At 53.1% G+C, this 54,082-nt stretch carries 56 protein-coding genes (1 of these 56 only partly in view); 55 read left to right on the top strand and 1 reads right to left on the bottom strand.

The window, feature by feature from the left end; genetic code table 11:
• Positions 1-143: 143 nt before the first annotated feature.
• The 40 genes from flgB (at position 144) to pheA (ending at position 37,545) form a co-directional block, all read left to right on the top strand.
• Entirely contained in the window at positions 144-533 is a 390-nt protein-coding gene (flgB, locus tag ACFSB2_RS08355; protein ID WP_377942563.1) for a flagellar basal body rod protein FlgB, read from the top strand.
• Between the two features lie 23 nt (positions 534-556).
• Positions 557-976, top strand: a complete 420-nt coding sequence (gene flgC, locus ACFSB2_RS08350) for a flagellar basal body rod protein FlgC (RefSeq protein ID WP_377942619.1) — start codon at positions 557-559, stop codon at positions 974-976.
• A gap of 17 nt (positions 977-993) precedes the next feature.
• Positions 994-1,293, top strand: coding sequence for a flagellar hook-basal body complex protein FliE (gene fliE, locus ACFSB2_RS08345; RefSeq protein WP_377942562.1), 300 nt, complete (start codon positions 994-996; stop codon positions 1,291-1,293).
• A 19-nt stretch (positions 1,294-1,312) separates the two neighbouring features.
• The gene (fliF, locus tag ACFSB2_RS08340; RefSeq protein WP_377942561.1) at positions 1,313-2,836 is read left to right on the top strand and encodes a flagellar basal-body MS-ring/collar protein FliF; all 1,524 of its coding nucleotides are present in this window, start codon (positions 1,313-1,315) and stop codon (positions 2,834-2,836) included.
• A 78-nt stretch (positions 2,837-2,914) separates the two neighbouring features.
• Complete coding sequence (fliG, locus tag ACFSB2_RS08335) at positions 2,915-3,925, top strand: flagellar motor switch protein FliG (RefSeq protein WP_377942560.1); 1,011 nt, start codon at positions 2,915-2,917, stop codon at positions 3,923-3,925.
• Complete coding sequence (locus ACFSB2_RS08330; RefSeq protein ID WP_377942559.1) at positions 3,918-4,697, top strand: FliH/SctL family protein; 780 nt, start codon at positions 3,918-3,920, stop codon at positions 4,695-4,697. Before fliG ends, ACFSB2_RS08330 begins: the two co-directional genes overlap by 8 nt.
• Positions 4,669-5,982 carry a FliI/YscN family ATPase gene (locus tag ACFSB2_RS08325; RefSeq protein WP_377942558.1) on the top strand — a complete coding sequence of 438 codons (1,314 nt, stop codon included), beginning with the start codon at positions 4,669-4,671 and terminating at the stop codon, positions 5,980-5,982. Before ACFSB2_RS08330 ends, ACFSB2_RS08325 begins: the two co-directional genes overlap by 29 nt.
• Positions 5,979-6,413: a hypothetical protein gene (locus ACFSB2_RS08320; protein WP_377942557.1), complete on the top strand. Its 435-nt coding sequence runs from the start codon at positions 5,979-5,981 to the stop codon at positions 6,411-6,413. Before ACFSB2_RS08325 ends, ACFSB2_RS08320 begins: the two co-directional genes overlap by 4 nt.
• Positions 6,413-7,060, top strand: a complete 648-nt coding sequence (locus ACFSB2_RS08315) for a magnesium transporter MgtE N-terminal domain-containing protein (RefSeq protein ID WP_377942556.1) — start codon at positions 6,413-6,415, stop codon at positions 7,058-7,060. Before ACFSB2_RS08320 ends, ACFSB2_RS08315 begins: the two co-directional genes overlap by 1 nt.
• 36 nt (positions 7,061-7,096) lie before the next feature.
• Positions 7,097-8,302 carry a flagellar hook-length control protein FliK gene (locus ACFSB2_RS08310; protein WP_377942555.1) on the top strand — a complete coding sequence of 402 codons (1,206 nt, stop codon included), beginning with the start codon at positions 7,097-7,099 and terminating at the stop codon, positions 8,300-8,302.
• A gap of 125 nt (positions 8,303-8,427) precedes the next feature.
• Complete coding sequence (locus ACFSB2_RS08305; protein WP_377942554.1) at positions 8,428-8,877, top strand: flagellar hook capping FlgD N-terminal domain-containing protein; 450 nt, start codon at positions 8,428-8,430, stop codon at positions 8,875-8,877.
• Positions 8,874-9,263 carry a hypothetical protein gene (locus tag ACFSB2_RS08300; protein ID WP_377942553.1) on the top strand — a complete coding sequence of 130 codons (390 nt, stop codon included), beginning with the start codon at positions 8,874-8,876 and terminating at the stop codon, positions 9,261-9,263. The genes ACFSB2_RS08305 and ACFSB2_RS08300 overlap by 4 nt, the downstream gene beginning before the upstream one ends.
• Positions 9,264-9,345: 82 nt before the next feature.
• Positions 9,346-10,215, top strand: coding sequence for a flagellar hook-basal body protein (locus tag ACFSB2_RS08295; protein WP_377942552.1), 870 nt, complete (start codon positions 9,346-9,348; stop codon positions 10,213-10,215).
• Positions 10,216-10,270: 55 nt separating this feature from the next.
• The gene (locus tag ACFSB2_RS08290) at positions 10,271-10,486 is read left to right on the top strand and encodes a flagellar FlbD family protein (protein ID WP_377942551.1); all 216 of its coding nucleotides are present in this window, start codon (positions 10,271-10,273) and stop codon (positions 10,484-10,486) included.
• Positions 10,483-10,917, top strand: coding sequence for a flagellar basal body-associated FliL family protein (locus tag ACFSB2_RS08285; RefSeq protein ID WP_377942550.1), 435 nt, complete (start codon positions 10,483-10,485; stop codon positions 10,915-10,917). Before ACFSB2_RS08290 ends, ACFSB2_RS08285 begins: the two co-directional genes overlap by 4 nt.
• A 19-nt stretch (positions 10,918-10,936) precedes the next feature.
• Complete coding sequence (gene fliM, locus ACFSB2_RS08280) at positions 10,937-11,932, top strand: flagellar motor switch protein FliM (RefSeq protein WP_377942549.1); 996 nt, start codon at positions 10,937-10,939, stop codon at positions 11,930-11,932.
• Positions 11,916-13,049, top strand: a complete 1,134-nt coding sequence (gene fliY / locus ACFSB2_RS08275; protein WP_377942548.1) for a flagellar motor switch phosphatase FliY — start codon at positions 11,916-11,918, stop codon at positions 13,047-13,049. The genes fliM and fliY overlap by 17 nt, the downstream gene beginning before the upstream one ends.
• A 27-nt stretch (positions 13,050-13,076) precedes the next feature.
• Complete coding sequence (locus ACFSB2_RS08270; protein ID WP_377942547.1) at positions 13,077-13,436, top strand: response regulator; 360 nt, start codon at positions 13,077-13,079, stop codon at positions 13,434-13,436.
• Positions 13,437-13,440: 4 nt separating this feature from the next.
• On the top strand, positions 13,441-13,932 hold the full coding sequence (locus ACFSB2_RS08265) for a FliO/MopB family protein (RefSeq protein WP_377942546.1): 492 nt from the start codon (positions 13,441-13,443) through the stop codon (positions 13,930-13,932).
• A 67-nt stretch (positions 13,933-13,999) separates the two neighbouring features.
• On the top strand, positions 14,000-14,701 hold the full coding sequence (gene fliP, locus ACFSB2_RS08260; RefSeq protein WP_377942618.1) for a flagellar type III secretion system pore protein FliP: 702 nt from the start codon (positions 14,000-14,002) through the stop codon (positions 14,699-14,701).
• A gap of 44 nt (positions 14,702-14,745) precedes the next feature.
• A complete protein-coding gene (fliQ, locus tag ACFSB2_RS08255) occupies positions 14,746-15,015 on the top strand; it encodes a flagellar biosynthesis protein FliQ (protein WP_377942545.1) in 270 nt (89 codons plus the stop codon).
• On the top strand, positions 15,012-15,794 hold the full coding sequence (locus ACFSB2_RS08250) for a flagellar biosynthetic protein FliR (protein ID WP_377942544.1): 783 nt from the start codon (positions 15,012-15,014) through the stop codon (positions 15,792-15,794). The genes fliQ and ACFSB2_RS08250 overlap by 4 nt, the downstream gene beginning before the upstream one ends.
• 6 nt (positions 15,795-15,800) lie before the next feature.
• Positions 15,801-17,042: a flagellar biosynthesis protein FlhB gene (gene flhB / locus ACFSB2_RS08245; RefSeq protein WP_377942543.1), complete on the top strand. Its 1,242-nt coding sequence runs from the start codon at positions 15,801-15,803 to the stop codon at positions 17,040-17,042.
• Between the two features lie 6 nt (positions 17,043-17,048).
• Entirely contained in the window at positions 17,049-19,091 is a 2,043-nt protein-coding gene (gene flhA, locus ACFSB2_RS08240; RefSeq protein ID WP_377942542.1) for a flagellar biosynthesis protein FlhA, read from the top strand.
• Positions 19,091-20,311: a flagellar biosynthesis protein FlhF gene (gene flhF, locus ACFSB2_RS08235; protein ID WP_377942541.1), complete on the top strand. Its 1,221-nt coding sequence runs from the start codon at positions 19,091-19,093 to the stop codon at positions 20,309-20,311. Before flhA ends, flhF begins: the two co-directional genes overlap by 1 nt.
• A gap of 30 nt (positions 20,312-20,341) precedes the next feature.
• Complete coding sequence (locus ACFSB2_RS08230) at positions 20,342-20,968, top strand: CheB methylesterase domain-containing protein (protein ID WP_377942540.1); 627 nt, start codon at positions 20,342-20,344, stop codon at positions 20,966-20,968.
• Between the two features lie 4 nt (positions 20,969-20,972).
• Complete coding sequence (locus ACFSB2_RS08225; RefSeq protein WP_377942539.1) at positions 20,973-22,961, top strand: chemotaxis protein CheW; 1,989 nt, start codon at positions 20,973-20,975, stop codon at positions 22,959-22,961.
• A gap of 22 nt (positions 22,962-22,983) precedes the next feature.
• Positions 22,984-23,466, top strand: a complete 483-nt coding sequence (locus ACFSB2_RS08220; protein ID WP_377942538.1) for a chemotaxis protein CheW — start codon at positions 22,984-22,986, stop codon at positions 23,464-23,466.
• 93 nt (positions 23,467-23,559) lie between these two features.
• Positions 23,560-24,048, top strand: coding sequence for a chemotaxis protein CheD (locus ACFSB2_RS08215; RefSeq protein WP_377942537.1), 489 nt, complete (start codon positions 23,560-23,562; stop codon positions 24,046-24,048).
• 54 nt (positions 24,049-24,102) lie between these two features.
• Positions 24,103-24,798 carry a hypothetical protein gene (locus ACFSB2_RS08210; protein ID WP_377942536.1) on the top strand — a complete coding sequence of 232 codons (696 nt, stop codon included), beginning with the start codon at positions 24,103-24,105 and terminating at the stop codon, positions 24,796-24,798.
• Between the two features lie 181 nt (positions 24,799-24,979).
• The gene (gene rpsB, locus ACFSB2_RS08205) at positions 24,980-25,678 is read left to right on the top strand and encodes a 30S ribosomal protein S2 (protein ID WP_377942535.1); all 699 of its coding nucleotides are present in this window, start codon (positions 24,980-24,982) and stop codon (positions 25,676-25,678) included.
• 113 nt (positions 25,679-25,791) lie between these two features.
• Entirely contained in the window at positions 25,792-26,445 is a 654-nt protein-coding gene (tsf, locus tag ACFSB2_RS08200; protein WP_377942534.1) for a translation elongation factor Ts, read from the top strand.
• 199 nt (positions 26,446-26,644) lie between these two features.
• Entirely contained in the window at positions 26,645-27,379 is a 735-nt protein-coding gene (gene pyrH / locus ACFSB2_RS08195; RefSeq protein WP_377942533.1) for a UMP kinase, read from the top strand.
• Positions 27,372-27,929 (top strand): ribosome recycling factor, encoded by a 558-nt coding sequence (frr, locus tag ACFSB2_RS08190; protein WP_377942532.1) that lies wholly within the window; start codon positions 27,372-27,374, stop codon positions 27,927-27,929. The genes pyrH and frr overlap by 8 nt, the downstream gene beginning before the upstream one ends.
• Before the next feature lie 26 nt (positions 27,930-27,955).
• Positions 27,956-28,729: an isoprenyl transferase gene (locus tag ACFSB2_RS08185; RefSeq protein ID WP_377942531.1), complete on the top strand. Its 774-nt coding sequence runs from the start codon at positions 27,956-27,958 to the stop codon at positions 28,727-28,729.
• Positions 28,730-28,737: 8 nt separating this feature from the next.
• The gene (locus ACFSB2_RS08180; RefSeq protein WP_377942530.1) at positions 28,738-29,535 is read left to right on the top strand and encodes a phosphatidate cytidylyltransferase; all 798 of its coding nucleotides are present in this window, start codon (positions 28,738-28,740) and stop codon (positions 29,533-29,535) included.
• A 127-nt stretch (positions 29,536-29,662) separates the two neighbouring features.
• Positions 29,663-30,817, top strand: coding sequence for a 1-deoxy-D-xylulose-5-phosphate reductoisomerase (locus tag ACFSB2_RS08175; protein WP_377942529.1), 1,155 nt, complete (start codon positions 29,663-29,665; stop codon positions 30,815-30,817).
• A 4-nt stretch (positions 30,818-30,821) separates the two neighbouring features.
• On the top strand, positions 30,822-32,096 hold the full coding sequence (locus ACFSB2_RS08170) for a M50 family metallopeptidase (RefSeq protein ID WP_377942528.1): 1,275 nt from the start codon (positions 30,822-30,824) through the stop codon (positions 32,094-32,096).
• Between the two features lie 71 nt (positions 32,097-32,167).
• Positions 32,168-36,514 (top strand): PolC-type DNA polymerase III, encoded by a 4,347-nt coding sequence (locus tag ACFSB2_RS08165; protein ID WP_377942527.1) that lies wholly within the window; start codon positions 32,168-32,170, stop codon positions 36,512-36,514.
• Positions 36,515-36,636: 122 nt separating this feature from the next.
• The gene (gene pheA, locus ACFSB2_RS08160) at positions 36,637-37,545 is read left to right on the top strand and encodes a prephenate dehydratase (RefSeq protein WP_377942526.1); all 909 of its coding nucleotides are present in this window, start codon (positions 36,637-36,639) and stop codon (positions 37,543-37,545) included.
• Here the strand turns inward: pheA and typA are convergent.
• Positions 37,542-39,380, bottom strand: a complete 1,839-nt coding sequence (gene typA, locus ACFSB2_RS08155; protein ID WP_377942525.1) for a translational GTPase TypA — start codon at positions 39,378-39,380, stop codon at positions 37,542-37,544. The genes pheA and typA overlap by 4 nt on opposite strands.
• A 231-nt stretch (positions 39,381-39,611) precedes the next feature.
• On the opposite strand from typA, the gene rimP reads away from it, so the two are divergent.
• The 15 genes from rimP to dpsA all read left to right on the top strand — a co-directional run.
• On the top strand, positions 39,612-40,085 hold the full coding sequence (gene rimP, locus ACFSB2_RS08150) for a ribosome maturation factor RimP (RefSeq protein ID WP_377942524.1): 474 nt from the start codon (positions 39,612-39,614) through the stop codon (positions 40,083-40,085).
• Between the two features lie 62 nt (positions 40,086-40,147).
• A complete protein-coding gene (gene nusA / locus ACFSB2_RS08145; RefSeq protein ID WP_377942523.1) occupies positions 40,148-41,269 on the top strand; it encodes a transcription termination factor NusA in 1,122 nt (373 codons plus the stop codon).
• Positions 41,270-41,317: 48 nt separating this feature from the next.
• On the top strand, positions 41,318-41,599 hold the full coding sequence (gene rnpM / locus ACFSB2_RS08140) for an RNase P modulator RnpM (protein ID WP_377942522.1): 282 nt from the start codon (positions 41,318-41,320) through the stop codon (positions 41,597-41,599).
• Positions 41,596-41,922, top strand: a complete 327-nt coding sequence (locus tag ACFSB2_RS08135; protein WP_377942521.1) for a L7Ae/L30e/S12e/Gadd45 family ribosomal protein — start codon at positions 41,596-41,598, stop codon at positions 41,920-41,922. Before rnpM ends, ACFSB2_RS08135 begins: the two co-directional genes overlap by 4 nt.
• Before the next feature lie 57 nt (positions 41,923-41,979).
• Positions 41,980-44,727 (top strand): translation initiation factor IF-2, encoded by a 2,748-nt coding sequence (gene infB, locus ACFSB2_RS08130; protein ID WP_377942617.1) that lies wholly within the window; start codon positions 41,980-41,982, stop codon positions 44,725-44,727.
• Positions 44,728-44,753: 26 nt separating this feature from the next.
• Positions 44,754-45,119, top strand: coding sequence for a 30S ribosome-binding factor RbfA (rbfA, locus tag ACFSB2_RS08125; RefSeq protein ID WP_377942520.1), 366 nt, complete (start codon positions 44,754-44,756; stop codon positions 45,117-45,119).
• A 15-nt stretch (positions 45,120-45,134) separates the two neighbouring features.
• Positions 45,135-46,142 (top strand): DHH family phosphoesterase, encoded by a 1,008-nt coding sequence (locus ACFSB2_RS08120; RefSeq protein WP_377942519.1) that lies wholly within the window; start codon positions 45,135-45,137, stop codon positions 46,140-46,142.
• On the top strand, positions 46,139-47,053 hold the full coding sequence (gene truB, locus ACFSB2_RS08115; RefSeq protein WP_377942518.1) for a tRNA pseudouridine(55) synthase TruB: 915 nt from the start codon (positions 46,139-46,141) through the stop codon (positions 47,051-47,053). The genes ACFSB2_RS08120 and truB overlap by 4 nt, the downstream gene beginning before the upstream one ends.
• 4 nt (positions 47,054-47,057) lie before the next feature.
• Positions 47,058-48,026, top strand: a complete 969-nt coding sequence (gene ribF / locus ACFSB2_RS08110; RefSeq protein WP_377942517.1) for a riboflavin biosynthesis protein RibF — start codon at positions 47,058-47,060, stop codon at positions 48,024-48,026.
• Between the two features lie 160 nt (positions 48,027-48,186).
• Positions 48,187-48,453 carry a 30S ribosomal protein S15 gene (gene rpsO / locus ACFSB2_RS08105; protein ID WP_377942516.1) on the top strand — a complete coding sequence of 89 codons (267 nt, stop codon included), beginning with the start codon at positions 48,187-48,189 and terminating at the stop codon, positions 48,451-48,453.
• Positions 48,454-48,617: 164 nt separating this feature from the next.
• Positions 48,618-50,732, top strand: a complete 2,115-nt coding sequence (gene pnp / locus ACFSB2_RS08100; RefSeq protein ID WP_377942515.1) for a polyribonucleotide nucleotidyltransferase — start codon at positions 48,618-48,620, stop codon at positions 50,730-50,732.
• 140 nt (positions 50,733-50,872) lie between these two features.
• Complete coding sequence (locus ACFSB2_RS08095) at positions 50,873-51,841, top strand: polysaccharide deacetylase family protein (RefSeq protein WP_377942514.1); 969 nt, start codon at positions 50,873-50,875, stop codon at positions 51,839-51,841.
• Between the two features lie 58 nt (positions 51,842-51,899).
• Complete coding sequence (locus tag ACFSB2_RS08090; protein WP_377942513.1) at positions 51,900-53,165, top strand: M16 family metallopeptidase; 1,266 nt, start codon at positions 51,900-51,902, stop codon at positions 53,163-53,165.
• The gene (gene dut, locus ACFSB2_RS08085; RefSeq protein ID WP_377942512.1) at positions 53,162-53,623 is read left to right on the top strand and encodes a dUTP diphosphatase; all 462 of its coding nucleotides are present in this window, start codon (positions 53,162-53,164) and stop codon (positions 53,621-53,623) included. The genes ACFSB2_RS08090 and dut overlap by 4 nt, the downstream gene beginning before the upstream one ends.
• A gap of 215 nt (positions 53,624-53,838) precedes the next feature.
• Positions 53,839-54,082, top strand: the 5' end (the start) of a protein-coding gene (gene dpsA / locus ACFSB2_RS08080; protein WP_377942511.1) for a dipicolinate synthase subunit DpsA. It continues 668 nt past the right edge of the window; 244 of the gene's 912 nt are visible here — the first part of the coding sequence; the start codon lies at positions 53,839-53,841; the stop codon falls past the right edge of the window.

The following is a 54,082-nucleotide window of genomic DNA, read 5'->3' as shown; positions in this document are numbered from 1 at the left end:
TTGTTTTTTTTATATTGTCCACGAATTTTTTGCATTTGCAGCATGTTGAGGCTGGAATCGAAGAAGGAATATGACATGGTTCGACGAATTTAACGATTGTCGTCGAATATTAACGATTTATGACGGATTGTGAGGTTCGGGCAATGAATACCATGCAATTGTTGCAGTCGTCGATTGACGCCGCGGATTTGCGGCAGCAAGTATACGCAAACAACATCGCAAACGCGAATACACCCAATTACAAGCGTCAAGATGTCGAATTTGAGACGTACTTCCAACAAGCGCTTGGCAGTGCGCCGCAAGCCCAGATGAATGAAACGCACATTCCACTTGGGAACACATCAGCAGCGTTGGACAGTGTAACGCCGACAGTGGTTACAGATGATAGTTCGACTGTTGACAACAACGGAAACAATGTTGACATCACATCGGAGATGGTCGATTTAGCGCAAAACCAAGTCCGTTATGATGTGCTGATGCAAGATGTGTCGGATCGATTCAATCGGATGCAGACTGCAATCCAAGGAGGGTAAACACCGTGTTCGATACATCTAGCATGAACATCAGTGCAAGTGGTTTAACGGCCAATCAGCTCTGGATGAACGTGATTTCCAACAACATTGCCAATGCGAACACAACGCGGACACCCCAAGGGGGGCCGTATCGGCGTGAAATTGTCGATATGGCGCCAGTTTCAGGGGGAGATAGCTTTCAGACTGTGTTGGGCCAAACGATGAATGCCAATGATGGTGGCGTACAGGTCACAGGGATTACACAGGACGACAGCCCGTTCAATTTAGTCTACGACCCAACGAGTCCAGACGCGGCCGCGAACGGTTATGTACAGATGCCCAATGTTGATATTGGCACAGAAATGGTGGACTTAGTCACTGCTTCGCGCGCTTACGAAGCGAATGCGACGGCGTTTGACGCTGGTAAACAGATGGCTGAGACCGCGCTGAACATGGGACGTTGATGAAGAGGTGAAGAAGAGTGGTAATTCAAGCGGTTTCGGCCGTTTCAAACGCAATGCAGGGAACAGCAACGCCAAAATTGCAGACCGGGAGCAGCGGACCTAGTTTTTCAGCGTTCTTGGGGCAGGAGTTGGACAAGGTCAACCAGATCACGGCAAATGCCGATGCAGATGCGCAATCGTATGCAACAGGTGGGTCAGTCACTGCCGCGCAATTGATGATTGCGGAAGAACAGGCGTCTTTGGCGGTGGATACCGTCTCGCAGGTGAGCAGTCGCGTCCAGAATGCGTACAGTACGATGATGAATATGCAAGTTTAAAAATGAGGGTGAACGTAATTTGAACGAAACGATGCGCGGGCTGTGGACGCGGGTAGTTGACCGCTGGAAATCAATATCTCCGAATATGCGCCGCAACCTCATCGTGATAGTTGTCGCGATTTTGGCAGTGCTCACCACCGTGATATGGCTTTTGTCGCGGCCTCACTACGTTGTGGTCATGAGTGGGTTGGACGATAAATCCCTCGGCCAGGTTGAAACACAACTGCAAACGTTGAAAATACCGGACCAGATTGAAGGCAGCTCCATCTTGGTCCCCAATGCGGATGCCAATCAGGCGCGCGTACAACTCGCCATGGCAGGTTTGCCTCAATCCGGCTATATCGGTTATTCGGGGGTTGGCACTTCCATTGGCATGACGCAGGATCAGTTTAACATCCAGGTTCTAGACGCATTACAGCAGAGTTTGAACTCGACCATTTCCAGCATTGACGGTGTGGAATCTGCGCAGGTACATATTGTGATGCCGCAGCAGCAATTGTTTGTCAGTCAAGCACCCGCAGATGCAAAGGCGTCTGTGTTCGTGACGCTCGGCAATGGGGTGCAACTGTCATCGCAACAGGTTGCTGGCATTCAGCAACTGGTCGCGCACTCAGTAAGTGGCCTGACGACGGGCGATGTGAGTGTCGTGGATCAAAATGGAACGACCCTGTCTGGCGCAGCAGCGAGCTCTTCGACCGCAAGCGCAAGTACAGAAGCGGGCATGCGCACTCAGTTGGAAAGCGACATGACGCAAAAACTGACGAACGAACTGGCGCAGATTGTCGGGCAAGGCAATGCAGTTGTCGCCGTTCATGTGAACGCGACGTTCAACCAAGTGCAGAGTAAATCACATACATTGCAAGATGCGCCGGGATCGACAGATGGCTTTGTCACCAGTGAACAAACAAATAAGACACAGTCCACGTCACCAGGCACAACTGCTGGCGGAGCGGTTGGCCAAGCAGGCAACAATCCGAACAATCCAACTGCCTATACTGCCAATAATGGTAGTGGGAATGGCAACTCTACCAGTTCACAGACGACAACAAACTACGATTACAGTTATACGAATCAGACCACTACGGAAGATCCAATGCAGATTCAGGGATACGATGTCGGCGTTTTTCTCAATAGCAACGACAAGTCCATCAATGCTGCAGAAGTGCAAAAAATCAAGACGTTTGTGTCAAGCATGGTCGGTCAGAGCGCTGGGCAGGGCAAGAATTCCGTGACGGTTTCGTCAGTGCCGTTTAACCAACCCACGCAGTCGACATCTGTTCAATCGAGCAAACTAAACGATGTGATGTATGGCGCAACAGCGCTGTTGGCGCTGCTTTTGCTTGGTGGCGCCATCGCTTGGCGGCGGCGCAAAGCGCGCTTGGGTACAACGGACATCGTGGCGCGCGTCCAGGATGCGTATGATAGCGAACTGGAGCAGTTGCCGCCCACGGAAGATGAGTTGCTGCGAGAGCAATTGATGGGCATGGCGCGCCAACGGCCAGACGATTTTGCGAGTTTGTTGCGCACTTGGTTGTCCGAATGAAAGTGTGCGCTCATGTGTGTTCTGGAATGATGAACTACAGTTTTACGCAACATGCACATCGTGAGAGGGGGGATACCAATGCAGCGACAACAATCCTTGTCCGGTCGACAAAAAGCAGCTGTTTTGCTGATTTCACTTGGTCAGGATGTTGCTGCGAGTGTGTTTCAGCGTCTCTCGCAGGAAGAGATTGAACAGTTGACATTTGAGATTGCCAATGTCAGCAAGGTGAATTTTGAAGCGCGTGAAAACATTATGGAAGAGTTTCGCGATTTGGCGCTGGCGCGCGATTATATCCAAACGGGTGGTATCGAATACGCGCGCGATGTATTGGAGAAAGCGTTGGGAACGAAACAGGCTGAGGAGATTTTGCAGCGGTTGACGCAAGCGTTGCAAGTCCGACCGTTTCACTTTGTCCGCAAGGCGGACCCTACACAGGTGCTTGGGTTCATTCAGGATGAGCATCCGCAGACTGTGGCATTGATTCTCTCTTATCTAGAGCCAGAACAGGCTGGATTGATATTGTCATCGTTAAATGTTGAATTGCAGACAGAAGTAGCTAGACGCATTGCGACCATGAAGGGCACTTCACCGGAAGTCATTGCGGAAGTCGAAGAGATTCTGGAATCGAGGCTTTCGATGATGGCCAGTATCGACAGCACCCAAACCGGGGGCGTGGATGCGATTGTGCAAATTCTAATTGGCGTGGATAGAAGTACAGAGAAGCGCATTCTCGAACAACTGTCTGTAAAAGATCCTGATTTGGTAGATGAAATCAAAAAGCGGATGTTCGTCTTTGAAGACATCATTTATTTGGACAACCGCTCAATTCAGCGCGTCCTTCGTCAGGTGGATACGCGCGATTTACAGCTTGCGTTAAAGGTATCACGCGATGATGTCAAGGAAGTCCTCTTTCGCAATATGTCCAAGCGGATGGCCGAGACACTCCAGGAGGACATGGAGTATATGGGGCCTGTGCGACTGCGCGATGTGGAAGATGCGCAACAGCGCATAGTGGGTATCATTCGCCATTTGGAAGACGCTGGTGAAATCGTCATTGGTCGCAGTGGGGGAGACGATGTGATTGTATAAAGTTGTCAAACGCGCTGAACAGACATATCGACAAACAGAGACGCAGCCGATTCCAGTTTTGAAGCCGATGCTTGCTGCCGATGTTGCCCCTGTTGTGGAACAGGTGGATTTGGCCGCTTTGGAAGACGAGGCGAGACAAGCTTGCGCGGCGTTGCGCCAAGCAGCTGAGCAAGTGGCGGCGTCTATCATCGACAAAGCAAAAAAAGAAGCTGAACAGTTGCAGCAAGCGGCCGAACAGCGCGGCTACGAGACAGGGCTTGAACGTGCCAGCGCAAAGATGGAAGCGGAGTTCGCCCAGTGGCAAGCCACAGAGCAGTCTGCATTGTCTCAGCTCGCTGTTTCCATCGAACAGGATAGAAAGGAAAAAGTGAAGTCGTTGGTGCCATTTGTCGGGGCGTTTGCGATGGAGGCGGTCAAGCGGCTCTTGCACCGGGAGTTGGCGCTTGAACCTGTGCATGTCGGGGCGATGGTTGAGGAACTGCTGACATATGTGCTGCACAGTACATCGGTTCAGTTGCGCGTTCATCCCGACGATTATCAGGCTGCCCGCCAGGCGCATCCGCGGTGGCAGGCGATGAAGTACGGGGATTGGCATATCGCGATTGTGCCAGATGGAACGCTTTCTCCTGGCGACTGTGAAATTTATGCGGATACGGGGCGCATAGACGCCAAGTTGACCACCAGGTTGGAAGAATTGCAGTTTGCACTCGATGATTTATTGCGACAACAAGGAGAGGCGTCCAGTGGAGCAGAGTCTGAAAGCCTTGACTGAACAGTTGCCGGACAAGCCACTATTCCGGCTCTACGGGCGGGTGACCAAGGTGTTGGGCATGACGGTGGAGTCGTTGGGACCGCATGCCACACTGGGGGACATTTGTGAAATTCAAGGTGGTCGATCACGTTGTTATGCGGAGGTGGTCGGTTTTCGCGATGGGCATCTGATTTTGGTGCCGCTGGGCGAGATGGCGGATATCGCGCCAGGCGCAGATGTGCGCGCACGTCACCGACGCTTGAGCGTGGCTTGCGGCGATAGCTTGCTTGGACGGATCATCGACGGCCTCGGACAGCCCATGGACGGTCTCGGGCCGCTCTCCAATGCAAGACCGCAGGAGATTGAGCGCTCGCCAGTGCCTGCACTGCGTCGCCAACGCATCGAACACGCCATTCAAACAGGTGTCCGGGTCATCGATGGCCTGTTGACCGTGGGCAATGGCCAGCGCGTGGGGATTTTTGCAGGGAGCGGTGTCGGTAAAAGCACGCTTTTATCTATGCTGGCGCGTGGAACAAGCGCGGACGTCAACGTCATCGCACTGGTGGGAGAGCGGGGGCGCGAAGTGCGTGAGTTCATTGAGCGGGATTTGGGCGAAGAGGGCCTTGCCAGAAGTGTCGTCATTGTGGCCACGTCGGATCAGCCGGCGCTCATTCGAACGAAAGCTGCCTTTGTGGCGACGGCCATTGCAGAATTTTTTCGGGATCAGGGGAAACACGTCAATTTTATGATGGACTCTGTCACGCGCTTTGCCATGGCGCAGCGGGAAATTGGTCTTGCCGCTGGTGAACCGCCGACTGCCCGCGGGTATACGCCTTCTGTGTTCGCTCTTTTACCGAAACTGCTGGAGCGGACAGGCCCTGGCGAATGGGGTTCCATCACAGCCTTTTATACCGTTTTGGTGGACGGCGATGATATGAACGATCCGATTGCAGATACTGTTCGCGGCATTCTCGATGGACACATCGTGCTTGCGCGCAAACTGGCCAATGCGGGTCAGTATCCGGCAGTCGATGTGCTGGCGAGTGTATCGCGCCTTTTCTCAACTGTCGCTGTGAAAAGGCATCAACAAGCCGCACACATGGCGCGCGCCTGGCTGAGCAAGTATCGCGATGTGGAGGATCTCCTCCGCATCGGCGCCTATCGGCAGGGGGCTGACCCGGATATCGATATCGCGATCGCCAAAATGCCGCAGTTGAGCGCGGTGTTGCAGCAACAGACGGACGACCTGACCACGTTTGACGAGACCTTGACGCGTTTGTACACGGTGGCGGAGGTGGCAGAATGAGCGAATTTGCTGGTTTCTCGTCGCGCTATCACAAAATCAAGCAGAACTTGAAGGACGTCGAAGCAGCGCAATATACGCGCCTGCTTCAGCAACAGGACGAGTTGGATGCAGAGTGGCAGCAACTGGACGAAGCGAAACGAGCGGCGCGCGAGGCGCAGGTCGGCAGCACAGATTTGCAGTTGTGGCAGGCGCAGGAATTTTTTCAAAGGCGGATCGAAGAGAAGCTCATTCAATTGCAACAGGCGCGGCAAGAGATGGGGAAGGCGTTAGAGGCCCAACAACTCAAACTGCGGACGGCGTTCATTGAAGAAAAAAAGTGGTCGCATGTTGCCGCAGACGCGCGCGAAGCGATTTTGCAGGCGAGGGCGCAGCGAACGCAGGTAGAAGCGGACGACGAAGCGTTGAAACGATATCGAAAGGTGGACGCGTGATGGCGACAGAGGTGCAGCGCGTGGCGACAAATACAGCAAATCGCAAGGCCGCATCGGAGCGCAAACAAGGTAAAAGCGGCTTGGTGCGCTTGGCTTGGATTGTTCTCGTCGGTATTATTCCACTTCTTTTTGCGCTTGTGGTTGTCGCGTGTGCATTGCAGCTTGTCGGGGTGCCTGTTTGGCAGACGACAGTGCAATTGACTGGCGCTAAGGCGTCCCACCATGAGTCAACGGCCATTGCGAAAACGACGCAGCAACTTGCAACCGCGAAGGAAAAAATAGCGAAATTGCAACAACAAAATCAGACACTCACTGCGAAGACACAGGCAGATACGCGGCAGTTGGCCGCTTTGACCGCCGGGGAAAATACGTTGCGCCAACAATTGCAAGCTCAAACCAACAGCTATCAGCAAGGCCAGCGTGAGGGCAAAGTGCTTGCCCAAATGGACTCGCAGACAGCCGCGTCTGTCTTGCAGTCGATGGGCGTGAGCAAAGCAAGTTGGATCGTTGCGACAATGACACCGGACGTATCTGGTTCGATTTTGCAAAGCGCCCCGACAACTTTTGCGAGCGCTGTTTTACAGCAGGCGGCGAAAGACGAAGCACTGGCAGCCAAAGCGAACAATTCCCAAAATGCAACAGGGTGAGTGTGACATCGAGTCTTGTTGAAAGGAGGTGAAAAGATGACATTGTCGGTCAAATCTTCGTCTGTTGCTGGACAGCCAGCGGCGAATGGCTCAGCAGATTCGTCACCAATGGCTGGCGCGCAACCGGGTACGACGAGCAATTTTCTGTTCTCTGATTTACTTGCAGCGATGCTTGGCAATGGCGGTGTGATGCCAAGGGCGGATTCGAACGTCAGCCACAGCGGTCAGTCCAAGTCGACACACGGTCAGGTGAATGGTTCGAGCACTGGCCAACGCCAGCGCGTAGTGGACGGCACATCTGCGATTCAACAAACACAAAGAGTCGGTGCGTCTTTGGAGCGCTCACAAACAAAGATGACGTCAAGCACAAGTGTTCAAACGAGCTTGCGGCAGCAGCCTGTCCCAAGTCAGGATGACATCGCTCATGGACAAGGGCAAACGACAGGTGAAGCATTCACACATATGTTGACCTCCTTCGAGGCGCGTTCGGCGTCGACACCAGGCGTCAGAGCGAACGCCAGTGCAGATGCTAAAGTGAATATCAGTACAAATGTCAAGGCGAATGCGGATGTCAGCGCTGTTACACAAGCGAACGCACATGCGCCAGTCGTCCTTCTGTCGGCCGGTGATGGGCAGGGAGCGTCTAAGCAAGGGCAGGCGGATCGACAAAAGACCACTGGGCAAGCGACAACCGCTACCCATCATACGTCAGACACGACCACAGCGGTCAGCGGTCTCGCCTCTTCCATAACGCCAATGAACATCCCGCCGACTCAAACGGCTGATGCGCCGACGGCACATCAAATCGACGTGCAAGATCCGCACGCGCTCGACCAATTTGCCCAGTTGATATCGGTCAAAGCGGATGGCGACCAAGGTCAACTGCATGTACAGGTGGTGCCAGCGGGCATGGGTGAGCTCAATGTGACCGTGACCAAAGTGGACAATGGCCTGCAGATTCAAGTTGTCGCAAACCAAGCGTCGACATTTGCTTGGTTAAACCAGCAGTTGCCGAACCTGGAGCAATCGATGCAGGCCGCCGGTTTTACCGTTGCGAACATGCAATTGTCGTTTGGCCAGAGTGGGCAACAAGATCACGGGGATGGCCGTCAACAAAAAGGCAGTCAGATACGGCGTGTTACCACTGGAACCGCGACACAACTGACTTCTGACAGTGAAGCGGCAGATTTGGCCACACAAACAGTGGCAATGCACAAGGGTGGCATCAGTTTATCTGTATAGACCGTCATGCGTGATGCATCCAGTGCCAATCGCACGATGAAAATGCCCGTCTATCGAGGCATTGCGGATGACATGCAACGGGATTGACCTTATTTTTACGGGAGACGGAAGGAGGGAGAAGACATATGACTACGCCGATCACGTCCTCCGCTGGAACGGTCACAAACACGCAGAATACGCAAAACACGCAGGACCCATCTTCGAATCCGAACGATACGTTGGGGGAGGATTCTTTTTTGCAATTGCTGGTCGCCCAGATGCAAAATCAGGATCCGCTTGGGCAGTCGCAGGATCCGACGCAGTTTATCGGCGAGTTGGCGCAGTTCAGCTCACTCGAACAGATGACAGACATCGCCAACGACGAGTCACAGTTGATATCGACCGTGCAAACGCTTGGTGGCATCTCTGTGATGTCGATGGCATCACAAATGATTGGCAAACAAGTCACGGTTGACGATGGCAATGGCGGCACTGTGACTGGACAAGTCAGTGGTGTGAAATTTGATCAAGGTTCTGCGCAGGTGACAGTCAATGGCACAGATTATCCGCTGATGCAGGTGGAAGAGATGTCATGAGTGAGATAACAAATCAGTTAAATACCAACTGGCGTCCATTTCCTTCGTCTGCAGCATCGAGTGCTGCAAAACCGGCGGATGCCAATCAACCGTCGTTTCGCGACGCGCTTTCAGCTGTAACCCAACCGCAAACAGCGCCATGGCACATCAGTCAGCACGCGCAACAGCGTTTGGCGCAAAGGGGCATCCAACTGTCCACGACAGATTTGGAGGCGATGCACCAAGCGGCGACACAAGCGCAACAAAAAGGGGCCAAAAACGCCTACATGATATTGGGTCAATCTGGTTTAGTGGTCAATCTGCCATCGCGCACCGTGGTGACAGCGATGGACAATCAAGCAAACACAGTGGTGACACAAATCGATAGCGTCGTGTTTGTCAAATAGCCGGACCACACAGGTGGGAGCTTATCTAGCGGGGACCGACTGATCCGCTAGACCGACGCGAATTTTAAGGAGGGTTTTGTGTATGTTACGTTCGATGAATTCTGCTGTTTCGGGTATGCAGGCATTTCAGACCGATTTGGATGTCGTGGGGAACAACATTGCCAACATGAACACGCCTGGATTCAAGGCGAGCAGTACTGAATTTGCCAACATATTGAGTCAAACAATCGCCGGTGGCAATGGCGGTTCATCCACTGGCTTGGGGGGAACCAATCCGCAACAGGTGGGATTGGGCGTCAACGTGGCTGCGACGCCGATGGATTTTTCACAGGGGCCAACCGAGACGACCGACACTCCGACAAACGTCCTCATCAACGGCAATGGTCTGTTTGTCGTCCAGGATGCGTCAGGGAACAAGTATTACACGCGCGCGGGCGATTTCAGCGTGGACGACAACAATAACCTCGTGCTGCCAAATGGCTATAAGGCGCTTGGTTATGAGGCGAACGCAGATGGCAGCATCAATACTGCTTCAGGGCCGACAAACGTGCTCAACTTGAACAGTTTGGCAAAGGCGGCTGGTGTTACGCTTGCCCAGTCACCCAATGCGCAAATCGGCAGTGATGGCAGCATCAGCGTGACAGGCAATGACAATCAGAGTCACGTCATTGGGTATTTGGCTTTGGGCACAGTGCCCAATTACGATGGACTTCAACAGGATGGGGACAATCTGTTCCAGCAAACATCTTCTTCCGGTACAGTGTCTTATTCACAACCTGGTTTGAACAACACAGGCGCGTTGCAAGCTGGCGCGTTGGAGCAGTCCAACGTGAACTTATCGGCAGAGTTTGCCGAGATGATTGTGGCCCAAAACGGTTTTGTGGCCAATACACACATGATTGGCACGGACAACCAAGTGTTGCAGGCTTTGGTGAGTATGAAAAACTCGTAAATTTGAGGGACAAGATGCGCGCCGTGCGCGGCGCGCATCGTAGGGGAGAAAGTACATGTTGCGGCTGACGCGTTTAAATGACTCTGAGTTGTGGCTCAATCCGCTGTTGATTGAGATGGTCGAGGCAACCCCTGACGCTGTCGTGACGCTCACCAATGGGCACAAGTACATCGTGCGAGAAAACCCAGAGAAAATTGCGGCGGACATCGTGCAATTTTATCGATCCATCGGGATTGCTGGAGTTGCTTCTGCGAAAGGGGGGGCACCTTGAAAAAACCGTTTTTGGTCATGTTGACGTTGTTTGTTATCATTGTGGTCGTTGTTGGCGGCGGTGTTGGCACTTATCTCTATTTAAAGCATAATCCGGCGCAAGCCAAGCCAGCGCAAGCCTTGACGCCAGCGGAAGCAGAGGCGTTGCAATTCACGCTGCCGCAGATGACAACCAACTTGAAAGCGCAGGGACTCATTCAATTCACATTGACGCTGCAGGCGGATGATAAATCAACGGCGCATGAATTGGCGCAGATGCAAAACCAGATTCAGGATAGCGTCAACTTGATTATGCGCACGTTCAGTTCGAACCAACTGCGAACCGTTTCAGGGTATGATCAATTGAAGGCCGCCCTTTTGAAAAAAGTAAACCAAATGTTATCAACTGGGCATGTGACAAAAGTGTATTTGTCACAAATGCTCGTACAGTGAGCCGGGGAGGGCGTAAATCGTGTCAGAGGTGCTTTCGCAGTCCGAGATCGATGCACTCTTCTCGGCCATCAACAGCGGTGAAATCGACGCGGATCAGATTCTCTACGACGACAAAGAAAGACGAGTTCATTCGTATGATTTTCGCCGGGCGATGCGCTTTTCAAAAGATCATCTGCGTGTGTTGCGGCGCATTCACGAACACTTTTCGCGGTTGCTGACCAGCCATTTGTCAGGTCATTTGCGCACGGTCATGCAAGTTCAAGTGGAATCTGTCGATCAAGTGCCTTACGAGGAATTCATTCGCTCTATTCCTGTTTTGACGGTACTTCATCTGATGGAGATGTCTCCGCTTGAAGGTCGTGTGGTGCTTGAGATGAACCCGCAAGTGGTGTTTGCGATGCTCGATAGATTTATGGGTGGGGACAGTGAAGGACCTTATCGCGAACGTGAGTTGACGACGATAGAAATGACCCTTTTGAAGCGGTTGGTGACACCAGTCACTGATTTGCTGGCGGATGCCTGGCGGGATGTTGCCCAATTGCAGCCGGGCGTTGTATCTGTAGAGAGCAATCCGCAATTTTTACAACTGACGACGCCGAATGAAACCGTGCTGGTGATTGCGATGAGCGTGCGGATAGCCCAAACGACAGGGCTCATCAACCTCTGCATCCCGCATACGACCATTGAGCCGCTGATTCCTTTGTTGACGAACCATTATTATATGGATGCGGGCAAGCGAAACCGAACGGAGGACACGATAGAACCCAAGGTACAGTCGCACGTGCTCAAATTGCCGATTGATGTTGCCGTGGAATTGGGTTCAACCGAATTGACCATAGAAGACGTATTGAACTTGGAAGTCGGCGACACCGTCGTACTGAATAAGTCGATACGTGAGCCAGCGCTCGTCTATGTGGATGGAATGCCTTCGTTTTGGGGAAGTGTCGGCAAACGAAAGCGGATGTACGCCATCCAAATTTTGCGTGAATGGGAGGGAGATGAGGACGGTGAATAATCAGATGAAGCTTTCGCAGGCGGAAATTGATGCGCTTTTGCATCAGGGTGCAAATACACCGGCGAAGACATCTACGTTGACGGCCGAGGAAGCAGACATTCTTGGCGAAATTGGGAATATCAACTTTGGATCAGCGGCGACATCGCTCTCGACTTTGTTGCAGCAACGCGTCGACATCACGACGCCGTCGGTCTCTGTCATCCACCCTAGCGAGATCGAACGGGCTTTTAAGCAGCCATTCGTGTTGGTGGCCGTAGAATTTACTGAAGGCTTGCAGGGATCCAATGCCTTGGCGATTGAAGTGGATGATGCCAAAACCATCGCCGATTTGATGCTTGGCGGCGACGGCACCAATATTGACGGTGAGCTGAACGAGTTGCATCTGTCGGCAGTCGGGGAAGCGATGAATCAAATGATGGGTGGCGCCGCCACTTCTATGAGTCAGATGTTTGGTCGGTATATCAATATTTCGCCGCCGAAGGTCAACGTGATCGATTTTTCGTCTGAAGGCCAAAATGCGATTCAGTTTGATGAGCAAATGGTCAATGTGGAGTTTGAACTGCGCGTGGGTTCGTTGATTGACTCGCGCATTATGCAATTATTGCCAATTGGCTTTGCGCGGGAGATGGTGAGCGCGCTTCAGGCAGACGCCACGCAAACGTCCGTTGTGTCATCGACGCCTGAGGGGAATCTCGCAAAGGCGACTCAAGATCAGCCACATGCAGCGCAGCCAATGGCGAGTGGCGGGGCGGCGAATGCTGTTTCAAAGCCGCCGTCAGTCGAGGCGAAACAAGTGCAAATGCCGCAGTTTGTCGATTTTGACGAGCCGGAGAAGAGTTCGACTCACTCACAACAGCACGACTTGTCACTCCTGTTCGACGTCCCGTTAAATGTGACAGTGGAATTGGGGCGTGCGCGCAAAGTGATCAGAGAGATTTTGGAGTTGTCGCCGGGATCCATACTCGAACTGGACAAACTGGCTGGTGAACCAGTGGACATTCTGGTCAACAACAAGCGGATCGCCATTGGTGAAGTGGTCGTCATTGACGAAAATTTTGGCGTGCGTGTCACCGATATTGTGAATCCCGACAGGCGGATTACGAAAGACGCACAGTGATTCATCATCATGAAGGGGTGGTTATTGATGGCTAAGATTTTGGTAGTGGATGATGCAGCATTTATGCGAATGATGATCAAGGATATTCTCAGCAAAAACGGCTTTGAGGTCGTCGGCGAAGCGGCAGACGGCGCGCAAGCGATTGACAAGTACCAGGAATTGAGACCAGACCTTGTGACGATGGATATCACGATGCCAGATGTCGATGGCATTGAGGCCCTCAAGCGAATTCGGGCTTTTGATCCGAATGCGCGCGTCATCGTATGTTCGGCCATGGGTCAACAGACGATGGTCATTGAGGCCATTCAAGCAGGCGCAAAAGATTTTATTGTCAAGCCATTTCAAGCGGATCGCGTGATTGAAGCGGTACAAAAGGCATTGGCGTAAAACGATGAAACGAGTCACTTTTTTCGGTTTTATGGGTGGTGGAGTGGCGCTTACAGCACTTGTGGGATTGCCGTCTGCTGCGGCCGCCAATCAGAATCAGGCGCCACCTGTCCCTTCGGCGACAAGGATGTATATCAATTTAGTGATTGCCTTGGTTGTCGTCATCTTAATGATTGGTTTACTGGTTCGCTTTTTAGCTCGGCGCGCGAATGTGCAGCAGCGTGGAGCAATCCAGGTGATTGCCGCGCGCCAATTGGCGCCCAATCGCTCGGTGCAGGTGGTGGAAATCGGCGGCAAGCGCTATTTGCTCGGTGTCGGCGAAGATGTTCAGCTCTTGGCAGAGGTCACAGATTCATATGCGGTGGTTGACGAGCATGAGAACCGCGCTTCGTTTGGCCAGGCTTTGACAAGCGCGTTGGCAGACTTGCGCCAACAGAACTCTGAAAATGTCTGGGAAGAAGAGGGCGGTGAGACAAAGCGTGGGCAACACGAGTAAACGCAGGTGGATGTGGATTGTCCTTGTCGCATCGCTGGGTGTGTGGATTTTGTCAAGTTGCTTCGCGATGACTTGGGCGGCGACAAATACCACCACCAATCTCGGACTTCCGGGGATAAATCTGGGTAACAGTCCGTCTTCTGTGGCAAATTCAGTAAAAATCATCCTGTTGTTGACCGCTTTGACGTTGGCGCCGGCGATGCTGATTCTGATGACCTGCTTTACGCGGATCATCGTGGTGCTTTCTTTTGTGCGCAACGCGCTGTCACTGCAACAGTCACCGCCAAATCAGGTATTGGTCGGTCTGGCGCTGTTTATCACATTGTTCATCATGCAACCAACGTTGCAGCAGGCGAATCAACAAGCGTTACAGCCGTATTTGCAAGGAAAAATTTCGCAGACAGTAGCTTTTCAGCGCGCAGAGGCGCCGTTCAAAGTATTCATGGCGAAGCAGACCAGGTCGGCTGATTTGGAGCTGTTTCTTCAATATCGTCATGAAAAAGAGCCGAAGGATCCACGCAAGATACCGCTCAGCGCCTTGGTCCCAGCGTATACCATCAGCGAGTTGAAAACGGCGTTTCAAATCGGATTTATGATTTTTCTTCCTTTTCTTGTGATCGATCTCGTTGTGGCTACGACGCTCATGTCCATGGGGATGATGATGTTGCCGCCTGTTGTCATATCGCTTCCATTTAAGATCCTTCTATTTGTAATGGTCAATGGTTGGTATCTGGTCGTACAATCGCTTTTATCAGGCTATAGCACATAGATGGAGTCCTTTGCAGGGAAACCAAAGCGAGGGAGGAAGGAATTATGCCAGATTCGTTTGTCATTGGACTTGGTACGCAAGTCATGTGGTTGATTGTCAAAATCACTGCGCCAATACTCCTCTTAGGACTCGCTGTCGGTTTGTTAGTCAGTATTTTTCAGGCTACGACGCAGATTCAGGAGCAGACGCTCTCGTTTGTGCCCAAAATCATCGCAGTGATTGTCGCGCTGCTTGTCTTTGGGCCGTGGATGCTGACGAATTTGCTTGATTTTACAAGTAACATCATGTCTCATCTGATGAGTTATGTAATGTGAACGGCGTTAATGATATTCTTTTACATTTTAATTTGTTTTTGCTTGTCAGCATGCGTACGCTCGCGTTTGTTTCAGCATCACCGCTCTTATCGCTGAACGTCTGGCCGGTTTGGGCAAAAATCGGATTTGCTTTTGGACTGTCGTACGTGGTTGCGCCGACCATCACGACGACGGTGCCGAGTATGACGACGGATCCCAGCGGCTTTATTGTCGACCTTGTGTTGCAGGTCATGGTGGGACTTGTACTTGGCTTCATTGCGACGATGGTGTTCTCTGTGATATCCGTCGCTGGCCAAATCACCGATTTACAAATCGGCTTTGCAAGCGCGCAGTTGTTGGCGCCAGGTTCAACTGCTGCATTAGGGTTGTTTGGCAATCTCTATAATCTGTTATTCACTTTGTATTTTCTCGGTATGGGCGGACTGGACGGCATGATGCTGGCCATTATGCACAGTTTCACTGTGGTGCCCATTGGCGCATTGCACTTGCCTGCGAATTGGCCTAGTTTTTTGTTGCAACTGATGGGTTTGGTGATGTCCATGGCTGTAGAGTTGGCGGCACCGCTCTTGACGACGTTGTTTCTAAGTGATGTGACATTCGCTTTTTTGTCCCGCGCTGTGCCGCAAATGAACGTCTTTGTCGTCGGTCTGCCAGTCAAGCTGTTTGCCGGATTGGCGATGTTTGCAGTCGTCATGCCTGGTATCGTATATCTCTTTAATCGGATTTTCTTCTTTTTGTTTAACGAGTTGCAATCTGTGTTGCAGCTGATGGGGGGGTAGGTCGCCATGCGTGATGCTTCCAGCACCAACAGCACCATGAAAAAACCGGTCAATCAATGCATCGCGGATGGCGCTGTATCCAAGTGTCGGCTTTGTTTTCGGGGTACATGCATGTCCGAAAAATGGGAGAACCATCAGACGCTTTTTGAGCATGCACCCAAGGAATTGGCACCGCTCAATTTGCAACGTTTTGCCGGAGAGAAGACGGAAAAAGCAACACCAAAAAAGCGGGAAGAGGCGCGCAAAGAGGGGAATGTTGCGCGCAGTTCGGAACTGACTTCGGCTGTGGCGCTGGCTGCCATTCTAGTTGTGCTGCGATTCAGCGGCACCTTGATTTGGAACGGTTGGATGAGTCTGATGCACACCGATTTTACGATGCCCGTACCCAGCGACTGGACGTCGAGCACCGTGACTGAATTGTTTCTCATGCAGGGGATGGAAGCGGTCAAATTGTTGTTTCCCGTCGTGGGTATGGCTTTGGTGACGGGGGGTGCTGTGGCAGTCATTCAGGTTCGGCCGATGTTTGTGTTCAAGCTTCTGGCTCCCAAATTTAGCCGTATCCAGCCTTTGGCTGGCTTTCAACGACTTTTCAGTACACATTCGCTGGTAGAGATGATAAAGTCGATTGTCAAGTTATGTGTGATCGGCGCCATCAGTTACTTTGGGGTGGTGCAGATGATCTCACAAATACGCGGTTTTACCCAAGAGGATGTCAACCAGTTGCCGGGCTTGGTTGGCGGCATGGTGTTTAACTTGGGGATGAAAATCGCTGCGCTGATGGTTGCGCTGGCTTTCTTTGATTTCTTGTTTCAGCGTTTTGAGTATGAAAAGAAACTCAGAATGACCAAGCAGGAAGTCAAGGATGAAATGAAGCAGATGGAAGGAAACCCGGAGATAAAAGGGGCCATCCGAAGGCGCGCGCGGCAGATTGCCTTTCGGCGCATGATGGAGGAAGTGCCAAAAGCGGACGTCATTGTGACCAACCCGACGCACTTTGCCGTCGCCCTGAAATATGATGCGCAAATGATGTCCGCGCCAACTGTGATCGCCAAGGGTGCAGATATGCTCGCGCAGCGGCTCAAGGAACGGGCGGCATCGGCAGGGGTACCGCTGGTTGAGAATCGGCCGCTCGCTCAGACGTTGTACAAGAGTGTGGAGGTTGGTGGAGCTGTACCTGCGGAACTTTATAAGGCCGTCGCGGAAGTGCTGGCATATGTCTACCGCCTGCGCCAGATGTCAAGGAGGTGATGTTCGGTGAAATTGTCAAAGAGAGCCGATTTATTGGTAATCATTTTTGTCCTGTGCGTCATTGTCATGATGGTCATTCCCATTCCAAAGGCGTTGTTGGACGTTTTGCTCATCGTCAATATCTTCGTTTCAATGACCATTTTGGTGGTGGCGATGGGCTCGAAAGAGCCGCTGGATTTTTCCGTTTTTCCATCGATGCTCCTCATTACCACACTGTATCGGCTGGCGCTGAACATTTCGTCGACGCGACTCATCTTGGGCCAGGGGGATGCCGGGCAAGTCATCAATACATTTGGTGAGTTTGTCATCGGTGGCAATGCAGTCGTCGGATTTATTGTCTTTTTGATCATCGTCATTGTGCAGTTCATTGTCATCACGCGCGGCGCAGAGCGTGTTGCCGAAGTGGCGGCCCGTTTTACATTGGACGCGATGCCAGGTAAGCAGATTGCCATTGACGCGGATATGAACGCGGGTCTCATCACTGAAGAGCAAGCGCGTTTGCGACGGCGCAACATCGAGCGGGAGGCGGATTTCTACGGCGCCATGGACGGCGCGTCCAAGTTTGTCAAAGGGGACGCCATTGCGTCGATGCTTATTGTCGCCATCAACGTGGTGGCTGGTTTCATCATTGGTGTCGCCATACAGCATACACCGTTTCAGCAGGCAATACATACATACACGCTGCTTTCGGTGGGCGATGGTTTGGTCAGTCAGATACCTGCGCTCTTGTTGTCAACGGCAACAGGTTTGATGGTATCGCGAGCAGCTTCCGATGCCAACTTGGGTACAGACGTGATCACACAAGTCTTCGGCTACACGCGTGCGCTTTACGTCGTTTCGGCCATCATTTTTCTGTTAGGGCTATTTACGCCCATCGGCATCCTCCCCGTGTTGCCTGTGGCGGCGACTGCTGCGATTGGCGGCTGGCGGATGCAAGTGATGAAGAAAAAGACAGCGGTGAAGGAGATTGAACAGTCAGCGCGCACGAAGCAGGCGGAGACGAAAAAACCGGAAAACGTGTACACGCTCTTGACGGTTGAGCCCATTGAGTTCGAGTTTGGCTATGGCATAATCCCATTGGTGGACAGCAAGCAAGGCGGCGATTTGCTTGAGCGGGTGGTGATGATTCGTCGGCAATTGGCGATTGAGCTTGGCGTTGTTATCCCAATGGTGCGAATGCGCGACAATATTCAACTCAAACCGACACAATATGCCATCAAGCTGAAAGGGGTTCAGGTGGCGGAAGGCGAAATTGTCATGGGTCATTGGCTCGCGTTGAGCCCAGGTGTCGAAAATCCTGCTGTGCAAGGGGTGCCGGGCAAGGACCCTGCTTTTGGTCTCCCTGCTGTGTGGGTGACAGGACAAATGCGTGTGGTCGCAGAGGCAAATGGTTACACTGTGGTGGATCCGCCGTCTGTTGTCGCCACGCATTTAACCGAAGTATTGCGCCGTTATGCGCATGAACTGTTGGGACGCCAAGAGACGAAGGCGCTTTTGGAACATGTAAAGGCAAGTCATAGTGCGGTTGTTGATGATGTCTACCCGAATACACTGTCATTGGGACAAATTCAGAATGTGTTAAGCAACTTATTGCAAGAAAAAATCTCAATACGAGATATGGTGACCATCCTTGAAACGTTGGCCGATGCAGCTCGTCAAACACAAGATGCGGATGCGCTGACCGAGCAGGTGCGCCAAGCGTTGGCGCGGCAGATCTGCAATCAATTTGCGGTGCCGAATGAACCGCTGTCCGTCATCACGCTTTCGCAGGCGGTCGAGGAAAAGGTTCAGCAGTCGCTTGTGAATCACAGTGGATCGACCTTGATTGGCATGGATCCAAAAGTGTCACAGACCATTATTCGCCGTCTGCAAGAAGAAGCAGAAAAGCTGCAGGCATTGGGAAAAACACCAGTGCTTTTGATTCATCCGCAACTGCGCTTGGCAGTGCGTCGATGGACAGCGCGTTATTTGCCGGATTTGTTCGTGCTGTCTTATAACGAGTTGGATCCAACCGTTGAAATTCAGAGTGGAGGTGTGGTGAACCTCTGATGATTGTGCGACGCTATGTTGTCAATGACATGCCAGAGGCTGTGTTGTCAATTCGAAGGGATCTGGGGAACGATGCGGTGATTTTAAGCACAAAGAAGATCAAGGTAAAAAAGTGGTTAGGGCTGCGGTGGCAGACCAAACTTGAAGTCACCGCGGCTGTGGGGGCGGACATTCCCATGTACCAACCAAATGTCTCTGGAACGCAAACACGCCGCCCTAACCGAACTGCTGAACCAGAAAAGACAGATGCGGTTGTCGGGGAAAATGAGCGTTCCGATGTGCAAAAAACTGTTTCTTCTCTGTTCGAAGCCCATCAAACGCCACGAGCGCCACAATCGACGAACGCCGATGATGCTATGAAACAGGTGCTGGCGGAATTGACGTCGTTAAAAACAATGATGACAAACAATCATCAGATTCAAAGTGAGCCATTATCTGCCCGCACGGCTTGCGCAGAATGGCTGCGCGAGCAAGGTCTCAGAGAAGTGCAGATTGACGCGTGGATGGATACGGCGGCTATGCGGGTTTCTGCTGGGGCAGACATAGAGATGTGGCGTCAGGCTGTTTGTGAGGTGGGACTCGAACGCTTGGCGCAGTTTGCTGAGCCGAGTCCAATCAACACAAAAAGCCGGATTGTGACTTTTATTGGGCCGACGGGTGTCGGCAAGACGACATCGATTGCTAAAATTGCTTCACTGCACGTACTTGCAGGCAAACGCCGCATCGGTTTGCTGACAACCGATACATTCCGCATCGCGGCGGTCCAACAACTGCAGATCTATGCGGATATTCTCAGTGTGCCGATGGTGGTAGCGGAGGACAACGCGTCAATTGGAGATAGCTTAGCGTCTTTGCGCGATTGCGATTTAATCCTCGTCGACACAGCTGGCCGCAATTTCCGCGAGGAGAAAACCGTCGCTGACACAAAGGAACTACTGACATTGCTACAACCAGATGAAACGATACTGGTGCTTGCGCTGACGGCAAAAGCGCAGGATGTGGACAGGCTCGTCGGCGTGTGTGAACCGCTTGCCGTCGATAAGCTGTTATTCACGAAAATGGACGAAACGGACACACTTGGCACGATACCGAGCATTGTCGAGAAATACCATTTGCCGATGTCCTATATCACGACGGGACAGAATGTGCCTCATGACATTGATATTTTTTCCATGCAAGATTTGTTTGCTCGCTTGTGCCAGGAGGATGACCACACATGAGATATACATTGCTTGAAGAGGATTGGTCTGATGGAGCACGTGTCTGACGGCCGCGTCCACGCCCTGGTGATGATTGGCAGTTCAACGGGCGGTCCAAGCGCTTTGACTGATTTGTTGCGTTCATTCGATCCCGTTCCAGGTGTCGCTTGTTGTGTGGTGCAGCACATGCCGCGTGGGTTTACCGCCAATTTGGCGCGACGGCTCAACGACTGTTCCCGCTGGCAGGTCGTTGAAGCCCAAGATGGTGTACAAGTTCGCGCGGGGGTGGTCTACGTGGCGCCTGCTGGAAGGCAGATGCGATTGGGTAAACAAAACGAAATCTTGGCACTCTATGTGCAAAAAGGGGAGCCTGTATCTGGTCATCAGCCATCTGTCGATGTGCTGTTTCACTCAGCGGCCATGAGCCCATTTCGCGATTTGACATTGATTGGGGTGTTGATGACCGGGATGGGGCGCGATGGCGCACAGGGGCTGTTGGCACTGCGCGCCTTCGGCGGGCTGACCATCGCCGAATCAGAGGCGACAGCCGTGATTTACGGGATGCCGAAGGCCGCGATTGAGGCGGGTGCAGCAATGGAGGTGCTTCCTCGGCAGGAGATTGCATCGCTTTTAGAAACGCATTTGCGAACTTGTCGCGAGACGAGGACAAGGGGATGAGTTTGTGGATACAGCACAGTATCTAGATGCCTTTATATCGGAGACAGAGGACAATTTGACCGCGCTCAATCAGCTGTGTTTGACGCTGGAACGGCAAGGCGCGGAAGATGAGACCCTGGCAGCCATGTTCAGGGCGGCGCACACGCTCAAAGGCATGAGCGCAACTATGGGTTTTGCTCAGATGGCAGAACTGACACATCACATGGAGGATGCGCTCAGTTACATACAGCAACACAGAGAAGCATTTCAGGATAACGTGATCGACGTGCTGTTTCAGGCGTTAGACGCCTTGGCGAATCACTTGGAATCCATTCGCGCGAATCAGACTGACGCGGACATGGACGACGCTGAGATCACAAACGCCCTGGCCGAAATTGCCGAGGCGCCGCGGGGAAAACCTGCGCGTACGACGGATGAGCGGTCGCTTGCACCAGAAGTGTTGCAAGCGTTGAAAAACATTGACGCGACTGGAGAAGCAGTTGTTGGGGTACTGGAGGTGCTGCTCTCGCCGTCATGTGCGATGAAGGGTGTGCGTATGGTCATGGTCATGCGGGCCATCGAGAACTTAGGCGACTGCATTGGAGCAACTCCAGATGCGCAGCAGTTGGAAGAAGGGGATTTTGACGGTCCAGTTCTGCTCGCGATTGTATTGCAGCAGGGCAGTTTCGCGGAGCTGGAAGAGACCATTGCCAATATCAGTGAAGTGGAAGCGGTCCGTGCTGTCCCCTGGCCAACGCAGGCGCAGGCGAGCCAAGCACCGTCAGATGATGCAAGTCATGAACACAAGGCTTCGTCGAAGGCATCCGCCCGTGTTGCAAGTGGATCGCAAAATGAGCAGCGGGAGCAGACGTTGCGCGTGCCAGTCAGCCGGATCGACGAATTTATGAACGTGTTGAGCGAATTGGTGATTGCCAAGACGCGTTTGGAACTGGCCGCGCATCAAGCGGAAGATCCAATGTTGTTGCAAGTCAGTGAGCAAATTGCACGTTTGTCCGATGCGCTGCAAACCGGCGTCATGCAGATGCGGATGATGCCGGTCGAAGCGTTGTTTCAGCGCTTTCCCCGGATGATGCGCGATTTGCAAAAGACGCTGGACCGCGAGTTTGACTTTGAGATGACCGGGTTGCGCACGGAAATGGATCGCACCGTTATGGACGAGATGGGCGAGGCGCTTGTGCATCTGTTGCGCAATGCGGCGGACCATGGATTGGAATCACCTGCAGCGAGAGCGCAGGCGGGCAAGGCGCGCCGCGGCACCATCCGCCTTTCGGCATATGCTTCCGGCAGTCACGTTTACTTGGAAGTGTCAGACGATGGGCGAGGCGTCGACCGAGAAAAAGTGCTGAAGAAGGCAATGGATAAGGGACTTGTATCGCCGGACATGGCCAGTGCGATGACAGATGCCCAGATCTATGACTTGTTATTTGCCTCCGGCTTCAGCACAGCTGTGGAGGTGTCGGACATCTCCGGGCGGGGTGTCGGATTGGATGCGGTTCGCGGCAAAGTGGAATCACTCGGCGGGCGTATTCGCATTGAGTCGCAAAGTGGTCAGGGCAGTTCCTTTTTGATCGCGTTGCCGCTCACATTGACGATATTGCAGGCGATGTTGGTACAGGTAAACGCGGATGTGTTTGCGCTGCCCACCAGCAGCATTGAAGAAGTGACGCGCCTATCTGGCGCAGATGTCGATTTTGTGCACGAACAGCCAGTTATCTCATATCGCAATCATATTGTGCCGGTGATTGACTTGGGGCAATATTTTTTTGGGACGCGCTGTCAGCAAGGTGAGGAGTTCAACGTTGTGATCTGTCGCGAGGGCAAACGATACCTCGCGTTGGTCGTCGATGATGTGATAGATGAACTAGAAATTGTCAACAAGCCGCTCGGCAAATATCTTGCGTCCGTCAAATTGTTTTCCGGAGCCACGATTCTGGGAGATGGACATGTTGCGCTCATCGTCAATGTTCATCATTTTTTTCAATATCGCGCCTGACGCGCCTTAAGGAGGATCTAAAATGGCAGAGATGCAGTTTGTAGTCATGACCATTGGACAACAACAATATGGTGCGAATGTACTGCAAGTGAAATCCGTCGAGCGCATGCTCGATATTTCCCCTGTGCCAAGAACGTTGAACTACATCAAAGGTGTGGCAAATCTCCGTGGAACCATCACCCCGGTCATCGATTTGCGGGAAAGAGTTGGCGTCAAGGCGAATACCCACATCAAGACTGAGGATGAGGACAACGGACGCATTGTCGTCGTTGAGGTTGGCGAGATGAACGTCGGGCTGATTGTCGATGCTGTGGATGATGTGGTGAGCATTGAGCAAACTGCGGTAGAGCCAGCGCCGACGGTGGTCGGCGGCATGCAGGCGGTGTATTTGCAAGGGGTCGTGCAGTTGGAGCAGCAGTTGCTTGTGCTTTTGAATTTGGAGAAAATCTTATCGGATGTAGAAGTTGAGCAATTGCAGGAAGTGGAGAAAAGCGTACACGGATGAGTGAACTACAGGGTGTGAAACAAGCGATGAGGACGGCCAATACTACGTATCTGCTCTGTTATTTTCGCAAACTTTGTTTGAGGCGTACCTGAAATGTTGGAAAAGAATCAGCAACTGCGCATCGGAATTGCGGAAGGCGGCGTCATTCAAGGGGAAGGACGCATCTTTACACGTGGATTGGGTTCTTGTGTCGGCCTGGTGCTATACGATGCTTGTACTCACATCGCGGGGATGGTTCACATTATGTTGCCGTACAGCCCCGAAAAAGCGCCGCTGGCACCGCAAAAGTATGCAGACACAGGCATCTCCTGGCTTTTTGAAACGTTGGTCGATCTCGGCGTCAACCTTGCTTGTCTAAAGGCAAAATATGCGGGGGGTGCACAGATGTTTCGCCATTTGACGACGGAAGCTTTGCGCATTGGCGAGCGCAACATCGCGGCGATCGAAGAGATGCTTGACGCGCTTGAGATTCCCGTCATCTCAACAGATACAGGCGGCAATTACGGGCGGAGCGTATGGTTTGAAATGCCCTCGTGTCGTCTGGTGATTCGCACGGCCACCGGCGAGTTGCGCCAAATCTGATGTGGAGATATCTGTGCTGGCTGCTTTGGAATCTATAGAACAGGGATTGTTTAAATGGAAACTTTGATTTTGGCCATTGTGTGTATCGTATTGATGTTTATTCTTTACGTCGTCACTGGTGGTTGGAAGAAGTATGGCGGATTATTTGGGATATGGAAATGGATTCGCGCGAGCATCAAATCTTCAGCGCCACCCTCTTCTTTGATCGCGCCGCAAAAGGAAATCGGGCGTGAAGATGCGCAAGCAGATGAGGCTGTGCGCGTCTTGCGCGAAATTTATGTGGAGTTTGACAACCGGCAGTCGCGCCTGGAAAGACAGCTGACCCTGCTCACGGAGAACCAAGCGCGCTTGCAAGCGCAGGTGGAAGCGCTCTTGGCGCAGCAGTCGCAAATCCAAACTGGACCTAAAATTGCATCTCACACGGTAGAGCGTGACACTTTGCAATCTGTCACTGAACCGTCCGCTGCACCAGCGGATTCATTTCCGACCGGAACTCAGATGGCGGCATTGGAAACTGTAGATGGGTGGGCAAAGCAACAGCCGGAGCAGACGGGGCGCGGCGAACGGGTAAAGCGCAGCGATGTCGCTGTGGAGCCACAACAGCCCGCCGCAAATGAGGATACGTATTTTGCGATTCTCGACTTATTGGCGGCTGGACGCACACTGGCTCAAATTGCAGCTGAACTACATGTCCCTGAAGCGCACGTCGCATATGTCCAGCAAATCATGGCTGAACCGACACGAGAGTAAAAACGTCGAATCCGTGACGTTTATTGCCTCTTGGCTGGTGGGTATGCTATATTAATCAGCAGTGCAATGGCTCACGCACGTGAAAAATCACACGGACAAGGACGCAGACCAGGTGCTCCAGCATTGGAGTTGGTTACGCGAATGACTTGTTCGGCGGCCAAACCTAAAGGAGGATATTTCTGTGGCAATTATCTCAATGAAGCAGTTGCTGGAAGCAGGTGTTCACTTTGGACACCAAACGCGTCGCTGGAATCCAAAAATGGCGCGCTACATTTTTACGGAACGAAATGGTATCTACATTATCGATTTGCAAAAGACGGTGCGCAAAGTTGAAGAAGCGTACAACTTTGTTCGCGAGTTGGCTGCAAACGGTGAGACCATCTTGTTTGTAGGCACGAAAAAACAAGCGCAAGAAGCGGTTCGCGAAGAGGCCGAACGTTCGAACATGTTCTTCGTCAACCAACGTTGGCTCGGCGGTACGCTGACCAACTTCAATACAATTCAAAAGCGGATTCGCCGCTTGCAGTCGCTGGAGAAAATGCAAGAGGATGGCACATTTGATGTGCTGCCGAAGAAGGAAGTCATCCTGCTCAAGAAAGAAATGGAACGCCTGGAGAAATTCTTGGGCGGCATCAAAGGTATGAACAAAATGCCGGGCGCGATGTTTGTCATCGACCCACGCAAAGAGCGCATCGCAGTGGCTGAAGCTCGCAAATTGGGCATTCCCATCGTGGCGATTGTCGACACCAACTGTGATCCCGACGAGATCGACTATGTAATTCCGGGTAATGACGACGCCATTCGTGCAGTGCGTTTGCTGACTGGCAAAATGGCAGAGGCCGTTTTGGAAGGTACGCAAGGGGAAGAGACAACTGCGTGATGTATGACGGGGGGTGGCGGGTGCGTAAGCTCTCGTCACCTTTTTTGTGCGATTTTTCGTTTCACAGTTCTGTATTCACAAAGTGATGTACATACCTTGAGGAGGTTTCTATCATGGCAGAAGTAACAGCAGCATTGGTAAAAGAACTGCGTGAAAAAACGGGCGCAGGGATGATGGATTGCAAAAAGGCATTGACCGAGGCTGAAGGCGATATCGAACGCGCAATGGAAGTGTTGCGGGAAAAAGGGTTGGCTTCGGCTGCGAAAAAAGCAGGTCGTGTGGCTGCAGAAGGCCTGGTTGAATCGTACATCCACGCAGGTGGCCGCATTGGCGTCTTGGTGGAAATCAACTGTGAAACTGACTTCGTGGCAAAGAACGAAGATTTCCGCGCGTTCGTGAAAGACGTTGCCATGCACATTGCGGCGTCCAATCCACAGTTTGTCCGCCGCGAGGAAGTTTCCGAAGAGGTCATTGCAAAGGAACGCGAAATTCTCCGCGCTCAAACTTTGAACGAAGGCAAACCAGAGAAGATTGTCGACAAAATTGTCGATGGCCGCATTGATAAATACTACAAAGAAAACTGTTTGTTGGAACAAAGTTTTGTCAAAGACCCGGACAAGACTGTCGAGACCTTGTTGCGTGAAAAGATCGCAACCATCGGCGAGAATATCTCCATTCGCCGTTTTGCGCGATTTGTCGTCGGCGAAGGGATTGAAAAGGAAGAATCAAACTTCGTAGACGAAGTCATGGCTCAAGTTCGCGGCTAATCGCATAGTGGCGCAAAGAGGGAACACAGATTGTGTTCCCTCGTGTGGCGTAAATAGCGGGATTAGAACCAGATTCACTGCCTTGGGGGCTTGTGAAAAACCTCTAGTTGCTCGAAACGAATGGGTTTTCACATGGTCCCTAGTGCCCTATGACAGTTGTGAACTGGACACAGAATCTCGACGAGACGGAGGGACTGCCTTGACGGCACCGAAATATCGCCGGGTGATTTTGAAACTCAGTGGCGAAGCGCTTGCAGGTAACAAAGGATATGGAATTGAGCCCATCACCATCGAGGGGATTGCACGCGAAGTAAAAGAGGTAGCAGACCTCGGCGTGCAAGTTGCGGTTGTCGTAGGAGCGGGGAACATCTGGCGGGGCATTTCCGGCAGTGCGCGCGGCATGGACCGTGCCACAGCAGATTACATGGGGATGTTGGCCACTGTTTTAAATGCGCTCGCGCTCCAGGATGCACTGGAACAGATGGAAGTGGACACACGCGTCCAAACGTCCTTGGAAATGTCGCAAGTGGCAGAGCCATACATCCGTCGGCGGGCGATTCGCCATCTTGAAAAAGGTCGTGTTGTCATTTTTGCTGGTGGCACCGGGAATCCTTATTTTTCGACCGACACGACAGCGGCGCTGCGCGCGGCAGAGATCGAGGCCGAAGTGATTCTGATGGCGAAAAATGGCGTGGATGGTGTCTATACTGCAGATCCGCACAAGGATCCAGAGGCCATCAAATACGATGAGCTTGACTTCATGGAAGTCTTGAACCGCGGGCTCGGCGTGATGGATTCGACTGCGACGTCCTTGTGTATGGATAACAGTATACCGTTGTTGGTTTTTGCATTGAATGAAAAAGGGAACATTCGTCGGGCAATTTTGGGCGAGCAGATTGGCACAATTGTCAGAAAGGGTGTTAAAGATGAGTGAACAGGTCATTCAAAATGTAAAAGAACGGATGGACAAAGCGCTACAAAATCTGAGCCGTGAGTTGGCGACCGTTCGCGCTGGAAGGGCACAGCCAGCGATGCTCGACAAAGTGACCGTGGAATATTACGGTTCTCCTATGCCAATCAACCAGGTTGCAGGTATCACGACGCCAGAGCCGCGCTTGTTGGTCATCTCTCCTTGGGAAAAGAGCATGTTGTCGGAAATTGAAAAGGCCATCCAAAAATCTGACCTTGGCCTCAATCCGGCCAATGATGGCTCCGTCATTCGCTTGTCGATCCCGGTGTTGACGGAAGAACGGCGTCAGGAATTGGTCAAACAGGTGCGTAAAATGGCAGAAGAGGCGCGGGTGGCCATTCGCAATATCCGCCGCGATGGCAACGATGAATTGAAAAAAGCTGAGAAAAACGGCGACGTTTCAGAAGATGAAATCCGGCGTGAGATGGATAAAATTCAACAGGTTACAGATAAATCCATTGCTCAGGTTGACAAATTGTTGGAAGATAAGGAGAAGGACGTTACGCAAGTTTGAGTTTATGCGTTTCGCAAAGAAGGAGGATGCTGGGCTTGTTTAAAGGGTTTGGACGTGGACAAAGAGCCAGTGCACCGACGGTCGAGCATCCGCCACTTCAGGTCAAGCCGCGTCACATCGGCATCATCATGGATGGGAACGGTCGTTGGGCCCGTAAGCGCGCTTTGCCGCGAATGGCGGGGCATCACGCGGGTATGATTTCGATGCGGGAGACCATTCGCGCATGTGACGACTTTGGCATTGAATGTGTTACCCTATATGCTTTCTCCACAGAAAACTGGAAGCGTCCTGTGTCAGAGGTAGAGTATCTCATGCGCTTGCCGGAGCAGTTCTTTCGTTCGGAAATTGATGAACTGGTCAGCCGTGGCGTGCGTGTGCGGTTCATGGGGGATACGTCTCGCTTACCGCCCTATACACAGGAGACGGTGCGCAATTCCTTGGAGAGAACTGCACAAAATACAGGTATGACAGTCAATTTTGCCTTGAATTACGGCGGTCGGTCGGAATTGATGCATGCGATGAGTCAATTTGCGCAAGAGGTCGCGGCTGGGCGCACTTGTGCAGATGAGCTGACAGAGGAACGATTTGAATCGTATTTGGATACAGCAGGGCTGCCGCCATTGGATTTTGTCATTCGCACGAGTGGTGAAATCAGACTCAGCAATTTTTTGATATGGCAATCCGCTTATGCTGAACTCTGGTTTACGGATACACTGTGGCCAGATTTCAGCAAAGAAGAATTATATCAGGCCATTCTAGAGTTCGGTCGCCGCAAGCGTCGATTCGGAGATGTAGAGTAGGTGTCGCGATGCTTAAGCAGCGCGTGATCACAGCCGCCGTCGCCATTTTGGTCGTGCTCGGCGTGTTGTTGTTCGGCAATGCAATTGCTTGGAAATGGGTCGTATGGGTATGCACGAGCGCAGGTTATATCGAATTTGCGACAATGCACCGCTTGCGTTGGTACAGCCCGCTGACCCTGTATGGGATTCTACTTGTCACCTTGTGCGAGTGGTTCCCTCATTTTTTTTATCACCCGTTCGCTCTGTTTCTTGTGATTGCCATTGCCCTTTCCATTGCGGTAATCAGCTTGAATCGAGTGGATGTCCAAACGAGCGCTCTGCAAACCATCGGCGCGCTTTACATTGCCGCAGGCGGATTTGCGCTCGCTCAACTTCGTGCACTGCCGCACGGATGGTTTTGGATATGGTTTTTGATGATTGCGATTTGGATGAGCGATACGTCCGCGTACTTTGTTGGCCGCTTTGTCAAAGGGCCCAAATTATTGCCTGAAATCAGTCCCAAGAAAACAATCAGCGGCGCGGTTGGCGGCATCGTCGGCGCTGCGATTGGCGCGGTGATCTTCGGGTTGATCGCTCAACCGGCCTTGGATTGGTGGACGTGTGCACTCACAGGGGCAGTGATTTCGTTGGCAGGGCAGTTGGGCGATTTGATTGAAAGCGCCTATAAGCGATCCGCTGGTGTCAAAGATTCTGGGAAAATGCTCCCTGGACATGGGGGCATGTTGGATAGGGTGGACAGTCTCTTGTTTGCGGCGCCATTTGCACTGTGGATTGTGCTGCACGGTTTGGGGACTTGGTTTCGATAAAATGAGTTGACCGCCATGTGTGATGTGTTCCGTACCAGCAGAATCGTGAAACGACCAGTCAATCGAGGCATCACGGATAGCGCAGCTAGGGTATCGACTTTATGTTCAATAAGGGAGAAAACACAGCATGCAAACAGTCGCCATTTTAGGGTCAACAGGCGCCATTGGCACACGCGCCCTTGAAGTGGTTGAGGCGCTTGCGGGACAAGTGAAAGTTACTGTTTTAGCGGCAGGGGAGAACACGGAACTGCTCGCTAGGCAGATTTTTCAATTTCAGCCGAGACTCGTGAGTGTCGGCACAGAGGCTGCGGTCAAGGATTTGACTGCGCGGTTAGGTGCGAACGCCCCAGAGATTGTGGTGGGGGATGAAGGGCTCATCGAGGCCGCTACATATCCGACAGACATCGTCCTCAACGCGGTAATGGGTGCGCGCGGGATTCAGCCTGCGCTTGCGGCAGTGAGGCGCGGTGCGCGTCTCGCCTTGGCGAACAAGGAGTGCCTTGTCGCAGCTGGTTCGTTCATCATGGCAGAAGCGCGGCAACATGGGGCGTTGATTGTGCCAGTGGACAGCGAGCACTGCGCGCTCTTTCAATCCATGCTTGCAGGACAGCAGCGCGAGGTCGAACGCTGGATCATCACCGCTTCAGGCGGGCCGTTTCGCACATGGGAGACAGGGCGTCTCGCGACAGCGACGATTGCGGATGCGCTCAACCATCCGAATTGGAACATGGGCAAAAAAATTACGGTGGACAGCGCGACACTGATGAACAAAGGATTAGAAGTGATTGAAGCGCATCATTTGTTTGCGGCGCCATATGATAAGATTGAAGTGCTCGTACATCCACAGAGCATCGTGCATTCGATGGTAGAGTACATCGACGGTTCTGTGATGGCGCAACTTGCTACGCATGACATGCGCTTGCCAATTCAGTATGCGCTGACCTACCCAAATCGTCTTAAGCTTTCCTGGCCACGCCTGAATTTCGCAAATTATGGGCAACTTACTTTTGAACAGCCCGACACAAACAAATTTCCTGCGCTCGATTTGGCGATATCGGCAGGCAAAGCAGGGGGTTATGCGCCGTGTATTTTGAACGCGGCGAATGAAGTTGCCGTTTCAGCCTTTTTAGCCGGGGAAATCACGTTTGTGCGAATTGCGCAAGTTGTGGAGGAGACATTGGCTTATGAATCGGGCGGAGCGCCAAGTTCCGTCGACGATGTCGTAGCGATGGATCGGCAAGCGCGTGAGCGGGCACGAGTCATCTTAATGAAGGGCGGATGAACGGTTGCCTATTGCGAATGATTTGTTGTTTTACGTAAAAGCAGCGATTGCGATTGTGCTTGTATTTGGCGTTTGTATTGCATTGCACGAGTTTGGCCATTTCTATGTCGCAAAACGCGCTGGTGTCGCAGTTCCCGTCTTTTCAATCGGGTTTGGTCCGAAACTTGTCAAGTGGCGTCGCGGTGGAACGGAATATTCCATCCGCTTGTTGCCGCTCGGCGGGTTTGTGCAGATGGCGGGGGAAGCGCCGCAAGAGTCGTGGTTTCCTTTGGGACAAAAAATTGCTTACGAATTGAACGAGTCAGTGGAAATTGTCAAACTGGGAGATCCAAAAGATCTGAAACATGGCTATGTCGGTGTGCTTCGCCGCGCGGATTTGACAGACCGGATGGAGATGGCCATCGAGACAGCCGAAGGGCTGCGCACGTTTCAGGTCAAGCCGTATGCTCAGGTGATGATGAATGCGCGCTCGTCGATGCCCTTGGTGGAAAAGCATGAGCAGGTATTGGGGAAACCGCTGTGGAAACGAGCAGCCATCATCTTGGCTGGGCCAGTGATGAATTTCTTGTTGGCTGCCTTTTTGTTCGCGCTTGTCAACGCCCATTTTGGTGTGGCGACGACGGTCATTGGCCAGATCGAAAAAGGATCTCCGGCGCAAGCTGCCGGTCTTCAAGCTGGAGATCAGATTTTGGCTGTCAATGGCCAACGCATACACGGCTGGAATGACCTGTTGATCTCTGTTCAAGGGGACAAGCCAACGCAAGGGGCTTCGAAACCAAATCCGCTTCAACTGCTCGTCGAGCGTGACGGATCGAACCAGACGTTGACGGTGCAGCCGAAACTGCAAAAAGGCGTGCCGATGCTGGGGATTGACACGGCTTTGAGCCATAATCCGATTCGTGCGACGGGATCTGCGTTTACCATGCTGTACCACGACTCTGCGCTGACTTTGCAGGGGTATAAACAACTGGTCGCGCAGCATCAGTTTCAAGATTTGTCCGGTCCAGTCGGCATTGCGGACGTCATCACCCAGCAGGTTCATTACGGGATATGGAACGTGGTGATGATTGCAGGCGTCATCAGTGTCAATCTCGGATTGTTCAACTTGATTCCAATCCCGGCGCTGGATGGCGGGCGCTTGTTGTTTATGATCATCGAATTGGTGCGTGGGCGCAAAGTGGACCCGCAACGGGAAGGGTTTGTCCATTTTGTCGGTTTTGCAGTCTTGATGCTGTTTGCAGTGGTCATCACTTACCGGGATGTCACACATTTGTTCTAGCGTCACTTGCGGGGTGAGCACGATGCGATTTGCCATCCCGCACTGAACTTGGATTTTGATGGAGGGTTCCCATGAGTACAGCCGAAGCCTTCGTTATGGGTCAGATACAATCATTGGATGGGCGCACTGCTGCACGTGTGCGGGCCGCCCGTGTGCACATCGCTCGACAGCATATCACGGTTCAACTGGAGCCGTGGCTGTCGGGCGATTTTGTCGACGCCGACGAACGCCAAATGGTGCAAGCATGCACTGATTTCTATCGTGCATATCAGCAAATTAAGGCCCAATACGAGGCGAATTTGGCAGATGTTTGCACATGTTCGTTTGAATCTTCGCCTTGCGATTTGTCTAGCGAACAGGTGCGGCAAGCGTGTTTACAGACTTTGATTGAAGGCTATGCCGATGCCGAGCCGATTGCCGGGAGCTGGCTACGGCAAGCGACATTCGAGACAACTTACGATGATGAATGGCGTATCGTCTTTACGCTTGCTTCCCAAGCCATGGTGGACAAGCTTGCGCAAAAAAAGGCGCAAGCCTGGTTTAGGCAAGAGGCCGATACGGTATTTGGCCGTCCACTGCTGGTCGAATTGACGGTGGCCGCAGATGCGGAAAACCAGATGGAGCAGTTGCGCGCTCAGCTGCATGCGAAAGAAGAGGAGCACGTCCAACAGATTCTCGATGAGGAGCGTCAACGCCGTGAAACGCAGGTGAAAGAGACGGCGGTAAGCGGCAAGGATGGAAAAGATAAAGTGCTGCCGCTTACGCTGGGACAGATGTATCCTGAACCTGCGCCGATGCCGATTCGCGAAATTGTGGATGAAATGCGGCGCGCTTGCATCATCGGTCGCGTGTTTCGCCATGAACAGCGCACGCTGCCGAGTGGGAGAACGCTCATTCAGTTCAATCTGACCGATGACTCCGATTCTATTTCAGCCAAGTTGTTTGTGCAGCAGGAAAAAGACCTGGAGGCGCTTGCTACGCTGACGGACGATGTCTGGGTGCGCGTGCAAGGGCAGGTGCAGTTTGACACGTATGCCAAGGAAATTGTGTTCATGGTGCAGGGCATGCGCCCAGAAGCGGTGGCGGTACGCACTGATACGGCGACAGAGAAACGCGTGGAATTACACGCGCATACGGTCATGTCGTCACAGGATGGGGTGGTCAGCGCCAAGGCGCTCGTCGCACGCGCTGCGGCGTGGGGGCATCCGGCCATCGCCATCACGGATCACGGCGGCGTGCAGTCGTTTCCCGAGGCGTATGCGACGGCGAAAAAGAATGATATTCACTTGCTTTTAGGGGTTGAGGCGTATGTCGTCGATGACGGCAGCCCAATCGTCTATCGTGAACGAAACCAACCACTTGAAGAAGACACGACGTATGTCGTATTTGATACTGAAACCACCGGTTTGAATGCGCGGGAGGATACGCTCATCGAGATCGGCGCGGTGAAAGTGCGTGGTGGGGAGATCATAGATACGTTTGCGACTTTGATCAATCCACAGCGCCGTATTTCCGCAAAGATCACGGAAATCACCGGCATTACGGACGAAATGGTCGCTGGGCAGCCATTGATGGAGGATGTGCTGCCAAAATTCAAGGCGTTTGTCGATGGGGCCATCATGGTCGCGCACAACGCGGAATTTGACGTAGGCTTCCTCAGTCAATGCAGCGAGCGGGTTGGCCTCCCTGCCTGGACGGAGCCGGTGATTGACACGCTGGCGCTCGCGCGTGCGCTGTATCCTGGCGAGAAAAATTATCGCTTAAAAACGCTGACAAAAAAGTTTGACGTGGAACTGGTCAACCATCACCGGGCGCTTGCTGATACAGAGGCAACTGCAAAAGTGATGCTCAAAATGTTGGAAACTTGTCGATCCCATGAATTGACCAAGCTGGAGGACTTGAACCAGTTGCAGGGTCAAGTGGACATCGGGCGCATCCGCCCCTTTCATGCCACCATCCTGGTGCGCAACCAAGAGGGCTTGAAGAATTTGTACAAGTTGGTTTCATTGGCGCACACGGAGTATCTCTTTCGCGTGCCGCGCATTCCCAAGAGCGTGCTGAACCAGCATCGGGAAGGGCTGCTCATCGGCACAGCATGCCATCAAGGTGAGCTCATCGAAGCCTTTTTAAGAGGGAAATCGGAAGAGGAAATTGAGAGCGTCTGCGAATTTTACGATTATCTCGAAATTCAACCGCCGAGTCACTACGAACCGCTGATTCGCGATGAGATCATTCCTTCGCTGGAGCATGTGCGGGATACGTTGCGCCAAATCGTCGCCATGGGCAAGCGCATGGATAAACCGGTGGTCGCGACGGGGGATGTCCATTATCTCGAAGAGAATCACAAGATCTACCGCGAGATTTTCCTCAAGTCGCAAAAACTGGACACGCATCAACCGCCGCTGTATTTCCGCACGACGGATGAGATGCTGGCGGAATTCGCGTTTCTCGGCGAGGACAGAGTGGCCGTGGTCGTGAACAATGCTCAGCAGATTGCGTCGATGTGCGGGGATGTCAAGCCGATTCCCGACGAGTTGTTTACGCCAGTCATTGAAGGCGCCGAGGATGAAATTCGTTCGATGTCCTACGCGAAGGCCACGTCCATTTATGGCAGTCCGTTGCCGGACATTGTGGAGAAACGCTTGGAAAAAGAGTTGAACTCGATCATTTCTAATGGATTCTCGGTTATCTATCTGATTGCGCACAAACTGGTGACCAAATCCTTGATGGACGGTTATCTGGTCGGTAGCCGTGGATCAGTCGGATCTTCGTTGGTCGCGACGATGACGGACATCACCGAGGTCAATCCGCTGGCGCCGCACTATGTTTGCCCAAACTGTCAATATCATGAGTTCTTCCTCAACGGGGAGTATGGTTCAGGGTTTGATTTGCCCGAGAAAAAATGTCCGAACTGCGATCACGACTTGCACAAGGATGGCCAGGATATCCCTTTTGAAACCTTCCTCGGCTTTGAGGGAGACAAGGTGCCGGATATCGACTTGAACTTCTCGGGTGAATACCAGCCGCGGGCCCACCGCTATACGGAGGAGCTGTTCGGCAAGGATTACGTGTTCCGGGCGGGCACCATTTCTGTCGTGGCGGAAAAAACGGCCTACGGTTACGTGCGCAAGTACGCCGATGAAAAAGGAATTATGCTGCGCAACGCCGAGATCGACCGACTTGTTCAGGGCTGTACGGGTGTCAAACGGACAACGGGTCAGCATCCAGGCGGCCAGGTCGTCGTGCCTAACCATGTCTCTATCTATGATTTTACGCCGATTCAGTATCCGGCCGATGACAAGAATGCAGGGACGTATACAACCCACTTTGACTACCACTCGGGTCTCGAAAACTGTTTGTTGAAACTCGACATTCTCGGCCATGACGATCCGACGGTGATTCGCATGCTGCAGGATTTGACCGGCGTGGATCCGAAGACCATTCCGCTCGATGATCCCGAGGTGTTGGCGCTGTTTCGCGGCACAGAGCCATTGAACGTCAAGCCGGAGGACATTCGCTCTGTCACAGGCACCTATGCCATTCCGGAATTTGGGACGCGCTTCGTCCGCCAGATGTTGGAGGATACGCGCCCGACCACGTTTTCCGAGTTGGTCCGCATTTCCGGTTTGTCGCATGGGACGGACGTCTGGCTCAACAACGCGCAAGCATTGATTCGCAGCAATGTCGCGACATTGTCCGAAGTGATTTGCGCCCGCGACGACATCATGGTCTATCTGATCCACAAAGGGCTGGATCCATCTCGGGCGTTTAAAATCATGGAGTCCATTCGCAAAGGGAAAGGTGTCAAACCGGAAGACGAAGCGTATATGCTGGAACACAATGTGCCGGATTGGTATATCGAGTCAGGCAAGAAAATCAAATATATGTTTCCGAAGGCGCACGCGGCGGCATACGTGCTGATGGCAGTGCGGATTGCCTGGTTCAAGATTCATCATCCCTTGGCGTTTTACGCCACTTATTTCAGCGTGCGCGCCGATGACTTTGAAATCGAATTGATGACCCAAGGGCAGGCGGCGATTCGCAAAAAAATTGAGGAGATTGAAGAGAAAGGGAACGCCGCATTGCCCAAGGAAAAGAGCTTGCTGACCGTGCTTGAAGTGGCCCTGGAAATGGTTGCACGTGGTTTCCGTTTTCTCTCTGTCGATCTCTATCGTTCCCATGCGACTCGTTTTATCATTGACGAGGAAGTGAACGGGTTGATTCCGCCGTTTGCGGCCATTTCCGGCGTCGGTGAGACGGCGGCGAAAAACCTGTACGATGCGGCGCAAAGTGGCACGTTCTTGTCGCTGGAGGACTTGCAGGAACGCGCGCGCGCATCACGTACTGTCATTGACATACTCGTGCAATTGGGCTGTGTCGAAGGGTTGCCGGAGACGAATCAACTCTCGCTGTTCTAGTTTTCGGCTATACTGTCTAGTAGCGATCCCGTTGACACACAGCGGCTTCGTCGTTTGGCGGAGCCGCATGTGTTCTGCAACGAGCATAAAGGCAAATGGTTGCACTTTTGGAGGGGGAAACTTTGCAGATTTACTATTTGGGCCCAGAGGGTACTTTCAGTCATCAGGCGGCTGAAACATGTGCTGCGAGTTGGCGAGCGGAGCAGTTGACAGCGTGTCCCACCATCGTGGATGCGATTACACGGATGTTCGATGACAAGACAGGGAATTCGCTTGCATGCGTGCCGATTGAAAACAGCATCGACGGCTCTGTCACGCAAACCTGGGATACGGTCATGCGCAGCATCGCGGTGGAGCGCGTAGAGGAAAACCTGGTTCCGGCCCGTATCCTGTCTGCGTTCAATTTTCCCATTCACCAGTATTTGCATTATCTTGAACATACCGATTTTTCCGCCGTGGAAACAGTGTACTCACATCCGAAAGCGCTCGCGCAGTGTCAAGTGAATTTGGGCAAGCGTTTTCCTAAGGCCCAACTGGTTTCTGTCAACAGCACGGCTGAAGCGGCGCGGATGGTGGCAAACGCGAACGACAAGCGCTGTGTGGCCATTGCCAGTCAGCAAGCTGGTGAGCGTTTTGGCTTGTTGCGCCATCCAGAACCAATGGAAGATCAAGCAGGAAATGTCACTCGCTTTGCGATGATTGGCCGACAAGAAATGCCCGGCATTCAGTCTTTCGCGGTTGTTTCTGAACGGGTTGTCTCCTTGTGCCTGCGTGGTGTGGGGCATCAGCCAGGAGGATTGGTCGGCACGTTAGCGCCGATTGCCGAAGCTGGTTTTAACCTGACGCGCGTGGAATCACGGCCGGTGGGCAATCAATTTGGCATCTACGTCTTCTATCTCGATGTGACCATCACAGCCAACGATGAGCGCGCCGAGCGCGCATTCAACCAAGTGGTTGAAGAACTGCGGCAACGTCAAGTCGACGTCGTCTTGCTCGGCGCGTACCCCGTTTATGATGCAAGTGGCGTTTAACCTTCCACTTGCATCTTTCTTTTTTGCGCTTTTTCCCGTTCCGATTTGTTCAGCACCCGTTTGCGCAGACGAACCGAAGTCGGCGTCACTTCGCACAGCTCATCGTCTTCGATATAGGTCATCGACTCTTCCAGCGACATGTTACGCGCGCCTTTTAAGCGCACGGTTTCGTCCTTGGTCGCCGATCTGACGTTTGACTGGTGCTTTGCTTTGGTGACGTTGACGGTCAAATCGTTCTCCCGCGTGTGTTCACCCACAATCATGCCTTCGTACACCGCTGTGCCTGGTGTGACGAACATGATGCCCCGGTCTTCGAGATTGTGCAGGCTGTATGCCGTGGCGTCGCCTGCATCCATCGACACAAGCACGCCTTGACGCCTTGTCGTCACAGCGCCACGCCATGGACCGTATTCGTGGAAACGATGGTGCATCGTGCCATAGCCTTTGGTCAGCGTCAAAAATTCGGTGCGAAAGCCAATCAACCCGCGCGTCGGCACATGGAACACGAGCCGCGTCATATCACCATGTTCAGCAGGTTGCAGTGAGACCATCTCGCCTTTGCGTAGTCCCAGCGCTTCGATGACTGAGCCGACGGCGTCAGACGGCACATCAGAGACAAACTCCTCAATCGGCTCTTGGCGTTCGCCGTTTTCTTCGCGAATGATGACGTGTGGCTTGGACACTTGCAACTCATAGCCTTCTCTGCGCATCGTTTCAATCAGGATGGACAGATGCAACTCACCACGGCTGGCCACCAAAAAGACATCGGCGTCCGCTGTCTCGGTCACGCGGAGGCTGACATCGGATTCCAATTCCTGCATCAGACGCTCCCGCAGTTTGCGCGAGGTGACATGTGTGCCTTCGTTGCCAGCAAAAGGGCTGTCGTTGACCATGAAGGTCATTTCCAGTGTTGGTTCGTCAATGCGCAACAGCGGCAATGCCTCTGGACAATTGACGTCGCTGACCGTCTCACCGACCATGATGTCAGGAATGCCCGCCACGGCCACGATGTCGCCAGCAGATGCCGTCTCCACTTCGATTCGGCGCAATCCTTGGTGGGCGAACAATTTTTGCACCCGTTTTTGCACGACGGTGCCATCCCGTTGAATGACAGCCACGGCTTCACCTTGCTTGAGCAAACCGCGCACAATGCGGCCAACGCCGATACGACCCAAATATTCGTTGTAATCCAGCATGGTGACCTGCCATTGAAGCGGCCCATCCGGATCTACGTCCGGCGCTGGAATATGCTCGATGATGGCATCGAACAACGGTTGCATATTTTCGCCCTGCACGGCCAAATCGGCCGTTGAGGTGCCCATGATGGCGGACGTGTAGACGACCGGGAATTCCAGTTGATCTTCGTTTGCGCCGAGATCGATAAACAAATCGAGCACTTCGTCGATCACTTCGGTTGGCCGCGCGTTTTCGCGGTCCATTTTGTTGACGACGACAACGGGCACCAGTCCGGCGCTGAGCGCTTTTTCCAGCACGAAGCGCGTTTGGGGCATGACGCCTTCGAACGCGTCTACGACGAGCAGGACGCCGTCAACCATTTTGACGATGCGTTCCACCTCGCCGCTGAAATCAGCGTGGCCCGGTGTGTCCACGAGATTGATGCGGTAGTCTTTATAAGGAATTGTAGTGGTCTTTGCTAAAATCGTAATGCCGCGCTCGCGCTCCAGGTCGTTCGAGTCCATGGCCCGTTCGTGCAGTTGCTCGTTTTCGCGGAACAAGCCGGATTGGCGAAGCAACTGGTCGACAAGACTGGTTTTCCCGTGGTCGACGTGGGCGACAATGGCGACATTGCGCATTTGATTGATGTCGGTGTGCATAGGAACCTCCTCTAAGTAGATGGCAAATACATAAGATGCCGCTAAAACGATAGCACGATAGCAATGACTTGACAATCAATGTAGTATTTGCAGGGAATTTGTGTCGATGCTATAATAAACCCGTTAGGCTTCGTATACCGTGTACGGACAAGAGTGGGTCAATCCCACTCTTTGATTTATGAACGGCACTTTTTGGCATACGAGGTGGTAAACAGTCAAGGAGGATGTTGTGTGGCAAAGGAACGTGTGACAGATATTGTGGAGCGAATCGCGCTTCCAATCGCGGCGTCTGAAAATGTCGAGCTCGTCGACATCGAATACAAAAAGGAGGGTGCCGACTGGTATCTTCGCGTATTCATCGATAAGCAAGGTGGCGTCGACATCGACGATTGCAGTCGAGTCAGTGAGCAGCTTTCAGACCAGTTGGATATCGTGGATCCGATTCCGAACGCCTATTTCCTTGAAGTCTCCTCACCTGGCGCCGAACGGCCGCTCAAGAAACCGGCGGATTTTTCAAGAGTGATTGGCGAATATGTACACGTTTCGCTGTATGAACCCCTCGAAGGGCAGAAAGCTTTCGAAGGGGTTTTGCGCAACTATGACGAATCTGGCGCTTTGCTGGAGGTGCGTGTCAAGACGCGCACGAAACAGGTTTTGGTGCCACTTGAAAAGATCGCGCACGCTCGACTTGCGGTTGATTTGTGAACATTTGGCCGCAGTGATCGAAAATAATTTGACTATATTCGGAAAGGGGGAGGTTCCCTTCCATGAATGTTGACTTTTTAGAAGCGCTGGAGCAGTTGGCACGTGAAAAAGGGATCGATAAAGAAGTCCTGCTCGAAGCAATTGAGGCTGCTCTCATCTCTGGTTATAAACGCAATTTCAACTCGGCCGCGAATGTGCGCGTAGACATGCATCGCGATACGGGGGTTGTCCGTGTTTTTGCACGAAAAAATGTTGTGGAGGAGCCGACGGACACGCGGTTGGAAATTTCGCTCGACGCTGCGCGGGACATGAATCCGAACTACCAAGCGGGCGATGTGGTCGAGATAGAGGTCACACCGCGCGATTTTGGCCGGATTGCGGCACAGACCGCCAAACAAGTGGTCACACAGCGGATTCGCGAAGCGGAGCGCTCGGTGATTTACGGCAAGTTCGTCGACAGGGAAGAGGAAGTTGTCAGTGGCATCATCCAACGGCTTGATTCGCGGGTTGCTTACGTGGATTTGGGCGAAACAGAGGCGATTTTGCCGCAATCTGAACAGATGCCCACGGACACACTGCGCATGGGCGATAGGCTGAAGGTGTTCATCGCCCGCGTCGAGCGTACAACCAAGGGGCCGCAAATTGTCGTCTCGCGGAGTCATCCAGGTTTGCTTAAACGACTGTTTGAGCTTGAGGTGCCGGAAATTTATGAAGGCGTCGTCGAAATCAAGGCGGTTTCGCGGGAAGCTGGCTATCGCTCCAAAATTGCAGTGCACTCGCGCAATCCCGAAGTGGATCCGATTGGCGCCTGTGTCGGCACGCGCGGTGTTCGCGTACAATCGGTTGTGGGCGAACTGAATGGGGAAAAGGTCGATATCGTCGAATGGAGCGAGGACCCCGCAACTTTCGTGTCCAACGCGCTGTCGCCGGCCAAAGTGGTCGACGTGCAGATTGACGAGGAAGAAAAAGTGGCGCGGACCGTCGTTCCAGATTATCAGTTGTCACTGGCCATTGGCAAAGAAGGGCAAAATGCGCGACTTGCCGCCAGGTTGACCGGCTGGAAAATCGATATCAAAAGCGAATCGCAAGTCAAAGGTTCTGGCTTATTTAGCGATTTAGAAGATGTGACGGAAGAAGAGGACGATTTCGGAACACTTTCGGAGGACTGGCTGAACGAACCGTAAAGATTTGCAGGATGTGCAGACCACGTAGACAGACGAGGAGGGTTGTGTATGGACAAGGTGCGAAAGGTACCCCTTCGCAAATGTGTCGGCTGTCAGACGATGCGACCGAAGAAGGAACTGATACGGGTGGTTCACACGCCATCGTCAGAAGTGTTGATTGATCCGACAGGAAAGCAAAATGGTCGTGGCGCTTATCTGTGTCCAGATGAAAACTGTTTGAAAATAGCGCAAAAACGTCGTTCGCTGGAACGCGCCTTGAAGTTCGGCATCCCCGAGGATGTTTACGCGGCGCTTGCACAGCAGTTGAAGGCGGCGGTGAAGCCGTCATGACGACACTCAACGCGCACAGTCGCGAGCGGATCATCGGTCTCTTGGGCCTGGCTCGCAGGGCGAGGAAGCTCGTGGACGGCCAAGGACGCATCATCGAGGCCATCACCTCGGGCGAGGCGAAATTGATTGTCCTGTCGGAGGATGCAGGTGCCAACGGCAGCAAGAAGCTGCGCGATAAGTCGGCATCATATGAGGTGCCAGTCGTGACGTTTTCCAGCAAGGAGGTCCTCGGCAAAGCGATTGGCCGCGAATCAGTGGCTGCCATCGCGATTGTCGATGAAGGACTGGCTGCAAAATTACTTGAACGGTTCGGTGAACTTTAACGGGGGTGGAGCGTTTTGACCAAAATTCGAGTCTATGAATATGCCAAACGCTTGAATATGTCAAGTAAGGAAATCTTGACGATTCTTGGCCGTTTGGATATTCCTGTTGCCAACCATATGAGTGTCATGGACGACGCGACGGTTGGCAAAGTTGAAAACTTTTTTACAGATGTGAAGAAACGCGCGGCTGAGCGGCATGCGCATGAGGTGGAGAAGGAAATGCGCGAGCGGCAGCAGCGAAGACAAGATCAGAACCCAGTGGCAGGACAGGATAAAGAGGAAAAGTCAACCGCTTCGAGCGGGGCGGAGAACGAGCGCCCGCGCGAGCGTGTGAGTGCAGAGCAGACAGGACAGGCTGCGAGGTCGACGAGTCGAGATGGCGGGCGGCCGGATCAGGTTCGCCGTGACAATCGTGATGGACGCGACAGCGGCCAGTTCCGCCCACGCCGTGAGGGGACAAATGGCGGTAATGGACGTTACGCCGAAACGCGTGGCAATGCAGGACGAGCTGGCGAACAAGGATCGCAGGGACATGGCTATGACAGGTCCCGCAGTGGTGACGCCCGTCCGCGCCAAGACAGGGAGCAAGGGAACTTCTCTGCTCGTGGACCCCGCGGCAACGGCGGTCAGAATGCGTCTGGCCGCAGCAATGAAGGGTATCGGAGTGGTGGCGGTCGTCCGGGTGGCGGCGGCAACAGCAACAGCGGTGGCAATCGCTTCGGCAATGGAGGCGGCGGTCGTCCAGGTGGCGGCAACAGCGGTGGTGGTCGCTTCGGCAATGGAGGCGGCGGTCGTCCGGGTGGTGGCAACAGCGGTGGCGGTCGCTTCGGCAACAGTGGCGGCGGCGGTCGTCCAGGCAGCGGCACGGGAGCAGGTCGCTCAGGCGGCGGCGCTGCGACCAAGCCAACCGCGCCAGGCAGCCTGCGCAAGGATAAGGACAAAAACAAGGGCCGTGAACGCGAAGGATTTGCGCGGCATGAGCAGTTTAATGAGACGAAGCTGCAACGCAACAACAGCAAACGGGGCGCAAATCGTCCCAAAACGCCTGTGTTGCCGACAGAGGTGAAGGTCGAAGGGCCGATGTCCGTTGGCGACTTTGCCAAACTGCTGCACCGCGAACCAGCGGAGCTCATCAAAAAGCTGTTGTTGCTTGGCGTGATGGCGACCATCAACCAGGATATCGACACGGATGCGATGGAACTCATCGCTGAAGAGTACAACGTCAAGTTGGAAATTGTCGAACCGGTTGACGAAGAGGCGCTCGACATGTTGATTGAAGAGGATGATCCGGCGGCATTGCAAAGCCGACCACCGGTCGTCACCATCATGGGCCATGTCGATCACGGCAAGACAACCTTGCTCGACGCCATTCGCGAAAGCAAGGTGACGTCCACGGAATCGGGCGGTATCACACAACATATCGGCGCTTATCAGGTAGAAGTCGGCGAACGCATCATCACTTTCCTGGATACTCCGGGTCACGAGGCGTTCACGACGATGCGCGCGCGCGGCGCGCAGATTACCGACGTGACGATTTTGGTCGTCGCTGCGGACGATGGCGTGATGCCACAGACGGTTGAAGCCATCAACCACGCAAAGGCTGCCAATGTGCCCATCATCGTAGCGGTCAACAAAATGGATAAACCGGACGCCAATCCCGACAGGGTGAAACAGGAGTTGTCGCAACACGGCCTTTCGCCCGAAGAATGGGGCGGCGATACGGTGTATGCGCCGATTTCCGCTTTGAAACACGAAGGTTTGGACGAATTGCTGGAGATGGTCTTGCTCGTTTCGGATGTGCAGGAACTGAAAGCCAATCCGACAGCGCGCCCGCGCGGCACGGTCATTGAGGCGAAGCTCGATAAGGGCCGTGGTTCGGTTGCGACGGTGCTGGTACAAAACGGCACACTCAAGGTCGGTGACATCGTGGTGGCGGGAACCACCCACGGACGTGTGCGCGCGATGGTCAATGACCAAGGGCAGCGTTTGACAGAAGCAGGTCCGTCGACGCCAGTTGAAATCCAAGGTCTTGGCGGCGTGCCGAGCGCTGGGGATCAGTTCGTTGTCTATGACGAAGAACGCGGCGCGCGCAATCTCGTTGACAAACGGACCAACCGGGAGAAGCAGGAGCAACTGCAGACCACTTCCAAGGTGACGCTGGACGATTTGTACCGTCAGATTCAAGAGGGCAATATGGCTGAACTGAACGTCATTGTCAAAGGTGACGTGCAGGGGTCGGTTGAGGCATTGGTGCAGTCCATTGAGAAAATTGACGTGTCTGGCGTGCGCGTGCGCGTGATTCACCGTGGCGCTGGAGCCATTACCGAGTCGGATGTGTCGCTCGCGGCGGCGTCGAACGCCATCATCATTGGCTTCCACGTGCGTCCTGATGTGAATGCAAAGCGTGTGGCCGATGCTGAAAAGGTCGATGTTCGCTTGTACCGCGTCATTTACAATGTGATATCCGAACTGGAATCGGCCATGAAGGGCATGCTTGAGCCAGAGTACAAGGAAGCGGTCTTGGGTCATGCGGAAGTGCGCGAGACCTTCACCATTTCCCGCATTGGCACAGTTGCCGGTTGCTATGTCACCGATGGGAAAATGTCGCGTGATGCGGAAGCGCGGTTGATTCGTGACGGAATTGTCGTGTACGAGGGCAAACTAGACTCGTTGAAGCGATTTAAAGATGATGCGCGTGAAGTGCAGACAGGCTACGAGTGTGGCATAACGCTGGATAAGTACAACGACATCAAAGTTGGCGATGTGGTTGAAGCGTTTGTCATGGAGGCTGTCAAGCAGGCGTAATTGCATCGGCTGACGGAGGTTAGATGATGTCTCGTATACGTGTGCAAAAAGTTGCTGAACAGATGAAAAAAGAGATTGCGGATATCCTGCGCACAAGTTTGAAAGATCCGCGCGTTGGGTTTGCCACGGTGACTCATGTGGAGGTTTCTGGAGATCTGCAGCATGCCAAAGTGTTTGTCAGCATTTTGGGCAGCGGCGAAGAGAAAGAGGCGAGCCTTGCTGCCTTGACCAAGGCCAGCGGCTTCATCCGCGGCGAAGTGGCGCGCAGGTTGCATATGCGCGTCGCGCCGGAATTGCTGTTCCGTTTGGATGATTCCGGTGATTATAGTGCGCGTATCGAAGATGTGCTGCGCACGATTCGAACGGAAAATGCGCCATCGGATGAGGCGTGATGGGAGCGGTTGACGATGGATTCGTGGCAGCCTGCACCTCGTGATATGGCGGCGGTGAAGCGCGTGGCAAATGCGCTTCAGGCCGCCTCATCGTGGTTGATTGTCACACACGAACGACCGGATGGAGATGCGCTCGGGAGCGCATTTGCGATGGCGCACATCCTTGAGGCCCTGGGGAAAAGTTGGACATTCCTCGTTGCCGAGGAACTGCCATCGCGTTTTCACTTTTTGCCTTGGCGAACGCGGGCAAGGCAAATCACCTCTGCGGACGCAGGCTGTTTTTCGCATATCGTCGCCGTGGACTGCGCGGACGAGCGACGTTTCGCGCAAGTCAGCGCGGCGTTTGCTGAAGGTGCACAAGTGGTCAATATTGATCATCATCAAACCAATCCTCGATATGGCTTTGCTACATATGTAGATCCTGAAGCTGCTGCGACATGCGAATTGATTTATCATATCGCCCAGCAGTTTCAGGTGCCTATGCACACTGATTTGGCCGTGTGTCTCTACACGGGCATTCTCACGGACACTGGCGGTTTTTGTTATCCGAGCACCACGTCATCTGTGCATCAGATTGCGGCCCAATTGATTGCTTGCGGCGTGCGGCCGTACGATGTTGCAGAAGCGACGTTGGAATCTAGAAGCCGTGCGCAGATGACGTTGTTGCAAATGGCTTTAAAAAATTTGAGTATATCGGCGGATGGACGTTATGCGTTCATTTTTGTCGATAGGCAGATGTTAAGCGCGGCAGGCGCCAACGAAGATGATGTTGAGGGACTTGTGGAGTTTGCCAGGTCTGTGGATACCGTTGAAATTGGCGTGCTGTTGCGCGAACGGGTGGATGGGACAGTCAAAGCGTCGCTTCGGTCCAAGCGGCACGTCGATGTAGCGCAGATTGCCGCTTTATTTGACGGCGGTGGACATGCGCGCGCAGCGGGTTGTGAGTTGAGCGGCCCAATGGCGGCGGCGCGTTCACGTGTAGAAGTTGCGGTGAAAGCCGCGTTGGAGGCGGTGAGACGATGATGGACGGCGGCATACTACTGATTGATAAACCGTCTGGCCCCACCTCTCATGATGTAGTGCATAAGATACGCAAAAAATTGAAAACGAAACGAGTTGGCCATGCAGGGACACTAGATCCGCTTGCAACTGGCCTTCTTGTTGTCTGTGTGGGCGGCGCGACCCGTTTGTTGGAATATATGACCGCCACTGAAAAAATGTATACGGGTGAAGTGGTATTTGGCATCGGAACAGACACGGATGACGCCAGCGGCAATGTGATTGCCACCGGATCGGCCGCATCCATCGATGATGCGCAGCTTGCGGCAGCAGTGCAGCAGTTGACGGGCACCATTGTCCAGAAGGTTCCCGCGTACTCCGCGGTTCACGTCAACGGAAAGCGGGCGTACGAACTGGCGCGGGCTGGGGAAGACGTCGAGATGCCGAGCCGGGAAGTACATATCCATTCGTTTTCAGTGGACGCCCTCACCAGAGATGGGCAGGCCGCGCGGGCGGCGTTTGCTGTCCGTTGTTCCAAGGGCACCTACATACGCGCGCTTTGTCGCGATCTCGGCGGCATACTTGGGGTTCCTGCCCACATGGCGAGTTTGCGGCGCACCGCCGTTGGCCCCGCGCAAATTGCCGAGGCGGTCGATCTCGACGCGTTTATGCGCGCAGATGATGCTTCGTTGTTTTTGCAAAAGCCGATATCGTACTTGACTACCTATCCGAAGTTGGAAGTCACCACGGAGACGCTGATACAGCTGGCAAACGGGCAGCGCGCCAATGTGGATTTGGTGCCGGATATGGCGGTGGCAAAAGATGATGTGCTATTCGTGTGTCATGCGGATGAATTGGCTGCAGTCGCCGAGGTGACGGCTGTATCCGACCAGTTGGAACTGCAGCCGAAGAAAGTGTTTTGGAAGAGGGGATAACGCGGTGCAAGTGTACGAAGTTGATGGCATGCCACCGAGAAGTGACATCCCGCAGGTTTTGGCAATTGGGAAGTTTGACGGGATACATATTGGCCATCAGGCGATTCTGGACAAGGCGCGTTCATACTTGAAACCAGGCACACGGCTGTCCGTCATGAGTTTTGAACCCCATCCGCTTTATGTGTTGACAGGCAATGAAGCCTATCTTCGCTCATTGACACCGCGATCGGAAAAAATGCGCATTCTTGCCGAATATGGTGTCGATGGGCTGTATGCCGTTCAATTTAACCGAAGCTTTGCCAGCACTGAGCCGGAGGTATTCGTGAAAACGCATTTGGGGCGGCTTGCGCTTACGCAAATTATTGTCGGCCAGGACTTTCGCTTTGGCAAAGGTGGCAAAGGGGACGTCAAGGCGTTGACCAAGTGGGCCTTTGAGATGGGCGTCGGCGTGGCACAAGTGGCGCCAGTTGAAGAAAGCGGAACAAAAGTGAGCAGTTCCCATATTCGCGCGCATTTAGCGGCGGGACGCGTCGAAGCAGCGGAGGCGTTGTTGGGTCGACCCTACACGCTTTGTGGGCGCGTCTTAACAGGTGAAAAGCGCGGCCGAGCCATTGGGTTCCCCGCAGCGCGTCTTGGTGGTCTGGAAGGGTATGTGTTGCCGCAAGCCGGTGTCTATGCGGTTTTGGTGGAGTTGCCGGGTGATGCGTCGGCCTCACGCCAAAACTGGTTTGGCGTGTTCAACGCGTGGCATCAGTCCTCGGCGAATGATGTGGATTTGCGCATGGAAGTGCATTTACTTGGGTTTACAGGCGATTTGTATGGGAAAGAATGTAGGATATCGTTCTTACATCGAATTCGCGATGAGCGGGCGTTTGCCAGTCAAGAAGAGTTGAAAGCGCAAATTCGCACGGACTGCGACGCTGCCCGCAAGATGCTTGGCATTGGCGGCAGACAGGCCGATGAGGCGCGTTAACTTGAAAGTATTTGTCATGTTATGTTATGATGCAGTGTGCGATGACGCATGTTTAAAATATGGAGCTCACCGCAGATGAACTGCTACGCGGATGTGGACTAGACCTCCAGACCAGGTCTTCGTTGCAGGGATGAAAAGAATTTAGGAGGGTTTTTGCAACATGTTATCCAACGATGATAAGCGCAATATTGTCACCAAGTATCAAGTCCATGAGACAGATACGGGTTCGCCAGAAGTGCAGATTGCCATTCTGACCGAACGCATTTCATATCTGACCGAGCATTTCCGCACGCACAAGAAAGATCATCATTCCCGTCGTGGGTTGTACAAGATGATTGGTCGTCGGAGAAACTTATTGAACTACCTTCGCAAGAAGGATGTCAATCGCTATCGCGAATTGATTCAATCGCTTGGACTTCGCAGGTAATGGATTGAGCGGGCTTCGGCCCGCTTCTTTTGCATTGCGCGGCTTTACCCGTACATAATCCAGGCGGTTGCTGGCAAGATGTTCATCCTCTTATTCGATGGTGTGAACGAATGGAAGTTAGAAAAAATGCAATTGTTGCAAATAGAGGAGGCATGAAAGCACATATGATCGTACGGCATGAGTTTGAAGTTGGCGGACGCAAGTTTGTACTTGAAACCGGGAAGTTGGCAAAACAGGCGACGGCAGCGGTCAATGTCAGTTATGGCGATACGGTTGTCCTCTCCACAGTGACCGCATCGAATGAACCGCGTGATCTCGATTTTTTCCCGCTCACGGTCAATTACGAGGAGCGCCAGTACGCAATCGGCAAAATCCCAGGCGGATACATTAAACGCGAAGGCCGTCCAAGTGAAAAAGCCATTTTGGCGTCCCGCTTGATAGACCGCCCGATTCGTCCATTGTTTCCAGAGGGCTTTCGCAATGAAGTGCAGGTTGTCGACATCGTGATGTCGGTAGATCAGGATTGCGCGCCAGAGATGGCGGCGATGATTGGGACTTCGGCTGCTTTGACGATGTCGGACATCCCGTTTGACGGACCAATCGGCGGCGTCATTGTCGGTTTGATTGATGGTCAGTTTGTTCTCAATCCGACAGTCGACGAAGGCGGCAAGAGTGATCTCCATTTGGTGCTGGCGGGGACGAAGGATGCCATCGTCATGGTCGAAGCAGGCGCAAATGAAGTGTCAGAGGATGTTGTCCTCGAAGCGGTGCTGTTTGGTCATCGCGCGATTCAGGCCATCTGTGCGGAAATTGAGTCGTTTGCCGCCAAGGTTGGCAATAGCAAACGCGAAGTCGTCTTGCACCATGTGGACGAACAAGTGGAGGCAGCTATCCGCGCGTATGCGACAGAGCCAACCAAGATGGCTGTTCAAAATCCGGACAAGCTGGCGCGTGAAGCTGCCTTGACGGCGCTCGGTGATGAAGTGCAGGCCCACTTTGCAGAGACTTTCCCCGAAATGGAGAAGGACATCGCTGAAGTGTTGCACGACATCTTGAAAGAAGAGGTTCGCCGGGCGATTTTGAATGAAGGCATTCGTCCGGACGGCAGGCAGTTGGACGAAATTCGCCCGATTTCCTGTGAAGTCGGCGTACTGCCGCGCACACACGGTTCTGGTTTATTCACACGTGGTCAAACTCAGGCGTTGTCTGTCTGTACACTCGGCGCGATGGGTGACGAGCAGATGCTGGACGGGTTAGAAGTCGAAGCTTCGAACCGCTACATGCATCACTATAATTTCCCGCCGTTTAGTGTCGGTGAAGCGCGGCCAATGCGTGCGCCGAGCCGTCGTGACATCGGGCATGGCGCACTTGGGGAACGTGCTTTGGATCCAGTGATTCCATCGCCGGAAGAGTTTCCATATGCGATTCGCGTGGTGTCGGAAATCTTGGAGTCCAATGGTTCTACGTCCCAAGCGAGTATTTGCGGCAGCACGATGGCATTGATGGACGCAGGCGTGCCGATTAAGGCGCCGGTTGCGGGCATCGCCATGGGGCTCGTCAAAGAAGAAGACAAGGTCGCCATTCTGACCGATATTCAAGGGCTGGAAGATCATCTCGGCGACATGGATTTCAAAGTGGCGGGAACGGCGAATGGTGTGACCGCGCTGCAGATGGATATCAAAATCAAGGGGATCGATCGCGATATTCTGGCGCAAGCGTTGAAACAAGCGCACGATGGGCGGATGTTCATCCTCGGCAAGATGCTGGCTTCCATTTCGACACCGCGTCACGATTTGTCTCAATATGCGCCTCGCGTCGTGACCATCCGCATCAATCCCGACAAGATTCGCGATGTGATTGGACCAGGCGGTCGTGTCATCAACAAGATCATCGAGGAGACGGGCGTCAAAATCGACATCGAGCAAGACGGCCGCGTGTTCATTCACAGCTCGAATGTGGAACAGGCGGACAAGGCGAGGACGATGATTGAGAATATCGTCCGCGAGGTCGAAGTTGGTCAGGTCTACGTCGGCAAGGTGATGCGCGTTGAAAAATATGGCGCGTTTGTCGAGGTGCTGCCTGGCAAGGAAGGGCTTGTGCACATTTCGCAGTTGGATCTCAACCGCGTGGCGAAGGTCGAGGACGTCTGCAATGTAGGGGATGAGATCACGGTGAAAGTCACCGAGATCGACAATCAAGGACGAATCAACCTCTCGCGCAAAGAAGTCTTGAAGGAAACTGCGGCTGTGGCCAATGCAGGCACGGGCGGTCAAGCGTAAGCTGTCCGCTTGTGTGAAATTGAGGCGAAGCGTTTTGGACTGCTGAACATTCAGCAGTCTATTTTTTGTTTGTCGCCAATTGGGGCAACCTATGTGCGTTGAAATGATTACGATTGTCTTCTGATGCGGAGGGATAGACAATGAAGCGCATGGGAACTCGGTTGACGCTGTGCACGGCAACTGTATGGGCAAGTATCGCAATGTCAGGTTCGCCTGACTTGGTTTTGGCTGCGACCGCGTCAACGCACGCGGAGCAAACGCTGCCTTCACAAAAAAAATGGAGTGAACTCAATCAAGCAATGGGATCACAACCTGTCGATGCTCGCATCGATTCAGTGTGGCATTTGATTCCTGGTCTGGCCGGATGGCAATTAAACGCCAAAGCGAGCGAACAGGCGACAAAAAAAGCGACAGACGGCAAGATCCATCTTGTCTGGCAACAAGTGAAACCCGCGGTAGCGCTGAACACATTGGCTGCGGAACCGATTTTTCGCGGACCGTCCAGCGAGAAGTCCATCAGTTTGATGGTCAATGTCTCGTGGGGAGAGCAGTACGTTCCTGCCATGTTGAAAATTTTGCGCCAAGCGCGCGTTCACGTGACATTTTTCTTGGATGGGCAGTGGGTGAAGGCGCATCCGGACTTGGTCAGGCAGATGGCGCGCGATGGACACGCCATCGGCTCTCACGGCACGGGACATCCGGATTTTCGCAAGTTGAGCACCGCGCAGTTGCAGGGGCAAATCAGCGATACCAATCAGACCATTGAAAGCGTGACAGGGAAACCTGTGCGAGTCATCGCGCCCCCGGCAGGCGCTTACGACAATCGGCTTGTCCGCTTGGCCAAAGCGGATGACATGTATACGATTTTGTGGACTGCAGACACGGTTGACTGGCGCCGTCCTCCGGCAGACGTGATCGTCCAGCGGGCCAAACATGGGTTGACGCCGGGCTGTTTGTTGCTGATGCACCCGACGGCGCCCACTGTACGAGCGTTGCCGCAAATCTTGAAAATGATTGAGGCAAGTGGTTATCAAACTAAGACAATCGCAGACGTGATTGCAGAGCGGCCGGCAGTGAAACCGCCAAGCGTCTTGAGTACGGCGGATTAAGTCTGCTATATTGGGGCTAACTGCATAGAGGCAGGGGGATTTTTAAGGAGGCACATCGGTGACATATCGTACAAAACTGCCAAACGGCATTCGCGTTGTCGGAGAGGAGATTCAAAGTCTGCGATCCGTCAGTATTGGCGTTTGGGTCAAAACCGGATCGCGCTATGAAACGAAGCGTGATAACGGGGTAAGCCATTTTCTCGAACACATGTTTTTTAAGGGGACGGACCGCTACAGCGCGATGGAATTGGCCCAGGTCTTCGACGATCTCGGTGGACAAGTCAACGCGTTTACATCAAAGGAATACACCTGTTTTTATGCGCGCGTCTTAGACGAACACTTCAGCATCGCCATTGATACATTAGCGAACATGCTTTTATCATCCGCTTTCGAAGCTGTGGAGATGGAGAAGGAAAAGCGGGTCGTCATTGAGGAAATTCGGATGTATGAGGATACGCCAGATGAACTTGTGATGGATATGTTGGCGGCGGGCATTTATCGGGATCATCCATTGGGCTATACCATCTTAGGACAGGAAGAAAATTTACAGGCGTTTACGCCAAATGATTTGCGCCAATACATAAGTGAACAATACCAACCGCAGAACATCGTGGTGGCCATTGCTGGGCACATTGACGAAGATACGGCCATCAGCGAGGTAGAACGTCTGTTTGGCGGGATGTCAAATCGCGCAGGCGCAGATGAACGCCGGATTGAAACGCCTCCTTTTTACCAAGCGTTGATGCGGCGTGAGAAGGACATTGAGCAGGTGCATCTCTGTCTGTCCTCAGCGGGATTTCCGGCGGGCAGTCATGATTTATACCCGCTGATTCTCCTCAACAATGTGCTGGGCGGTACCCAGTCTTCGCGGTTGTTCCAGGAGATTCGCGAGGAACAGGGGATGGCCTATTCGGTGTATTCGTTCCACACGGCCTATCAGGATGCGGGGATGTTTGGCATATACGCGGGCACTTCTCCAGATCATGTAGAACCTGTGCTCGCCTCCATCCTGCAAATTTGCGAAGGCTTTGTCACGGAACAACTGACAGATGCGGAATTGACCAAAGCCAAGCAGCAAGTCAAAGGCGCCATGATGTTGGGGCTCGAAAGTTCTGGCAGTCGTATGAGTCGTCTCGCCAAAAATGAACTGTTGCTTGGACGGGACATTCCGGTCGAAGAGACACTCGCGGGTATTGAACGCGTGACATTGAGCGAGATTCAGCGCATCGCCGGCCAGTTGTTTCGCGACGGTTTTTCACTTTCTGCCGTGGGCCCTATCGAAGGCATCAATTTTGCCGCGTATGTTTCGGAGCAAAGCGTATGAGTGAAACGCATGTTGAGGTCAAAGTGCAAGTCGTATCGCCCCATTTTCGCCCGGAAGAAATGCCGTCATACGCATCGGCTGGCGCGGCAGGTATGGATTTACACGCCTGTATCGCGAAAGCGTTGACCGTTCACCCTGGGGAGCGGGTTCGCGTGCCCACGGGCATCGCGATCCAGTTGCCGAGTCCAGCGATGGTGGCGTTGGTGTATGCGCGCAGTGGACTGGCATGGCGTCACGGTCTGGCCTTGCCAAACGGCGTCGGTGTCATCGACAGCGATTACACGGGGGAAATTCAGGTGCTTCTGACCAACTTCGGTTCAGAACCGGTCGACATTGCGCCAGGGGATCGGATTGCGCAATTGGTCATTGCCCCCATCTATCTGGCCAAATGGGTGTCAACGGACGCGCTGGAGCCCACTCTGCGCGGTGAGCGTGGGTTTGGATCAACTGGCGTATAGTTCTTTTCACAAAAAACATATTTATTCTTTTTACGCAGAGGCGCATGCTTCTGCGTTTTTTGCGTTTTCACGCACCTGGGCAGATACACATATGCTACATCAATGATCGTCTTGCAAGACGTTGTGATGGTGGCAGGGTCGCACACGCATGCAGCATAAAGGCCAATCACGGCGACTCGAATGCAATTTATCTTCGGCACACAGGGGTGAAATCGATGCTGACCGGCAAGCATCTTGTTTTTATTGGCGGCGATGCTCGACAGTTGGAAGTCATTGCGCAAGTGATTGAAAATGACGCAAGCGCAACGTTGATTGGCTTCTCTGACATGCATCGCACCTTTACAGATACTGAACATGGCGAACTTTCCGAAGCGACATTGTCCCAAGCCGACGCCTTGGTCCTGCCGATTGCTGGTATGGACAATGATGGTCGTGTGGATACACAATTCGCAGCGTCTC

It is taken from the genome of Alicyclobacillus fodiniaquatilis (assembly GCF_042678105.1).
GTDB classification, from domain to species: domain Bacteria; phylum Bacillota; class Bacilli; order Alicyclobacillales; family Alicyclobacillaceae; genus Alicyclobacillus; species Alicyclobacillus fodiniaquatilis.
Note: the sequence above shows the minus strand (reverse complement) of the source record. Positions and strands in the feature narration are given on the sequence as shown.

Excerpts from the sequence above, each read along its gene's own strand:
- rpsO (WP_377942516.1), top strand. The coding sequence starts at position 48,187 with ATGTTATCCAACGATGATAAGCGCAATATTGTCACCAAGTATCAAGTC.
- fliG (WP_377942560.1), top strand. The coding sequence starts at position 2,915 with ATGCAGCGACAACAATCCTTGTCCGGTCGACAAAAAGCAGCTGTTTTG.
- ACFSB2_RS08270 (WP_377942547.1), top strand. The coding sequence starts at position 13,077 with ATGGCTAAGATTTTGGTAGTGGATGATGCAGCATTTATGCGAATGATG.
- ACFSB2_RS08315 (WP_377942556.1), top strand. The coding sequence starts at position 6,413 with ATGGCGACAGAGGTGCAGCGCGTGGCGACAAATACAGCAAATCGCAAG.
- ACFSB2_RS08300 (WP_377942553.1), top strand. The coding sequence starts at position 8,874 with ATGAGTGAGATAACAAATCAGTTAAATACCAACTGGCGTCCATTTCCT.
- ACFSB2_RS08220 (WP_377942538.1), top strand. The coding sequence starts at position 22,984 with ATGGCAGAGATGCAGTTTGTAGTCATGACCATTGGACAACAACAATAT.
- truB (WP_377942518.1), top strand. The coding sequence starts at position 46,139 with ATGATGGACGGCGGCATACTACTGATTGATAAACCGTCTGGCCCCACC.
- ACFSB2_RS08165 (WP_377942527.1), top strand. The coding sequence starts at position 32,168 with ATGAGTACAGCCGAAGCCTTCGTTATGGGTCAGATACAATCATTGGAT.
- ACFSB2_RS08310 (WP_377942555.1), top strand. The coding sequence starts at position 7,097 with ATGACATTGTCGGTCAAATCTTCGTCTGTTGCTGGACAGCCAGCGGCG.
- rbfA (WP_377942520.1), top strand. The coding sequence starts at position 44,754 with ATGTCTCGTATACGTGTGCAAAAAGTTGCTGAACAGATGAAAAAAGAG.
- ACFSB2_RS08265 (WP_377942546.1), top strand. The coding sequence starts at position 13,441 with ATGAAACGAGTCACTTTTTTCGGTTTTATGGGTGGTGGAGTGGCGCTT.
- flgC (WP_377942619.1), top strand. The coding sequence starts at position 557 with ATGAACATCAGTGCAAGTGGTTTAACGGCCAATCAGCTCTGGATGAAC.
- dut (WP_377942512.1), top strand. The coding sequence starts at position 53,162 with ATGAGTGAAACGCATGTTGAGGTCAAAGTGCAAGTCGTATCGCCCCAT.
- ACFSB2_RS08295 (WP_377942552.1), top strand. The coding sequence starts at position 9,346 with ATGTTACGTTCGATGAATTCTGCTGTTTCGGGTATGCAGGCATTTCAG.
- ACFSB2_RS08290 (WP_377942551.1), top strand. The coding sequence starts at position 10,271 with ATGTTGCGGCTGACGCGTTTAAATGACTCTGAGTTGTGGCTCAATCCG.
- pnp (WP_377942515.1), top strand. The coding sequence starts at position 48,618 with ATGATCGTACGGCATGAGTTTGAAGTTGGCGGACGCAAGTTTGTACTT.
- ACFSB2_RS08095 (WP_377942514.1), top strand. The coding sequence starts at position 50,873 with ATGAAGCGCATGGGAACTCGGTTGACGCTGTGCACGGCAACTGTATGG.
- typA (WP_377942525.1), bottom strand. The coding sequence starts at position 39,380 with ATGCACACCGACATCAATCAAATGCGCAATGTCGCCATTGTCGCCCAC.
- ACFSB2_RS08175 (WP_377942529.1), top strand. The coding sequence starts at position 29,663 with ATGCAAACAGTCGCCATTTTAGGGTCAACAGGCGCCATTGGCACACGC.
- ACFSB2_RS08210 (WP_377942536.1), top strand. The coding sequence starts at position 24,103 with ATGGAAACTTTGATTTTGGCCATTGTGTGTATCGTATTGATGTTTATT.
- ACFSB2_RS08320 (WP_377942557.1), top strand. The coding sequence starts at position 5,979 with ATGAGCGAATTTGCTGGTTTCTCGTCGCGCTATCACAAAATCAAGCAG.
- fliY (WP_377942548.1), top strand. The coding sequence starts at position 11,916 with ATGAGGACGGTGAATAATCAGATGAAGCTTTCGCAGGCGGAAATTGAT.
- frr (WP_377942532.1), top strand. The coding sequence starts at position 27,372 with ATGAGTGAACAGGTCATTCAAAATGTAAAAGAACGGATGGACAAAGCG.
- ACFSB2_RS08180 (WP_377942530.1), top strand. The coding sequence starts at position 28,738 with ATGCTTAAGCAGCGCGTGATCACAGCCGCCGTCGCCATTTTGGTCGTG.
- flhF (WP_377942541.1), top strand. The coding sequence starts at position 19,091 with ATGATTGTGCGACGCTATGTTGTCAATGACATGCCAGAGGCTGTGTTG.
- ACFSB2_RS08230 (WP_377942540.1), top strand. The coding sequence starts at position 20,342 with ATGGAGCACGTGTCTGACGGCCGCGTCCACGCCCTGGTGATGATTGGC.
- tsf (WP_377942534.1), top strand. The coding sequence starts at position 25,792 with ATGGCAGAAGTAACAGCAGCATTGGTAAAAGAACTGCGTGAAAAAACG.
- ACFSB2_RS08120 (WP_377942519.1), top strand. The coding sequence starts at position 45,135 with ATGGATTCGTGGCAGCCTGCACCTCGTGATATGGCGGCGGTGAAGCGC.
- fliQ (WP_377942545.1), top strand. The coding sequence starts at position 14,746 with ATGCCAGATTCGTTTGTCATTGGACTTGGTACGCAAGTCATGTGGTTG.
- rnpM (WP_377942522.1), top strand. The coding sequence starts at position 41,318 with ATGGACAAGGTGCGAAAGGTACCCCTTCGCAAATGTGTCGGCTGTCAG.
- ACFSB2_RS08185 (WP_377942531.1), top strand. The coding sequence starts at position 27,956 with ATGCTGGGCTTGTTTAAAGGGTTTGGACGTGGACAAAGAGCCAGTGCA.
- flgB (WP_377942563.1), top strand. The coding sequence starts at position 144 with ATGAATACCATGCAATTGTTGCAGTCGTCGATTGACGCCGCGGATTTG.
- ACFSB2_RS08215 (WP_377942537.1), top strand. The coding sequence starts at position 23,560 with ATGTTGGAAAAGAATCAGCAACTGCGCATCGGAATTGCGGAAGGCGGC.
- flhB (WP_377942543.1), top strand. The coding sequence starts at position 15,801 with ATGCGTGATGCTTCCAGCACCAACAGCACCATGAAAAAACCGGTCAAT.
- fliP (WP_377942618.1), top strand. The coding sequence starts at position 14,000 with ATGACTTGGGCGGCGACAAATACCACCACCAATCTCGGACTTCCGGGG.
- infB (WP_377942617.1), top strand. The coding sequence starts at position 41,980 with ATGTCAAGTAAGGAAATCTTGACGATTCTTGGCCGTTTGGATATTCCT.
- nusA (WP_377942523.1), top strand. The coding sequence starts at position 40,148 with ATGAATGTTGACTTTTTAGAAGCGCTGGAGCAGTTGGCACGTGAAAAA.
- ACFSB2_RS08305 (WP_377942554.1), top strand. The coding sequence starts at position 8,428 with ATGACTACGCCGATCACGTCCTCCGCTGGAACGGTCACAAACACGCAG.
- ACFSB2_RS08135 (WP_377942521.1), top strand. The coding sequence starts at position 41,596 with ATGACGACACTCAACGCGCACAGTCGCGAGCGGATCATCGGTCTCTTG.